Raw genomic sequence first — 45510 nt, 5'->3', positions numbered from 1 at the left:
CACACTCTTAGCAAACATGCGTATTCAGTTTTGAAGGTGCGAATCCTTCAAACGTTCCTCGGTAGCTCAGTTGGTAGAGCAATCGGCTGTTAACCGATCGGTCGGCGGTTCGAGTCCGTCCCGAGGAGCCATATATAAACGGAGAGTTACCCAAGAGGCCGAAGGGGACGGTTTGCTAAACCGTTAGTATGCGCAAGCGTAGCGAGGGTTCGAATCCCTCACTCTCCGCCATATCATTTTTAAAAAGCATAGCAATTTGGCGGTGTAGCTCAGCTGGTTAGAGCGTTCGGTTCATACCCGAAAGGTCGGGGGTTCGATTCCCTCCGCCGCTACCATCTAGAGTTGCGGTCGTGGTGGAATTGGCAGACACACCATCTTGAGGGGGTGGCGGGGCGACCCGTGCGAGTTCGAGTCTCGCCGACCGCACCATAAGTATTATCAGACTTGGCCCGTTGGTGAAGCGGTTTAACACAGCAGCCTTTCACGCTGTCATACAGGGGTTCGAATCCCCTACGGGTCACCATAATGGAGGCTTAGCTCAGCTGGGAGAGCATCTGCCTTACAAGCAGAGGGTCGGCGGTTCGATCCCGTCAGCCTCCACCATTATCCTTACTTGACCGATTAGGTCCCTGTCGCGGGATGGAGCAGCTCGGTAGCTCGTCGGGCTCATAACCCGAAGGTCGCAGGTTCAAATCCTGCTCCCGCAACCAAATTTTCTCCTTGCATTTCAAGGGAGATCAAAGTGCCCATAGGGTGCAACTGAATATGGAGCTGTGGTGAAGTTGGAGTTCACGCCGGTCTGTCACACCGGAGGTCGCGGGTTCGAGTCCCGTCAGCTCCGCCATTATCTTTTAAAGAGATGGCGATTGAAAAAATGTAAGGCTCGGTAGCTCAGTCGGTAGAGCAGAGGACTGAAAATCCTCGTGTCGGCGGTTCGATTCCGTCCCGAGCCACCATTTACACTTTCAAATCGTGCCGGTATAGCTCAATTGGTAGAGCACCTGACTTGTAATCAGGGGGTTGTGGGTTCAAGTCCTATTGCCGGCACCACTATCGTTGGGGTATAGCCAAGCGGTAAGGCAACGGACTTTGACTCCGTCATTCCTAGGTTCAAATCCTAGTACCCCAGCCATTTTGCGAGCCATTAGCTCAGTTGGTAGAGCATCTGACTTTTAATCAGAGGGTCGAAGGTTCGAGTCCTTCATGGCTCACCAGTTTTTACTTACAACATAAACGGTTAGCAGCACGATAGCCATATCGATGCCTTTTCTGTTTTATGTACCATGCGGGTGTGGCGGAATGGCAGACGCACCAGATTTAGGTTCTGGCGGGCAACCGTGGGGGTTCAAGTCCCTTCACCCGCACCATACTTGATTTGAAAGGCTTTGTAGCCAGAGCAAACCTTTCCTTATTACGATGCGGACGTAGCTCAATTGGTAGAGCGTCGCCTTGCCAAGGCGAAGGTCGAGGGTTCGAGACCCTTCGTCCGCTCCATATGTGCCCTTAGCTCAGCTGGATAGAGCGTTTGACTACGAATCAAAAGGTCGGGAGTTCGAATCTCTCAGGGCACGCCACTTTCTTTCATATGAAATCGAAGAGTAGGACAATCTCCTACTCTTTTTTGTATCATCAGTTAGTTATTTTACAAATTTTAAGTATTTTTTCCTTGTATCTACCAAACGCATCCATTACTTTAGGATTAGGATGCTCTCTATGTAGGATACAGGGGGTAAACCGCGTAGGAGTGGCTGTTACAAACCTGACTGAAGAATCTAAAGAAACAGGAGTTGTATCAACATGAACCCAATCAAATTGGAAAATACGCATCCTGCTGTAACGAAGTTAATTGATAATATACAAAAAGTTTTGATTGGAAAGCGTTCTGTGATCGAATTGATGGTGTCTGCCGTTTTGGCGAATGGACACGTACTCTTGGAGGATGTACCTGGTGTGGGTAAGACCATGCTTGTACGTGCATTGGCCAAATCGATTGGCGGAGCCTTTAAGCGTATTCAGTTTACACCAGACTTGCTGCCTACCGACGTAACAGGGGTTGCAATATTTAATCAGAAGACACTTGAATTTGAGTTCCGTCAAGGGCCGTTGTTTGCAAATGTAATTTTGGCAGATGAGATTAACCGAACTTCTCCAAAAACGCAATCATCATTACTGGAAGCAATGGAAGAGCGTTCTGTAACCGTCGATGGTTTTACGTATCGTTTGGAAGACCCATTCTTCGTGATGGCTACACAAAACCCATTGGAATACGAAGGGACGTTTCCACTGCCTGAGGCACAGCTGGACCGCTTTCTGATGCAATTGCGCTTGGGATACCCCAGCGTAGAAGAAGAGATCCGCATGCTGAACCGTTTTTCGGAGGCGAACCCTTTGGATCAGCTGGAGTCGGTATTGAACGTCGAGGAATTGCGACAGCTCCAGCAGCAGGTGGCTGCGGTCAAAGTATCAGAAGGGATCAAAGAGTACATGGTCCGTCTGTGCCATCGGACACGCGATCATCATCATATTTATCTGGGAGTGAGTCCACGTGGGGCATTGGCGCTCTTCCGGGCTTCGCAAGCGCTTGCTTTTGTCCGCGGCCGGGAGTATGTCATTCCCGATGATGTGAAAGAGCTGGTTCCTGTTGTTTTTGCTCACCGGATGATTGTGAAGCCGGAAGCGCGTTTGGAAGGAGCGACCGTAGATCGGGTGCTGACAGTAATCCTGTCTGAAACCCGCGTACCGGTCAGCTGAGGCGGTGACGGCGAATGAGACAACAGAGATGGGGCAAAGTCAAAGTAATCGGACTGGTCTTGCTCACGTATGTATTTGCTAAATTTCAGGGCGGGTTTGCTAGTTGGTTCTTGTTTTACAGCAGCCTGGTCGTTTTTGTATATGAATTGTTCACGTACTTTCTACTGTTCACTTCGCTGGATGTCGTCCGCGAAATCGACCGCAACCGCCTGCAGGATGGCGACGATGTGATTGTCACGATCCGTTTGCGTCGGCGCTTTTGGTTTCCGCTGGGATGGAACATGGTGCTGGAACCGTTGCCCGATCGATTGGCAGGCGTGTATGAGCCGCATCGACAGCTCGTGTTTCCCTGGTTCAAACGGGAAGTCGAGTTTCGCTACGTCATTCCGAATTTGCCGCGTGGGTACTACCGATTGGCAGATTGTGTCGTGAGCGGCGGGGATTTCTTCGGTTTTATCGAACGTCGCAAGGTTTTTCCGCTTTCGCATGAGTTTCTCGTCTATCCCACCTATCAGAACGTGGAGCATTGGGCAATGGGAGACGGCAGCTTCAGTGGAAATGTGCATGTGTCTCATCGTCGATCAGATGATGTGGCTGCTGTTCGTGGTGTGAGGGACTACCATCGTGGGGATCGCCTCAGCCAGATTCACTGGAGGGCCTCTGCAAGAGGGACTGGTTTAAAAACGAAAGAGTTTGAGCATCAGGCGATGAACCAGGCCGTGTTTTTCCTGGATGTCGAAAAGGCAAGCTATCAGAAGGAGCCGGATGCTCTATTTGAAACGGCAGTAAAGCTGTCAGCGAGCCTGATCGCTTATGCCAACCGCAATCAGTACCATTACGGGCTGGTCTACAAGCAGTCTGAGCGGATGTCGATTGCACCGGCTTTATCGCATGCGCACTTTCTCCATGTATTTGATCAGTTGGCTCGCGTGATGCCGCAGGGGAGCGATTCCTTTTCAAGAATCGTCGGGAGGGAAGCGTTGGAGCAACCCCCTGGCGTGACATTGATTCTGGTGACTCCGAATGTGGAAAAAGAGTTAATGAAACGATTGATTGCCTTATCCCAAAAAGGCAGACGCATTCAGCTGTTCCTGGTTCACGCGGATACAGCACCTTCGCCCGAGCAGAAACGGGCGCTGCAGCTGCTGGCGGCTAACAAGGTGTCTTGTACTTCCATTCACATCGGGGAAACCGAGTGGAAACGGATGGGGGGCGTAGTCGGATGAGCATATGGAAACGCGCGAATCTGTTGGAATGGGTCTCGGCACTCCTGCTGTTCCTGATGTTGAGGGAGTGGTTATTGCCTCTGCAGCAGTTGACTGATACCGGCTATCTCTGGCCCTTTCTCGTCATTGCAGCAGGCGTAGTGGCGATTGACGCATTGGTTCCTTATCGGTGGCTGACCTTGCCCGTCAAGCTGGTCGGGATCCTGCTGCTCTTGCATTACACCTTATACGATACTCCGCTGTTTGCGATGGAGTGGATAAAGGATCTGGCAGGACAAATATTACGGGACATCCCCCTCGCTGTACATCAAGATTGGGCATCGATGTCGCCGGTATCTCGAAACGCCTTGTTTGATCTACTCCTCATGATCCTGCTATCGATGATTACCTATCTGGTTCTCGAGCAGCGTCAGGGATTGTGGTTTGTCGTATTGACGGAACTGTACTTGGCTGTCCTCGATACCTTTTTGCCGTACGAAGGCGACGGAGGGATCATTCGGACACTGATATATGGCTTTTTGTTACTTGCCGTCAGTCACTTGACGACGATGACCAAGTACGCGACGATCTCCGGGAATCGAAGCTGGATCACGATGCGTTCGTTGATTGCGCCGATATTGATTATCGGAGTAAGCGTAGGGGTTGCTTATACCGCTCCGAAGCTGGATGCAAGCTGGCCGGATCCGTTTTCCTATTTTAATGGAAAGGATCAGGGGAGCGCTGTCGGAGCGATGAAGAAGGTAGGCTATGACAACAACGACGAACGTCTCGGGGGTCCGTTTTTACAGGATGACACGCTCGTCTTCATCGGTACGACTCCGGAAGAGAGCTACTGGCGCGGAGATGCCAAGGATCTCTACACGGGAGCTGGCTGGGAAAAGGGGATCCGCGAATACGATTCCATTTTGGACCCGGACGAATATGAATGGAAAGATTCGCTGTTTACAGGCTTCGAAACGAAAAAGGTAAAAGCGACGCTGGACTTTAAAGGTCCACAGCAGTTTGCCACGGTATTCTATCCTGGTCAGTTGACCAAGGTAAGCAACTATCGTCCACCGAATGCCACGGTCGTCTACGATAAAATGAACCAGCAGCTCGAGGTACGTGCAGGCAAGATCAAGCTGCTGCAGACGAACCATACGAACAATACAGGTAATCAGTCTCAGACAGGTCCCAATACCTTGCTGTTGAAGCTGAATCAGTATCAGGTCGAGGCAGAATTGCCGATCGTGAGCGAAAAAGCCGTAACGGAAGCTGGGACCTCGTATCCAAAGGAAATCACGGACCGCTATCTGCAGCTGCCCGCGACAGTGCCGGATCGGGTCAAGGAGCTGGCTCTGACCATCACCAAAGACGCGAAAACACCTTATGAAAAAGTGAGAGCAATCGAGAATTACTTGCGCTCGAGTGGTAAATATAAGTATGAAACGAAAGATGTTCCTGTCCCGAAAGAAGGTCAGGATTTTGTAGACCACTTCCTGTTTGATAGCTACCGTGGTTACTGCGACCATTTTTCCACCGCGATGGCCGTCATGCTCCGTTCGATTGACATTCCGACAAGATGGGTAAAAGGCTTCGCGCCCGGAGAACAAGTCGGGACAGATGATCAAGGAAATCGACTGATGGAAGTGCGGAACAAGGATGCTCACTCGTGGGTAGAGGTGTATTTCCCCGGGCACGGATGGGTTCCCTTTGAAGCGACCAGCACGTTTATGTCTCCCGTGCGGTTCAAGTATGATTTGGTGACATCTCAACCGCAATTGCCAGTTCCTCTGCCTGATTTGAGCAATACACCGACTCCAGATCGCGGAGACGGACGCCTGGATGAATTGGAAGAAGGAGACACGAGCGCAAGTGGAGGCTTCTCGATTCCATGGCAGGTAAATGCAGGAATCATCGTCTTGCTTGGTGTCGCTGCATACATGGCATGGAAACGCAGGCAGGATCTGAACGTCTGGTGGCTGCGCAGGCAAATGAAAAACGAGAGAACCACCCCGTATAACGTGCGCTTCAATCTGATGATGCGCATCATGGAGAACGTCTACACGCGCCGTCAGGAAGGTGAGACCTTGCGTGAATACGTAGGCAGGATTACCATACCGGGTGACAAGAGACAGGATTTGCGCTATCTGACAGAGCTGTACGAGCGCATGATTTACGGCTACAAAGAAATGGAGCAAAAAGCACGGTCAACAGCGGAGCAACTGATCGAACGATTGATCCGTCAACTGAAGCCTTGAACAAAGCCGTGTCATCTGCTAGAATGACGATCAATGAGTCTCGTATAATGATCAGGAATATGGCCTGAAAGTTTCTACCGCTCAACCGTAAATTGGGCGACTACGAGGAGAGCACTTCGGATTTTTGTACATGCAACCGCACATGTGTACACAAGCTGGGACGCTGCCTCCGTATCAACAATCGGAGGTAACAGTCCCGGTTTTTTTGCAAATATGCGACAATTGCGTGCGACTCATCCGAGAGAAGCGGAACTTTTATGAAACGAGCGAGTCACCAGGTTGCTTCAGGCAACGGTGCTTTGCGAGTCCTGTGGTAGACAGGAGAAGGGGGATAAGATGGACAAGTCATTGGAAATGGTCGTCGTACTTGATTTCGGAGGCCAGTACAACCAGTTGATCGCGCGTCGTGTCCGCGATCTGGGCGTTTACAGCGAACTTTTGCCTTACAATACGCCGGTAGAAAAAATCAAAGAGCTGAACCCAAAAGGGATTATTTTCTCTGGTGGCCCTGCGAGCGTATATGAAGAAGGGGCACCGAAAGTAGACCCGGCTATTTTTGATCTGGGCTTGCCAGTTTTGGGGATTTGCTACGGCATGCAGCTGATGAGCCACATGCTCGAAGGAAAAGTAGAGCGCGCAGGCAAGCGTGAGTACGGGAAAGCAGAATTGCGCCTGCAGGATGCACACCATCTGTACGAAAAATGGGATGCAAACGAAATCGTTTGGATGAGCCACTCGGATAAAGTGGTAGAGCTGCCAACAGGCTTCCGCGTAGATGCAGTAAGCGACAGCTGTCCAGTAGCGGCGATCAGCAATCCTGACCGCAAGCTGTACGGGGTACAGTTCCACCCAGAGGTTCGCCACACGGTAAAAGGCACCGAGTTCATCTCCAACTTCCTGTTCAACATTTGCGGATGTGAAGCAAATTGGAGCATGACAACCTTCATCGAGGATGAAATCGTACGCATCCGTGAAACAGTGGGCAACAAGCAAGTGCTGTGCGCACTGAGCGGCGGTGTAGATTCCTCCGTAGTTGCAGCGCTGATTCACAAAGCGATTGGCGATCAGCTGACTTGCATGTTCGTGGATCATGGTCTTTTGCGCCAAGGCGAAGCAGAGAGCGTCATGGAGACGTTTGGCAACCAATTCCACATGAAAGTGATCAAGATCGACGCACGCGAGCGCTTCTTAGGCAAACTCAAAGGCGTTTCCGATCCTGAGCAAAAGCGCAAGATCATCGGGAATGAATTCATCTATGTATTTGATGAAGAAGCAAGCAAGCTGACCGACATGGACTTCCTGGCACAGGGCACACTGTATACAGACATCGTGGAGAGCGGAACAGCAACTGCACATACCATCAAATCGCACCACAATGTAGGCGGTTTGCCTGAAGATATGAAATTCCAGCTGATTGAGCCGCTGAAAGCTCTGTTTAAAGACGAAGTACGCAAGCTGGGTACCGAGCTAGGACTGCCAGATGAAATCGTATGGCGCCAACCGTTCCCAGGTCCTGGTTTGGGAATTCGCGTTTTGGGTGAAGTAACCGAAGAAAAACTGAAGATTGTTCGTGAATCGGATGCTATTCTGCGTGAAGAAATCGCCAAAGCGGGCCTCGATCGGGAAATTTGGCAATACTTCACGGCTCTGCCGAACATGACGACAGTAGGGGTCATGGGAGATGTTCGTACTTATTCCTACACCGTAGGGATTCGCGCCGTAACGTCCATTGACGGAATGACTGCTGACTGGGCACGCATTCCTTGGGATGTACTCGAGAAAATTTCGACTCGGATCGTAAACGAAGTCGATAACGTAAACCGTATCGTCTATGATGTGACTTCCAAGCCACCTGCAACGATTGAGTGGGAATAGGTCGCAAAAAAGGCGAAAATTGAATAAGCAAATTCAACAAATCGCTAAATTCCGGATGTTTGACTGTGGTAAAAAATTAATGTTCGTCTTTTTCGTTGACATTCCTTATGTCACCTGATACACTTCTCAATGTGAACAGGTAATATAAGAAGGTTCGTATATTCTTGGGAATATGGCTCAAGAGTTTCTACGAGGTCGCCATAAATGACCTGGCTACGAACAAAATGTCAACGGGAAGCGTTAATTGTTATTATTATCGAAATTGTTCCCGGAATGTTTTGTTGCAAAGGCCAGGCGTAGAAATGCGCTACGGCCTTTTTTATTGCCACAACGACAATTTGGGGGGAACAATCGGTGCGCAAGTATTTTGAGTTCGACAAACTAGGCACCAACTACCGTCGCGAGACTATCGCGGGTATCACCACGTTTTTGGCAATGGCGTACATTCTGGCAGTAAATCCGTTCATGCTCAGCGGTGCTGATCTTCCAGCCGATCTGAAAGCGAACTATCCGGAGTTCGGAGCTGTATTTACGGCAACGGCTTTGGCAGCCGCTCTCGGAACTTTGCTGATGGCCTTCATCGGTCGCTTGCCAATCGGGCAGGCACCGGGTATGGGATTGAATGCATTCTTCACGTATACGGTTGTGTTGACTATGCAAATTCCTTGGCAACAAGCACTGGCAGGGGTTTTCCTCTCGTGTACGATCTTCCTCATTCTGTCTCTGACAGGTGTGCGTGAAGCTATCATCAATGCGATTCCAAAGGGTTTGAAATATGCAGTATCTGCAGGGATTGGTTTGTTTATTGCTTTTATCGGTTTCAAAAATGCCGGTATCGTGGTAGCAAATGATGCAACGTTTGTATCCCTGGGGCACTTTACTTTTTTCCATGAAGGCATGAAGCCGGAGCAAATTCTGGCTGCGAAAAATGCACTGCTCGCTGTATTCGGTCTGCTCGTTACCGTTGTTCTGATGGCTCGCAAAGTAAATGCGGCGATCTTTATCGGAATGGTTGTCACGGCTGTAGTAGGTATGATTTTCGGGCTGGTGAGCCTGCCTGATAAAGTGGTTTCTGCTCCACCAAGCCTGGCACCTACCTTTGGTGCAGCGTTCCAATATCTCGGAGATTTCTCTTCTTTGTTCAGTGTGAAAATGCTGATCGTCGTACTGACTTTCCTGTTTGTAGACTTCTTCGATGCGACAGGAACCTTGCTGGGTGTAGCCAGCCAAGCAGGCCTGCTGAAAGATGGCAAGCTTCCACGCTCGGGCAGCGCGTTCTCGTCTGATGCGATTGCAGGTATGGCAGGGGCGATCCTCGGTACCTCTACGACCACTGCTTATGTAGAATCGACAGCAGGGGTAGCGGCAGGCGGACGTTCTGGTTTCACTGCTTTGGTAACAGGCCTCATGTTCATTTTGGCTCTGTTCTTCTCGCCGCTTCTGGCGATCGTCACACCGGCTGTTACCGCTCCGGCTCTGATTCTCGTAGGGGTACTGATGGCATCTCACATCACGCAAATCGCCTGGGGTGAGATGGACGAAGCTTTCCCAGCGTTCCTGACGATCATCCTGATGCCGCTCACTTACAGTATCGCGACTGGTTTGGCTGCTGGTTTTATCGTGTATCCAATCGTCAAAGTGCTGAAAGGGAAAGCGCGCGAAGTACATCCGGCTATGTACGTGCTGTTCTTCGTCTTCCTGGCTTATTTCATCTGGCTCCGCGAATAGGATTCACGGGTTAAACGAAGCAAACGGCTTCCTTCCTTTTTGGGGGGAGGCCGTTTTTTTGTGCCGCGGCAGCACCGGGCACTTCCCGTCTTGCATTTGTACAGCTTTCTGGGGTATGATAGGAAAAATCTTTTTTGGAGGATGGTCCAAATGACCAGTCTATACGCATTCCTTCAACAGCATCACCACGGCTAGAGCGTTTGTATCTTCGGGAATTTTTTCCGCAGGTGCAAGCGCTTCTTGTGCTTTGTGCCTGCGGTGGTGAAGGAAAGCCATGCGGGCATTGCAGCCTTGCATGGCTTTTTTGCATTCGTCAGCAAACAAAAACGAAGAAGGGGTGTTACACAATGGAAAACAGTCTCTTGAAAAACGTCAAAGGTACAAAAGATTTCATGCCGCAGGAGCAAATGCTGCGCAATCGGATACGCAGAACGCTTGAGGAGGTGTTTGAAGCTTACGGGTGCAAGCCTTTGGAAACACCTATGCTGTCGAGCTACGAGCTGCTTGCCTCCAAGTACGGAGGAGGTGCAGAGATCCTAAAGGAAGTCTATCAGCTGAGTGACCAAGGAGAGCGAGAGCTGGCGCTGCGCTATGATCTGACCGTTCCGCTGGCAAAGGTGGTCGGGATGAACCCGGAAATGCGGCTGCCTTTCAAGCGTTATGAGATCGGCAAGGTATTTCGGGACGGGCCGGTAAAACCAGGACGGTTCCGCGAATTCGTCCAATGTGACGTCGATATCGTCGGAGCTTCGTCGATGCTGGCAGAAGCTGAGCTGATCAGCATGGCGTTTGCCGCCTTTGAACGCCTGGACCTGGATGTCTACATCGAGGTCAACAATCGCAAGCTGCTGTCGGGGATTTTGCAGGAGCTGGGGGTTCCTGAGGATCGGGCAGGAGACGTGATGCTCTCTCTCGACAAGCTGGAGAAGATCGGGATAAAGGGCGTGCTGGAGGATTTGCGGGAGCGTGGGGTAGAGGACACGTTAATCGAGGCGGTCGGCGGTTTTCTGCAGGAAGGAGAGGCGACTTTGGCTCGATTGGAGGAGCGATTTTCCTCGGAATTGGTGCAGGAGGGGGTTCAAGAGCTCAAACAGCTCTTCGCCTATCTGCAAGGCTCACAGGTAACAGGAGAGGTGCGCTTTCAACCGTTTCTCGCCCGGGGGCTCGGCATCTATACCGGTACGGTTTACGAGATTTTTTTGCAGGATCAAAGCATTCCCTCAAGTATTGGCAGTGGAGGGCGCTACGATCGAATCATTGGACAGTTTCTGGGTGATGGACGCGAGTATCCGGCAGTCGGAATTTCGTTTGGTCTGGATGTGATTCTGACCGCGTTGACGCTAAAGCCTCTGGAAATCAATGAGCGCTCTGCTGATCTATTGGTCGTACCCATGGGAACAGAGGCGCTCAGCTTAGGGCTGGCCAATCGACTTCGCTTGGCCGGAATCAAGACAGAGCTGGAGCTGTCCGGTCGCAAGCTGAAAAAGGCGCTTGATTACGCGAACAAAGAGCAGATCCCTCTCGTGCTGATCTATGGGGAGAATGAAGTGGAGAAGGGGGCGGTCGTGCTGCGTGACATGAAAAAAGGGGATGAGCGGACGGTGCCGCTGGCGTTACTGGAGCAGCAAATCGCGGATGCGATCACGAATCTGTAGTGTTTTTTTCCCAGCTCCGGTACGATAGGAGAAAAGGGGGAGTCTGTTTGAGAAAATGGCTTATCGTGCTGGTAAGTACCGTATTGTCGCTGTCGCTTGCTTTCCCCGCAGTCGCGAATGAAAAAGAAGGACTAAGGCCAGAGCAAACACTCTACAAAGCGGATGTGCGGATCGATCCGAAGAAGAAACAGGTCGAAGAAAGCGTAGAGATCCAGTTTTGGCCAAAGGACTCGCAAGCTTATGTGCACGTCTATCCACTGGCTTTTACAAAAGAGCATAAAGGTGAGCTCTGGGACGAACTTTTAGGCAAAGAAGTGGAACTAGGAACGTATGATGAGAATAGAATCCTCGTGCAAGGGAAGCCCGTCGCAGTCAAGCGGACAGGCAATGTCATCGAAGTGCCGCTGAGCGAAGCGCAGTCCCGCCCGATCGTCCTAAGCATGGACTTTACCATGAAGCTCCCCCAGAACGAAGGCAGGATGTCCTACGACGAGCATGCCATTTGGTTGGGGAACTGGCTGCCGATTCTTGCAGTCAAGGACCAGCGAGGATGGCATCTCGATCCCTATGAGCCAATCGGGGACCCTTTTTTCAGTGAAAACGCCGACTATCAGGTGAATGTGACCTTACCGGATGGCTATCAGTTGGCGAGCACGGCAACGGATCAAGCTGCTATCGTTGATCACTCGAAGCCAGGTCAAAGAGAATTTCATCTGGATGCCATCAATGTCCGGGATTTTGCTCTCGTCATCATGGATTCTACGTATCATTTCAAAGAAACAAAGGTCGGAAATACAGAAGTGCGAACCTGGTATCGAAACGGTGATTCCGAGGAGCAAGCTGTACGCAATCATACGGCGGCGGTCGAGGCGCTGCAATATTTTAACAGCCAGTTCGAGACCTATCCCTATACCGAGTACGATGTCGTCCGTGTCGGGGGAAGCATCAATGGGATGGAATATCCGTCTATCGTGTTTTTGGATGGCCGCCATTACTTGCCCAATGGGGACAATGCCTTTGTCACCGTCGTTCACGAGACGGCACATCAGTGGTTCTATTCGCTAATCGGCAACAATCAGGTCGACGAGGCTTGGCTGGATGAAGGCTTTGCGGAATACGCGACGCTCGCCTTTTTAGCGGCGAAATACCCGAAGGTGGGGGCAGACCGTGTCCTTCGTCGTCTCAAACAGGGAACGATCACTCCGTATTACGTTCAGGAGCATTTGCGACCTGGACAGACCCTCCACGCGTTTCCTGACAATGAAAGCTATAGCGATCTCGTATACTCCCGAACGGCTTCCATGCTGTGGATGCTGCGAGAAGCGTGGGGGGAAGAACGGCTCCATGAAGTGCTCCGTCACTATGTGAGCGCGAACCGATTTGGTATTGCCAATGCGGCATCCTGGAAAGCGACTCTCTCTGAAGCCGCAGGAGAAGATGCGGGCGCTTTTCTCAGCTACTGGATCAATCTCGACATGAGCAAGCAGGGAGAAGCGGCCATTTGGCTGGAAAAATTGCGGCAAAATCAAAAGAATCATGGGCATCCTATGGAGAAAGAAAAGGCAGAGAAGTAACCTGAAGGCAGGGGAGCGCCATGCGGCGAAATAGGTGGATCGGCAGCCTGATGATTGGAGTCGCGTTGATCAGTATTTTATGGACGAAGCCGTGGACAATACGAGCTGGAGTAGATGAGATTCAGACATGGCTGCCACAACAAGTCCCTGCCGCTGCCTCGTATCGTGCGGATGTGCGGGTCGATATGAAGACCCACACCGTCACGGGAACATTGGCTGTGCGTTTTTCTCCTCAGGATGACAAGGCGTACTTCCATCTCTACCCGAACGTATTCCAGGAAAGGTCCGATTTGGGTGGGGAGAACTGGGAGCAAATCCTCGGAAAGCAAAGAGAGCCGGGGAGCATCCAAATCTCGGAGGTACGCGTCGATGGTGCGCGTGTCCCTTATCAGCTGCAAGGGAGCATGGATACGCTGCTTGCCGTTCCCTTGATGGGGAAGTCATCCGCGGAGCAAACGGAAGTCGAGATGCATTTTGCCCTTCAGGTTCCTTTTAATAACGGAAGACTCTCTTACAACGACCATGCCATGTGGCTAGGAAACTGGATGCCGATACTCGCGATGAAGGGAGCTGACGGCTGGAGGCTAGATCCGTATGCCTCGATCGGCGATCCTTTTTACAGCGAGATGGCCAACTATCATTTGCGCGTACAAATAGAAGAAGGCTATCAGCTTGCTTCTAGCGGGATCGAGAGTGTCGCAGTCGTTACGCAGACTCGTCCCCAGCGTCAATCGATCTATGAATTGGATGCGTGGAATGTTCGTGATTTTGCCTTGGTAATCTTGGACGATTCGTACCGCCAGGAGTCGGGAAAAGTCGGGGATGTCGTCGTGCGGACTTGGTCGCAGGAGGGGGACGACCCACAGGTGGCCAGCCATCTGCATCAGGTTGCCATGCAGTCACTGGGGTATTACGGAAAGCAATTTGGCAGGTATCCGTATCAGGAATACGATGTGGTCAAAACAGGGGGCTTTTTCGGGGGAATGGAGTACCCGAGCATCGTCTTTATCCAAGATGAGTACTTCAGCAGAACGGATCAGGTGGCAGATGCGATCGTCGCCCACGAAACCGCCCATCAATGGTTCTACGGTCTGGTTGGAAACGATGAAGTACGCGAGGCATGGGTGGATGAAAGCTTGACGGACTATGCGACCATGGCTTATCTGCAGAGTGTCGACCCTGCCCGTGCGCGAGGCTACATCCAGCTGAGGCTCGCGCAGTCAAAGGCAGCCGAGACATATGCTGCAAAAGGGCTGCGTGTCTGGCAGTCGGTAGAGCAGTTTCCGACGTGGAAAAGCTATACAGAGCTTGTCTACGGAAGAGGAGCGGCGATGTGGTGGGCCATGCGGAAAGGGTGGGGGGAGGATCGTCTGCATGATCTGCTCCGACAATACGTCCTGGAGAATCAGTACGGACAGGCAAAAGGGCAGGAATTGATAGAGCGGTTGTCGGCGGAGGCAGGTGCAGACGCTACTCCCTTCGTCGATTTCTGGCTGAAACTCAGGCTGGAGCAAAAAGAGGCGGCAGAAGCATGGGTGAATAAAGGTAAACACGAATAATGCCATTAATCTCTTTTCAAAACGTTCGGATACAAGGTTGACAGGCAAAACTTCTCCCTGCTACACTGAGGAAGTTGAAAGAACGAGTTCGAATAGCCCAGGCGATGAGTACGGCTTTGCACGCCGTTAGTCGGTTGGGTTTTCTATTGATGATACTGACATAGGGGGCGAAGGGTGCCATGGCCAAACCGTTAGCAGGTGTCATAATGGGCAGCACGTCTGATTGGGAAACGATGAAGGAAGCATGCGCGATTTTGGACGAGCTGCAAGTACCATATGAAAAGAAGGTGGTGTCCGCGCACCGTACTCCTGACTTGATGTTTGAGTATGCGCAGAGCGCCAAGGAACGTGGTCTGGAAGTCATCATCGCAGGAGCGGGAGGAGCTGCTCATCTGCCAGGAATGGTGGCGGCCAAAACAGAGCTGCCCGTGATCGGGGTTCCTGTGAAGTCATCGAATCTCAATGGTCTGGACTCTCTCCTGTCCATCGTCCAGATGCCGGGCGGAGTTCCGGTGGCTACGGTTGCGATCGGCAAGGCAGGAGCGATCAATGCCGGACTTTTGGCAGCGCAGATTCTGGGAATCAAATATCCGGAAATTCAAGAGCGCTTCGTCGCTAGACGGGATGCGACTCGGAATAAAGTGCTGGAGGCTAGTGAGCTGGAATGACAAACGCAACCAATAAGCAGATCAAGCCAGGTTCTACGATCGGCATTCTAGGCGGAGGACAGCTGGGACGAATGATCGCTCTCGCTGGACGAGCTATGGGCTATCGCTTTGTTACGATGGATCCAACCGAGGATGCACCATGTGGACAGACGGCGGATCGACAAATCGTCGCCAACTATGATGATGTAGAAGCAGCCATGCAGCTGGCGTCCGTGAGTGATGTCATCTCGTATGAATTTGAAAATGTAGATGCCCAGGTGGCAGAAGTATTGGAAAGCCAAGCGTACGTGCCGCAGGGAAGTCGTTTGCTGCGCGTTACACAAAACCGGATCCGCGAAAAAACGGCAATCCGTGAAATCGGGATACCGGTCGCACCTTTCCATGTCGTAGCAAGTCTGGAGGATTTGCAAAAGGCGGTACGCGAACTGGGTCTGCCTGCAGTCATGAAGACAGCAACGGGCGGCTACGATGGCAAAGGGCAATGGGTCATGAAAAGCGAGTCGGAGCTTGCGGAAGCGTATGAAACGCTGGCAAAGGCAGGTACAGAGCTGATTGTGGAGCAATTTGTTCCCTTTCAGCTGGAGCTTTCCGTTATCGCCGCGCGTAACCCTTCTGGGGAGCTGGCCGTATTTCCAACCGCAGAAAACGTTCATCAGGACAACATTTTGCACCTGAGCATTGTGCCTGCACGTGTAAGTGAAGACGTTAAGGTACGGGCAGAAGCGATAGCGCGGACCATCGTCGAAAAGCTGGATGTCATCGGCCTGATCGCAGTCGAAATGTTCTTGACGGCGGATGGAGAGCTGTACGTAAACGAGCTGGCTCCACGCCCTCACAATTCGGGACATTACACGATGGATGCCTGCGTCACCTCGCAGTTCGAGCAGCACGTCCGGGCGGTATGCAACCTGCCTTTGGGATCTACACAGTTGCTCTCGCCGGTCGTGATGGTTAATATTTTGGGAGAGCATCTGCAGCCGGTCCTAGATGGAATCGATCGACTGCCTAGCTCTGCGAAGCTGCATTTGTACGGGAAAGCGGAGAGCAAAGTGAAGCGGAAAATGGGACATATCAATGTTCTCGCCCCAACAGTGGAAGAAGCGCTCGCTACAATCGAGCAGCTGCAAATATGGACGAAAAATACGGAGGTACAATCATGATCGAACGTTATTCCCGCCCAGAGATGCGCGCCATCTGGACAGAGCAAAACAAATTTCAAGCGTGGCTGGAAGTGGAAATCCTCGCGTGCGAGGCATGGTCCAAGCTGGGGGTCATCCCTGAGGAAGATGTAAACAAGCTGTGGGACAAAGCCAGCTTTGACATCAAGCGCATTTATGAAATCGAGGAAGAAACGCGCCATGACGTAGTAGCCTTTACCCGCGCGGTATCGGAAACATTGGGCGAAGAGAAAAAGTGGGTGCACTACGGTCTGACTTCTACAGACGTAGTAGATACTGCCCTCTCCTATTTGCTGCGTCAAGCCAACGAAATTTTGGAAAAAGACATCGAGGACTTCATCGCGGTTCTGGCTGAGAAAGCTCGCGAGCACAAGGATACGGTCTGCATGGGCCGCACGCATGGGGTACATGCGGAGCCAACCACTTTTGGCCTGAAGCTGGCGCTGTGGCACGAAGAGATGAAGCGCAACCTCGCTCGTTTCCGCGCAGCGAAAAAAGAAGTGGCGTACGGCAAAATTTCCGGTGCAGTAGGTACGTATGCGAACATCGACCCGTTCGTGGAAGCCTACGTGTGCGAAAAGCTGGGCCTGTCTGCTGCGCCGATCTCTACCCAAACGCTGCAGCGTGACCGTCATGCCGAGTACATGGCGACACTGGCACTGATCGCTACTTCTTTGGAGAAATTCGCAACAGAAATCCGCGGTTTGCAAAAGAGCGAAATGCGTGAAGTAGAAGAGGCGTTTGCCAAAGGACAAAAAGGCTCTTCTGCCATGCCGCACAAACGCAACCCGATCGGCAGCGAAAACATCACCGGTATGGCGCGCGTCATCCGTGGTTACATGCTGACCTCCTACGAAAACGTGTCCTTGTGGCATGAGCGCGATATCTCCCACTCCTCCGCAGAGCGCATTATTCTGCCGGACGCGACGCAAGCGCTGAACTACATGCTGCGTCGTTTCAGCAACATCGTGAAAAACCTGACTGTTTTCCCGGAAAACATGAAGCGCAACATGGACCGCACCTTTGGTCTGATCTACTCGCAGCATGTGATGCTCAGCCTGATCGAAAAAGGCATGAGCCGCGAGCAAGCTTACGACACTGTACAGCCGCGCGCGATGCAAGCGTGGGAAGAGCAGCGTTCCTTCCGCGAAATCGTGGAAGAAGATGCGACGATCAGCGCTGCGCTGACCAAAGAAGAGCTGGATGCGTGCTTCGACTACCGCTATCACCTCAAGCATGTGGATACTATTTTCCAACGTCTTGGGCTGGCGTAAGGGCTGTATCCTTATAAATAACTTTGAAGTGCCTTCCATTGGGAAACCGTTGGAAGGCTTTTTGTATGAGATGAAGATATAAGGGGTCAAAAGCGACAGGAATAGCGGAAGGTAGTGTCTTTTTTCTAAAAAGACTGACAATTCATGGGGCGTATTTGATAATATGGAATCAATTAGATAGGGAGGAGTGCAACAAAGCCAATGAAATGCAAAATATTTATTAGCTCGGTCGGACAGGATAGTCTAGTTCCACTCCGCGACTCTATGTTTGAAACTTTGACAGGACTTGGACATGAACCTATCATGTACGAGAAACCTGGTTTTGGATTGGCATTGCCTGGAGAGTCGTCAGTTGAGCAATGCTTGAGGCTGGTTAATGAAAGCCATATTTATCTCCTTTTTATCTCTACTGCAGCAGGGAGCTATCTGAAAGATGCCAATCGGACAGTAACTCATTTGGAATATATTCAAGCGTGGACAAGCCAAAAATACATGCAGATTTTTGTGGAAAAAACGGTACTGCAATACTATTTCCAAAAAGTTCGAAGTCAAATAAATGAGTATGTGGCAAGTTATGAGCAGATAAATGGAACCTTGCCGGATTGCGGTGATGTTTATCGCCACGTTGAAGATTTGCAGCACAAGGGTTTCTTACAACCATTAGTCCCAACAGATCCGTATATTTGGGCGTTGCTTCACGAGATTATCGATATACATAAGGTGATGGTCCAAGAAATTGCCCTTGGAGTCCCAAAAGATTGGGGCAATATGTTCAGCGATATACTCCGGCAAGGGGTCGTGTTGATCCCGAGACGTGAACAATCAGAAGAAAACGAAAGACTGGCAAGTTCGTATCAAGATTTCACGGATGTTATTTCTTCCGTAATGAATAAACTGAGCATTAGAGAGATCACTGACCAAAGAGGATTTTTATCTGAAATTAGGAGTAGTTTAAAGGGAGGGGAAATTAAGCAGGTACTGGGTAATTATGCGACAATCCCTCAAGGTGATTTTCGAGATTGTTCCGCCGTCGTACTGTTCAAACGCTCTCAGGACAGCATCATATGCGAAGAAGCGGATGGACGAACGAGTATTTCGCCAGGTGCTTCCTTTGATTTGTCAAATCAAGATTCATTTGTGGCCGTTACTTATCATTTGGCAAGCCCAGATCCAGTGCTCTTTTACAAAGAATCCAAGCAAACCTTTTACCTGACCTTGAAAGTTGGCGAATACATCATTTCCTTTCACTTTCCAGCAGATCGAACGTGGAGTATACAGAAATTCAAAAGTTGTGAGTCCTTTATCTATGATGGTATAATGAGTGTGCATGGTAATGCACTAACGATTCGCTATGTAAAATCCGTTTTAAGGGGGCTGCAGTCATGAGTAACGTTTATGTACTGAAGAACGGTAAGATTGAGGCGGCCAATGGGATTATATCGAAAGATGCTCTCTTGTTTGCAACACCCAAGCGTAGTATTGACGACTTTATTAAACAAAACAAAGAGCAATTTAAAGAGAATCAAGCGAGTATTCTAAGGGGAATTGAAGAATCCAAAAAACGATAGATCAAGAAAGGGCCCATGTGATGAATGGTCCCTTTTTTATTTTTTCCCACACCTTTCCACATTCTTTACGCGCTTCTGCCACAACGGATTGCTATAGTAAGGTTGTCCGGCATAGGGGCGGTGGGGATGGATTACGCCAACAGCATGAAAAACTTACAAAAGTGTAAGGTTCCTGAAAGTTAACTCGATAGTTCCCACATCAGATCCCCGATACAATGAAATCAACTCATACGGATCATGAAATGGGAGATCGATAATGAATACCGCACTGATTTATCCAAAAATGAATCATCAGCAAATTTACGAAGAATACTCTGCCAAAATATATCGCTATTTCCGCTATCGTGTAAAAAACGTTTGGGATGTTGAGGACCTGACCACGACAGTGTTTATCAAAGTATACTCCAAGCTGGAGCAATACGATGGACGCCATCCATTTGGCGCGTGGATTTTCCGCATCGCGCACAACGCCTTAATTGATTACATGCGCAAAAAGCGGGAGTGCCCGGTTGATCAGGATACGTTTTCCTCGCTCAAGGCAACGGATGAGCTGCCGGAGGAATGCCTCCTGACACAGGAATCCACCGACGTACTGTGGCAAAAGGTACATACGCTGACAGTCGATCAGCGCAATGTGATTCAGCTGCGTTACCTGGCTGATCTGAGAATGAACGAGATCGCGGAAATCCTCGGGAAAACCGAGGCATCGGTCAAAATCCTGCACTTCCGCGGGATCAAGAAGCTTCAACAAATGATGAAGGCGCAAGCGTAGGGTGGACATTTGGTCCATCCTCTTTTCTTTTGGAGACAAAAAGGAAAAGTTTGGGTTTTTGCTAGGGGACTTGGCGACAAGCCTAGTTTTCCTAAGGTATAGTAGAGAATGGAATGATGGAGACTTAGGAAAGAGAGGGGTACATAGCGATGTCGACCATTATGATCGTAGAGGACGATCCTAAAATCAATCAATTACTGCAGAGTCAGTTGGAAAAATACGGTTATCATACAGTGAATGTTGAACACTTTGACCGGGTCATGGACGTATTTGCAGAGGTTCGGCCGGACTTGGTCCTGCTGGATGTCAATCTACCCAAATTCGACGGGTTTTACTGGTGCCGTCAAATGCGCCAGGAATCGAACTGCCCGATCCTGTTCATCTCTGCGCGGGATAGCAAAATGGATCAGGTGATGGCACTGGAAAACGGGGCAGACGATTACATCACAAAGCCGTTTGACTACGATGTGGTCATGGCAAAGATTCGCAGCCAGCTGAGACGTGCCTACGGTCTGTACGCCCCGCAGGAGGGAGAGCGGACGGTAGAGGTGGCAGGACTCAAGCTGTTTCTGGAACGGATGGAGCTGTCCATACACGATACCAAGGTAGAGCTGAGCAAAAAGGAAGCCCTGCTGCTGGAGGCGCTGATGAATCAATACCCACGTGTCGTCAGTAGGGAGCGTCTGCTGGAGAAGCTCTGGGACGAGCAGTTTGTGGATGAAAATACGTTGAACGTCTACATCACGCGGGTGCGCGGAAAGCTCAAGGACATGGGGCTCGAAGGCGCGGTGGAAACGGTGCGGGGCTCGGGATACCGTCTGAGGGCAGTCTGGGAGGATGGGCAATGAAGCTGTTCCTCCGGGATCAATGGGCTTTTGCGGTATTTTTCCTCGTCCAGCTCATCTTGCTGCTGTTGATCTTTACGTTGGACGGATACTGGAACCAATCCTTAATGATCTACGCGATGTTCCTGTCGGTCTTTTTCGCAGGGGCTTTTCTGGTCGTGCGCTATTTGACGCATCGCGCTATCTACCAGCGTTTGAGCAGCCCGGTGCAATCGCTCGAGGAGCTGACGCAGACACACGGCAATGCGGCACTGTGCCGTGCGATGGACGAGACGTTTCTGGAGCATTATCGGCTGTACAAGGAACAGCTGCATGCCTATGAAAACAAGCAGCGAGACTATACAACTTTTATCCAGCAGTGGGTGCACCAGATGAAAACGCCGATCTCGGTCATTCACCTGCTTCTGCAAAACGAGGATGATCCGACGGCGGAAAGTGTCCGGGAAGAGGTGGATCGGATCAAGCGCGGATTGGAAACCGTGCTGTACATTGCCCGGCTGGATCGGTTCGAGCAGGATTTCCTGGTGGAGCAGGTAACTCTTCGCAGTCTGGTCCAGAACGTTCTCGCGGAAAACAAGCGGCTCTTCATCCGCAATCAGGTCTACCCGGAGGTAAAGATCGACGAGACGTGGCGTGTGGAATCGGATGAGAAGTGGCTCGCCTTTGTGCTCAATCAACTGTTGACCAATGCCGTGCGCTATTCGGCAGGAAAGAGCAACAAGGTGTCCATCCGCGCTTACGAGCTGGGACAAAATGTCGCGTTGGAGGTACAGGATTATGGGATCGGGATTCCTCCGGAGGACATTCGCCGTGTATTTCAGCCGTATTTTACAGGGGAAAATGGCCGCAAATACCCGGAGTCGACGGGCATGGGGCTGTATCTGGTAAAAGAGATTTGCGGGCGGCTGCATCACGGGGTAGAGCTGGAATCCGAGGTAGGGAACGGAACGACGGTACGGCTGATTATGTCGGGGGTTCTTCCAACCTTACAAGATCGTAAGAAAGCTGAAAGTTAATTCGATGGCGGTAGGTCGCGCGCTTTTCGTATAGTGGGGTATGAAGTGCGAGAAAGGGGTAAGACCGATGGACATGTTGCAGGTGAATAGTCTGAGCAAAATCTACGGAGGCAAGGTAACTTACCGCGCGTTGACGGATATAGATTTAACGATTCGAGAAGGGGAATTCGTCGGGATCATGGGTCCTTCAGGTAGTGGGAAAACCACCTTGTTGAACATGATCGCGACCATCGATACCCCTACATCCGGGGCCGTCCTGCTGAAAGGGACCAACCCGCATTTGTTGAAAAAGGATAAGCTGGCCCTGTTTCGACGCAGAGAGCTGGGCTTTGTTTTTCAGGATTTCAATCTGCTGGATACGCTGACGATCGGAGAAAATATTGTGCTGCCCCTGACTTTGGAGGGAGAGAGCGTCTCCGTCATGGAGGAGCGGCTGCAGACGATCGCGACGAAGCTGGGCATTCAGGAGATTTTGGACAAGCGCACCTTCGAGGTATCGGGTGGCCAAAGGCAGCGTACGGCGATTGCCCGTGCCATTATTCATACACCGTCCCTCCTGCTTGCGGATGAACCGACGGGAAATCTGGATTCGAAGTCGTCCCGTACTGTGATGGAGACGCTCGAATCTATCAATAAATCGGAAAATACGACGATGATGATGGTCACGCATGATGCTTTGGCGGCAAGCTACTGCCATCGCGTCATTTTTATCAAGGATGGTCAGCTGCACAACGAAATGTACCGGGGGGAAAGTCGCCAGGTGTTCTTCCAAAAGATCATTGATGCGCTGTCTTTTTTGGGAGGGAACAACTATGACCTTTCGACAGTTCGCGTGTAACAACGTCCTGCGAAACAAGCGAACGTATGCGGCTTTCTTTTTAAGCAGCGTCTTTTCTGTCATGATTTTTTTCGTTTATGCCATGTTCATTTTCCATCCGGGCATCGATGATGAAGAGATTCATGGATCTGTCGCGACAGGCATGATCGTCGCGGAGTATATCATTTTTCTCTTTGCTTTCTTCTTTCTTTTCTATTGCGTCGGTGCTTTCTTGAAGAAACGGGAAAAGGAATTCGGTATCCTGTTCATGCATGGCATGACGGCAAAGCAGCGCAACCTGCTGATTTTTATGGAAACGATGCTGATCGGGGGCGTTTCCATTCTTTGCGGGATTGTGCTGGGGCTCGTTTTGGTTAAGCTGTTCTTTCAATTTGCCGGTTTTTTGCTGGATGTGCAGGCACTGGAGTTTTACTTTCCCTGGAAGGCGATTGGCTTGACGTTCGTGGCGTTTCTCATCTTGTTTGCTGCGATTTCGATCTTTACGGTATTGCTGCTGAGGAGCAAAAGCCTGCTGGATTTGCTCCAGGGCAGTCAACGTCCAAAGAGGGAGCCGAAAGCATCGGTGGTTCTCTCTTTTTTAGCGGCGGGATTATTGGGAATCGCCTATGCCTTGGCGCTGACTGCCGATGGCATCTCTGTCGTGGTCCTGCTTTTGCCCGTAACGGCTTTGACGATCGCAGGCACGTACCTGCTCTTTACGCAGCTCAGTGTCTTTTTCATCAGTTTCTTGAAAAAAAGGCGCTCGATTTACTGGAAGCGAACCAATCTGATTACGTTCTCTGATTTGGATAATCGGATGAAGGATAATGCGCGCATGTTTTTCCTCGTCTGCATCGTATCTACGATCGCCTTTTGTGCCATTGGGACGCTGGCCGCTCTGGCAGGCTCGATCCAGGAAACCGTCGTGAAAACGAATCCGTTCGCCTTTGAATATCAAACCAATAAAGGGAATCTGGAGGAACAAAAGCATCTCGCGCTGATTGAGAACAGCCTGCTCCAAAACGGTTTTTCCTTTGAAAAGCATCAAGCGACGATGCGTCTTTTGCCGCAAAAGGTCAACGATGAGACGGTCGGCGTGGTCAAGCTGACGGACTACAACCAATTCGCCTTGGCCGCGAATTCACGGGAGCTGAAGCTCGGGGACAACGAGGCGTTTCTGGTCGTTCGCTGGTTTGGAGACTCCGTGGATAGCAAGCTGCTTGCCGTCGGGTCAAGCGAGCTGGCGGTAAAAACGGATACGAAAATCAACCCGCTGCTAAGTGGACTGGATTTCGAGCGCTTGGCCGTCATTCCGGATCGCGTCTACGACCAGCTGAAGGGCCTCAACGAAGAGGTGCGGTACGGATATGTGGTGCCAAAATGGAAGGATACGCAGGAAATCAGCTTGGGGCTGCAGGAGAAGATCGAGCATTACGGCGAGCACTACTATTTTAGCGCCCGTGCCCCTGTCTACCACTCCATGAAGCAAATGGCGAATACGTTGCTCTTTATCGGGCTGTTCGTAGGAGTTCTGTTTTTCGTGGCAGCCGCCAGCTTTTTGTACTTCCGGCTGTATACCGATTTGGAAAACGACAAACGGCAATACGGAGCCATATCGAAAATCGGACTTTCGGATCGAGAGCTGTCCCGGGTCGTGACGACGCAGATCGCACTGCTGTTCTTCGTTCCCATCGTGGTGGCGATCATTCATAGCATGGTTGCTTTCGTTTCCTTGCAAAGCCTGCTGAAGCTCATGCTCATCGCTTCCGTTTTCAAGCCGACTGCGATCGTGCTGCTCAGCTTCGTGATTGTCCAAGCGATTTACTTCTGGATCATTCGCAACCGCTACTTGTTCCACCTCAAGCGATCTGTATCTCAATAAGAAAAGGCGGCCTCGTAAGCATGGATCCACAAGTCCGGCCGACGAGGTCTTCTCATGGGAGAAGGAAAACATACATAGAATAAGGAGTAGGACAATGCGAGGAGGAAGATGAGATGGAGATGGAGCAGCAGTCCTGGATGGAGAAAGCCGTCACTATCGCACGGGAGAACGTACTTCGGAGTCATGGAGGGCCTTTTGGGGCGATTGTCGTCCGGGATGGACAGATCGTGGGCACTGGCAGCAACGAGGTAACGGCAACGAATGACCCGACAGCACACGCGGAGGTACAGGCGATTCGGGACGCCTGCCGCAATCTGAATACGTTTCAGCTGACAGATTGCGAGCTGTACACCAGCTGTGAGCCTTGCCCGATGTGCCTGGGTGCGATCTACTGGGCACGGCCAAAGGCGGTTTACTTTGCAAGTACCAAGCAGGACGCGGCGAAAGTCGGATTTGATGACCAGTTTATCTACGACCAGATCGGGATTCCTTTTGCCGAAAGGACCATTCCTTTCTTGCAAATTCAGCCAGAGAACTATCAGATTCCATTCGTGACATGGGCGAGTTCACAGAGCAAGGTAGAATATTAAAGCAAGGGGCAATCGCAGAAGCGCGGTTGCCTCTTTTTTTTTGCATTTCTTTATATCAGTTAACGATATGATAAACAAAAATAAATTATTGAAAATGCTTTCAAAATCAAATTTTCAGAGAAAAGGTTGCATATTGTCGAAATTCGTATTATAGTAACAACAACAATAACGTAATTCGTCCTTAATTAAAAATAATTCGACTGTTTAAAGGACCAAATATTAGGGAAAAGGACGAATAAGGTAGGGATGATATGGAAGAAAAATTCCGACGATCTCTTTATCCAGAATTAGATGACATCGACTACGGTATTGTCCGTGCCTTGCAAGAGAATGCACGTCTACCTTTTACTCAGATAGCCAAAGAGCTGGGCGTTACGGAGAAGACAATCCGAATGCGCGTTCAGCAAATGCAGGATGAGGGAGTTTTGAGTCTGGTTGGCATCGTCAATCCGGTCAAAGCAGGGCTAAACGTACAGGCTTTTGTGCAGATTGCCACAGAGGCGGACAAGCTGGACGATGTAGTCGCGGTGTTGAACGGAATCGTGGAAGTACGTTTGGTTGTTCTGACCTCAGGGGATTACCAGTTGATCACGCAAATTTTGGTTCGCAACTACGAAGAATTGTCACAATTTTTGATGAAAACACTCAACAAGATCCCAGGAGTTACCAGGGTGAACGTGATTAATGAATTGAAAATCCTAAAGTCCAAGTACAAGTTCGTTCGTTAGGACATCGCGACAGTGGAAGGGGGAATGCCATCGGAGTAAGCGCCGTTGGGAGACAATCATTCCATGAAGTACTAAAGTGAAAAAGTGAGACATCCAAGATACGACATACTTTCATCAAGGCAGACAATAAAAGAGAAAAGGGGTCATCCTATGTTTTCGAAAAAAGCGAGCAAAACATTGATGAGTGCCGTACTGGGAACGATGCTGCTGGTAACAGGTTGTGGAGGTGGAGGAACCGCTGCTCCTAGCACAGATGGCGGAAACGCTGCAGCACCTGCACCATCTACAGGTAAAAAAGTAATCAACATCGGTCTGAAAGCAGACCCACCTTCCATGGACCCGAACATCTCGACTTCGCTGTATGATCGCCAAGTATACGCGAGTCTCTACGACAAGCTGTTCGAAATCGATCCAAGCGGGAAAATCGTGCCAATGCTGGCTGAATCCTACGAGGTTACACCAGATGGCAAAACATATACGTTTAAGCTGAAGCAAGGCGTTAAGTTCCACGATGGAACCGAGTTCGATGCTGAAGCAGTGAAATTCAACTTCGAGCGCAACATGAACGACGAGAAGTCCAAACGCAAAGGCGATATGAAGTTCGTTGATTCCGTTAGCGTAGTTGACAAAAACACCGTGAAGGTACAAATGAAAGAGCCATTTGCACCGTTCCTGTCCATCCTGGCTGACCGTGGGGGCACTATGGTTTCCCCAGCAGCTGTGAAGCAGTATGGCGATCAATATCTGAACCATCCAGTGGGAACCGGGCCTTTCGCATTTGTTGAGCAAGTAAAAGGCGACCACGTTACCCTGAAAAAGAACGAAAACTACTGGGGTGGCGCACCGAAAGTAGATGAAGTGACTTACAAAGTATTCACGAACGGTACTGCGAAAGTGCAAAACCTGCGCTCCGGTATGCTGGACATCATCGACGATACACCAGTGAAGGAAATCCCGGCGGTAAAAGGCGATTCCAACCTGACACTGACGGCAGAATCCGGATGGGGCTACCAAGGTCTGTACCTGAACAACTCCCGTGCACCATTTGACAACAAATATCTGCGTCAAGCGGTAGACGCTGCGATCGACCGTGAGGCATTGGTAAAAGTACTGTTTAACGGCTATGCAGCACCTGCTCGCACAGCATTTGCAAAAGGCAGCCTGGCTTACAACGAAGCGTTGAACGCACCAATCGCTCCTGACGCTGCGAAAATCAAAGACTTGCTGGCAAAAGGCGGACAGCCAAACGGCTTCAGCTTTAAACTGTACATCACGTCTTCTCCTGAAAACGAACAATTGGGTGCTGTCCTGCAAAACATGTGGAAGCAACACGGCATCAATGCCACACTGGAAAAACTCGAGTACGGTCAATTGCTGGAAACAGGCGAAAAAGGCGAATTCGATGCACTGCAACTGGGCTGGTCCGGACGTCAAGACCCAGACCAAAACTTCCATGACTTCGTAGTAAAAGGCGCTTCCAACAACGACGGCCGTATTGATCTGCCTAAATTGGACGAGCTGGTTATGAAAGCACGCAGTGAAGTAGATGAAACCAAACGTAAAGCCCTGTATGAAGAAGCTACGAAACTTCTGCAAGACGAAGCAGGCTACTCTTACATGTACCATCAATTTGTTCTGATCGGTATGAACAAAAAGGTAACAGGCTTCACGTATGTTCCAGACGGTCTGATCCGTACAGCAACTCTGGACAAGCAATAAGCTTAAGCTTTCTGCTTCAAGCTTGACTACACTATAACAGCAAGAGCGAGGAGGAATTGTCATGATGTTTGTGGTCAGACGTCTACTGCTGACAATCCCGATTCTCCTGCTGGTGTCGATTCTGACTTTCTCTTTGATCCATATGATCCCGGGCGATCCTGCCCGGGTCATTTTAGGACAAGAGGCGACACCGGAAGCCTATCAGGCACTGCGAACGGAGTTGGGTTTAGACAAGCCGATCGTGGTGCAATATTTTTCCTGGCTGGGAAAAGTGGTAACGGGTGATTTGGGGATGTCCATCACGGACCGGATTCCGGTCTCTGAATTGATCAAGCAAAGGCTGCCTGCGACGGTGGAGTTGACCATAGGGACTTTCCTCGTAGCGATCCTCATCGCGTTTCCTGCGGGGATCCTGGCGGCGACGAGACGCGGGACCTGGATTGATTACACAAGTACCTTTACAGCACTGGGAGGAATGAGTATCCCAAGCTTTTGGTTGGCGATGATGATGATTATCTACTTCGCGGTTGAAAACCAATGGCTGCCTTCATCGGGCTACGTCTCCTTCTTTGAAAATCCAACGCAAAACCTGTTGGCCATGGTTCTTCCTTGTGTGGCGACCGGCCTTCGTGAATCCGCTGTCCTCATGCGCATGCTGCGCTCTTCCTTGCTCGATGTGGTAAACATGGACTTTATCCGTACAGCAAAAGCAAAGGGTTTGAACGAAGCACGCACGATTCTGGGACATGCATTGCGCAACGCGATGGTGCCAGTTGTAACGACTTCTGGTCTGATGATCGCCGGCCTCTTGGGTGGTCTGGTCATTACGGAGTCGATCTTCTCCATTCCTGGATTTGGTCGTCTGATTGTAGAATCTGTATTTAAACGGGATTATGTTACGGTACAAGGTGCGATTCTCGTGTCGGCTGTACTGGTTGTACTCGTAAACCTGGCTGTAGATATTTTGTACGCAGTAATCGATCCACGCATCAAGAGCGGGAAAGGAGCGGGTGAGTAATGAAAACCCTAGGCAAATTTCTCCGAAACGGGTTGGGTGTCATCGGAGCGGTGATCATCCTCGGACTGATCATCATAGCAATCTTTGCTCCTCAGATCGCTCCCTACGACCCGAACGCACAAGATTACAACAAGATCCTGCTTGCTCCTGGCGGCGATCACTTGTTTGGAACAGACGACCTCGGTCGCGATATTTTCTCCCGTGTTGTGTACGGGGCGCGTATCTCCATGGAAGCTGCCTTGATTTCCGTTGGGATTGCGATGCTGATCGGCGTACCGATCGGGCTTTTGTCCGGTTACTACCGCGGCTTTTGGGACGAGTGGGTAGTTATGCGAAGTGTTGACGCGATGCAGGCATTCCCTTTCCTGATCTTGGCTCTGGCGATTTCTGCCGTACTCGGTTCTGGATTCGGCAATGCGATGCTGGCGATTGGTATCGGTTTTGCTCCGGCTTTCGTCCGTATCACACGCGGTCAAGTACTGACTCTTCGCAATATGGAGTACATTCATGCAGCTAGATCGGTCGGCGTCAAAGATGCTCGCATCATTTTCCGCCACATCTTGCCGAATGCGCTCAACCCGATCATGATTCAAGCGACACTGGCGATGGCGTCAGGGATTATCGCTGAAGCTTCTCTTTCCTATCTGGGTCTAGGGGTACAACCACCTACACCGTCGTGGGGAAGCATGCTGAACCAGGCTCAAACATTAATGTCCGTAGCTCCTTATGCAACGTTTTATCCAGGTATTGCGATCTTCTTAGTTGTACTTGGCTTCAACTTGCTGGGTGATGGCTTGCAACAGGTTCTAGATCCGCGTTCACGTAAATAGGTAAGCTAATATTGAAGATTCACATGGTCACGAAATAACGAAGGGAGTGGAGCAGATGACGACCATCTTGGAAGTGGAACAGCTGAGAACCCGGTTTCGCACAGACAGCGGTGTCGTCAGTGTCGTTGACGGCGTCGACTTCTCCATCCGTGCCGGCGAGACGCTCGGAGTCGTAGGTGAATCAGGCTGCGGAAAAAGCGTAACCAGCCTGTCGATTATGCGGTTGCTGCCGCAAAACGGTAAGTCGGAAGGAACCATCCGTTTTAATGGAAAAGACGTGCTCGGGCTGTCGGAAAAAGACATGCAGCGCGTTCGCGGTAATGAAATCGCGATGATTTTCCAGGAGCCGATGACTTCCCTCAATCCGCTGCATACAGTAGGCAGACAGATTGAAGAAGCAGTCATGCTTCATATGAAAGTGAGCAAGGCACAAGCGAAAGAACGGGCGATCGCCATGCTCAAAGCAGTAGGGATGCCGCGTGCCGAAGAAATCTACGGCGAATACCCGCATCAGCTCTCCGGTGGGATGCGTCAGCGGGTCATGATCGCAATGGCGATGTCCTGTGATCCGAAGCTGATCATCGCGGATGAGCCGACGACTGCTCTCGACGTAACGATCCAGGCGCAAATCCTCGATCTGATGCGTGACCTCAAAGAAAAAACCGGAACATCCATCATGCTGATTACGCACGATTTGGGCGTCGTAGCGGAGATGTGCGACCGCGTGATTGTCATGTACGCGGGGCAGGTCGTAGAAGAGACAGATGTAGACACCTTGTTTGAAAGTCCAAAGCATCCTTATACGATTGGTTTGATGAATTCGATTCCGGAGCTCGACGACGAACGTGAGTACCTGGAAACCATCCCAGGTGCCGTACCATTGCCGCAACAAATGCCAAAAGGCTGCCGATTTGCTCCTCGTTGCTCGAAAGCGATGGCGATCTGTAATGAACAGCCGCCTGAGCTGTTGCAGCTGGGCGGTCAAAAATGCCGCTGCTGGCTGTATCAGGATGGGGGGGAACAAGCATGACGAAACCTCTGTTGGAAGTAAAAGGGCTAAAACAGCATTTTCCCATCAAGGGCGGATTTTTAAAGAAGACGGCCGGGTATGTCAAAGCTGTCGACGGTATCGACTTGCAGGTGTTTCCGGGTGAAACGCTTGGAATCGTAGGAGAGTCTGGCTGCGGGAAGTCCACGACAGGAAGAAGCATCATGCGCCTCTTGGAACCGAGCTCGGGGGAAGTATGGTTTGACGGAAAAGACCTGGCAAAGCTTCCAAAAGAAGAAATGCGCAAAATGCGCAAGGACTTGCAAATGATTTTCCAGGATCCATACGCTTCGCTGAACCCGCGTATGACGATTAAGCAAATTCTGATGGAATCGCTGATGGTACACAATATAGGTACGATAGCAGAGCGTGAGAAAACGATCGAAGAGATTATCGAGATCGTTGGTCTTCGCAAAGAGCATCTGAACCGTCATCCCCACGATTTCTCGGGTGGACAACGGCAACGGATCGGAATCGCGCGTGCACTTGTTGTCAAACCAAAGCTGATCATTGCCGATGAGCCCGTATCCGCGCTGGACGTATCGATTCAGTCGCAGGTACTCAATTTGCTCAAAGACTTGAAAAAAGAATTCAATCTGACACTCATGTTCATTTCGCATGACCTGTCAGTCGTCAAGCATTTGTGCGACCGGATCGCCGTCATGTATTTGGGCCGTGTCGTAGAAATTGCCGATAAACGAACCTTGTTTGAAAATCCGAGCCATCCGTATACGCGGGCTTTGCTGTCCGCTGTACCAGTGGCAAAACCCCGCCAGAAGCGGGAGAGGATCTTGCTTACAGGCGATCTGCCGAGTCCGGCAAATCCGCCAAGCGGTTGCACCTTCCATCCACGTTGCCCTTACGCAACGGATGTTTGTAAAACGACAGTACCGAGCCTGGCTGATATTGGAGCCGGACAACTGGTATCCTGCCATCTGGTGCAATCGGGTGAACTTCGCCGTTAGAGGCAGGACGGAGGAACAACCATGATTTACTGGCAATTGTTTATCGCGTTTTTCCGTATCGGTATTTTCGGATTCGGGGGAGGACCTACGATGGTTCCCCTGTTCCATACCGAGTGCGTGAAAAAGTATAAATGGGTAACAGACGAAGACTTTGCAGATAACCTGGCACTGGGGAACGCTCTTCCGGGACCGATCGGAACCAAGCTGGCTGCGTTTATCGGCTACCGGGTAAAGGGCTGGAAGGGCGCACTGGTGGCAAACATCGGTGTCGTACTGCCGATTGTCATCGTGATGATCGCGCTCTTGGAAGTCATCTACAAGTGGAAGGATGCGCCGGGGGTTTACGGCATGATTCAGGCGATCGGTCCTGTAATCGCAGTGATGACAGGCGTGCTCACCTGGGAGTTTTTGCAGAAGGCTTGGCAAGGCGCTCCCAACAAAACCGGTGTAAGTGTTTCTCTCGCCTTATCCATGGTCGCTTTGCTGTTTCTTGACTGGCATCCAGGAATTGTCGTGGCAATCGCTTTGGTGATTTCCTTTGCTTATTCCACCTGGTCGGTCCGGAAGCGCAAGAAAAAGGACGGCAAGGAGGGCGCAGCATGATTTACTTTCAGTTATTCTGGGCGTTTTTCATTTCCAATATTTTGGGGTATGGCGGGGGCCCTCCCAGCATTCCGCTGATTCAGAACGAAGTCGTCGATCACTACAAATGGATGTCGGTGAAAGAATTCGGGGAAATGCTGGCGGTAGGGAATGCGCTCCCAAGTCCGATTGCGACCAAGCTCGCGGGCTATGTCGGCTATCAGGTAGCAGGCGTACCCGGCGCGACCATAGCGCTGTTTGCGACGGTAGCTCCTACCGCGATCGCCATGATCCTGCTTTTGCAATTCATCAATATTTTCCGTAGTGCTCCACAAGTCAAAGCCATGACCCAATCGGTTCGTCCAATGGTCACTGTACTTTTGGGAACCATGACATACCAATTTATCATGGGAGCGGTGGAAGGAATCGGGTGGATGCAAACGATCATTCTGTCCGTTGCTTCGTATTTGCTCCTCGAGACCTGGAAAGTACATCCGGCGATTGTCATCGTAGCAGCCATGGTGTACGGGTACATCTTCATTGGCTAGGATCAACGTTAATAAGGAGGCAAACTTCATGGTTAATTATGACGCAATGGAATACCCTTATGCATCTCGGCGCACGACCACTTTTGCGAAAAACGGGATGGTAGCAACTTCCCAGCCACTGGCAGCACAGGCGGGCTTGGATATCCTGAAAAAAGGCGGAAACGCCATCGACGCTGCTATTGCAACGGCGGCATGCCTGACGGTCGTAGAACCGACGTCCAACGGCATCGGCGGTGACGCGTTCGCGTTGGTATGGGTAAAAGATGAGCTGTATGGTCTCAACTCGAGTGGACCTGCTCCACAGAGCATTTCGATCGAAGCTGTAAAAGCAAAAGGCCACGAGGAAATTCCGACATACGGCTGGACGCCTGTGACGGTTCCGGGAGCACCTGCTGCCTGGGCTACACTGTCGAAACGTTTTGGCAAGCTGCCATTGACAGAAGTTTTGCAACCGGCTATCGATTACGCAGAAAACGGCTATCCGCTTTCCCCGACCCTCGCTCACTACTGGAGCGTGGCTTACAAGAAGTTTTCCAAGCTGTGCACAGGGCCAGAATTTGCGCATTGGTTCGAAACCTTCATTCCGGGTGGCAAGCTGCCAAAAGCAGGCGACATTTGGAAATCACCGGGTCATGCTGCTACTTTGCGTCAAATCGCAGAGACGAACGCGGAAAGCTTCTACCGTGGTGAGCTGGCAGAGAAAATCGATGCGTTCTCCAAAGAGTGCGGCGGCTTCCTGACGAAAGAGGATTTGGCTGCATTTGAACCGGAGTGGGTAAAACCTTTGAGCGTCAACTACCGCGGCTATGATGTCTGGGAAATTCCGCCGAACGGTCAAGGCATGATCGCCCTGATGGCGTTGAATATCCTCAAGGGCTTCGACTTCGATGCCAAAGACACGACAGAAACCTACCACAAACAGATCGAAGCCATGAAGCTGGCCTTTACCGATGGTTTGAAATACATCACCGAATCCGGCCAGATGAGCGTGACGGCAGAAGAGCTGCTCGCCGATGAATACGCGGACACTCGCCGTGCACTGATCGGTTCCGAAGCGCTGACTCCTGAGCCAGGAAATCCTCGCTCCAGCGGTACTGTTTACTTGGCTACGGCTGACGGGGAAGGCAACATGGTGTCCTTCATTCAAAGCAACTACATGGGCTTCGGCTCTGGCGTCGTTATTCCGGGTACCGGTATTTCCATGCAAAACCGCGGACACAACTTCTCGCTGGACCCTGCTCATGACAATCGCTTGGAGCCAGGTAAAAGAACGTTCCACACGATCATCCCAGGCTTCCTGACGAAAGACGGCAAGGCAGTCGGACCATTTGGCGTCATGGGTGGCTTCATGCAGCCGCAAGGACACGTACAGGTTGTCATGAACACCATCGACTTCCATCTGAATCCACAAGCTTCTCTCGATGCGCCTCGCTGGCAGTGGACGGAAGGCAAGGTCGTCGAGCTGGAGCGTCACTTCCCTGAGCATTTGGCGCTGGCACTCGAGCGCAAAGGCCACCAGATCAAATGGGCGTCGCTGGGCAACTACTTCGGTCGTGGCCAGATCATCTGGCGCGATGAAAATGGCGTGCTCTCCGGTGGTACCGACATGCGTACAGACAGCAGCATCGCGGCTTGGTAAGAGAAGAGAGATGAATAAGAAAAACCGTACGGGAATCAACTCCGTACGGTTTTTTTCGTTTCTTGCCTGTTTGACATCTATGGATTAGAGACAGGGGTGATCTGCTCAGGCTTTCCTGTGCTTGCAAGCTTTGCCGAACGAAGGGTCCGATGCAAGGCCAAGATCAAGAGCACCGTGATGACGGTGAGCGCACAGACCAGAAAAATGACCCCGTTCCAACCGTAGCTGCTAAAAAATAGGCCGCCGGACCAGCCGATGACGCTGGAGCCTGTGTAATAAAACAAAAGGTACAGGGACGAAGAATAAGCTTTCAGAGGCGGGGGAGAAAGGATTCCCACCCAGCCGCTGGCGATGCTGTGACTCGCAAGAAACCCCGAAGCGAACAGGATCAGGCCGAGGATCAGCACTAGGATATGGCTGGAGAGTGTCATCAAAGCACCAGCGAGAAACATGGCGATAGCCAAAAACAGCAAGCGTGTGCGCGAAAACTTCTCGGTCAGCTGGCCAAAGGAGTAGGAGCTCCATGACCCTGCCAATTGGCAAATAAACAGCAGGCCGATTAAGGTTTGACTCAATAAATAAGGTGGCTTCGACAGCAGGAAGCCGATGTAGTTAAACAAGGCTACATAAGCGCCGAGCATGACGAAACCGATGATGTACAGAAGCAGCAGTCGTTTCTCTTTTAGCCCATTGGTGATCCCGGTTGCCCAGTTTGCAAAAGAGAAGCGTGTGCTTTTGAAATTTTTCGATTCGGGCAGGCAGATAAAGAAGAAAAGGCTGCACACCAAATTGATGACGCCAAGCGCTAAGAGGGCGACATTCCAGCTGAAAAAATCAGTGAGCGTACTTACAATCACTCGCCCGATAAAGGCTCCGATCGCCGAGCCTCCCACGTAGATGCCGACGATTCTGCCGAGGTGACTGGGGGAAATTTCTTCGCTTAAGTACGTCACGGCAATCGCGGGAAAGCCAGCCATAGCAAAGCCTTGCAGCACACGCAGGACGATGAGTGTCTGAAAGCCGGGGCTAAACGCCGATAAAATATTCAAAACCGAAGCGGACAACAGGGAAATCCCCATGATTTTTTTCCTGCCCCAAGCATTGGAGAACACGGCCACGAAGAGCATGCTGACGGCGAGCGTGAACGTTGGAAAAGAGACTGTAAAGCTTGCCGTAGATGGCGAAATGCCAAAGGACTCCGAAAAGGTGTGGATCAATGTTTGCGGTCCATAGAGGATGGCAAAGGTAACGGTGCTGCCGAGCAGCATGCTGATAAAGATCCGGCGGTATTCGGGGCTGCCGACCCTGATGTAAGACATGAAAAACCTCTCCTCGTTCTACTGATCTTTATCGAGTGTAATCCTTGTATACCGATAGCGTCTAATGTATTATTTCTATAAAAATGATACCTTTTAGTTATCGGTTGAAGAGAGGTCGCTACTCATGGAATGGCAGCAGCTGGAGTATTTTCGCGTAGTGGCAAGGCTTGAGCACTTTGGACAGGCGGCAAAAGAGCTTGCCATTCCACAGCCAGCCCTCAGTCGTTCGATCTCCAAGTTGGAAGAGGAGCTGGGGGTTCCTTTGTTTGACCGGATGGGAAGATCCGTTTATCTCAATTCGTTTGGCCGTGTCTTTTTAGAACGGGTGGAGAAGGGGCAGTCGTTCGCATGAAGCAAAGGGGGAGTTCCATGAAGCGGGTTATTTCCCTTCAAGGCGGTATGGCTGCCGGGAAGACGACGCTGGCAAAACGATTGGAGAGGGCCATCTGTGATGCATGGGTTATCTATGAAGATCCGTCAGCTCTTGTGCAAAAAAGGAAAGAGCTTGCTCTCGATCTGCAAAAAGAAAAAGACTTTATCGTCAATCAGAGGATGTTCATCGAGCACGAGGTAGAGCGTTTTCGGCGGTTGCCAGATGCAAAAATCATCTACGATCGCGGACCGGAGGACATCGAGTGCTACACGCTGCATTATCCGCTCAGTATCGGGAAGGAGTGGGATATCGAGGGACACTTGAAGGCAGAGCTAAAAGAGCTGCGCTCATGCCGCTCGGATGCCATCCTCTATTTGGATGCCCAGACCAATACATTGCTCGCCAGAAAAGAAGGTGACGCGACCCGAAGCCGCGGCTCTTTTGCTCAAGCGATGCGCATGCTTCCATACGAAAAAGAATGGTTTTCTAATCTGCCTGCGACGACGGTGTTCCCGGTAGACGCTCTCGATGTCGAGACGGTAGAAGCGAGGGTATTGCCATTCATAGCAGATCTATGGAAAGACTGACAATCACACTCTCACAGCGACTCACTCCATAGTTGGATAGACCTCTCCAGTTCCCCAAACACCACGATCCGCGATTGCCGAAAGACTTCTTTCCCTTCACGAAACAATAGAATAGTCGGAGCGGCAAAGAGGAGAAACTCTCCGGACAGGCTGGGGAGCTTTTCGATCGAGGCGACCATAAAAGGAACCTGCGGGTAGGACTGCAGCAGCTCCTTGGTTTTCTCAAAGGTCGCGTCACATACGCCGCAGTTCGCCATTTTTACGAACAGCAAACTCATCGGGTGTTTGACGATGTCTGCGGTAAGCTCGGATAGATCGTTGTATTCGCGCATCTGTCTATTCCTCGTTTCCAAGCATGATGAAATTCCCCCACCATGATAGCAAAAAGCCCTCTGATGATACAGAGGGCTCTGCGTCTTCTCTACTACTCCGCTCTCACAACACTTTCAAACTGCCCTTTATGGGCCCCGTTACAGTAAGGCTTGTTCGAGGACAAGCCGCATCTACAGAGATGCACCTTTTCCTTTGTTTCCATAGGTTTTCCCTCGCCATCCAGCAGGGTAAATTCTCCCGTCACGAGCAATGGACCATTATCCAGCACCTTGATATCCGACATTTTCTCACCTCCTCTACCTACTGGTTATTTTTTCACAAAATGGCAGTCGCTACACATGCCGTAAGTATGGAAAATAAGCCTCCTTTCCTGTTACATTTTGACACATTTTTGGATGGAGACACTCCTTTTTAAGAAAAAAATCCCAAAAACTTCTCTGTACATGCAACAAAATTTCCCAGATTCCCGTCTGTGAGTGCGATAGGTTTCCCTAAAAGATGGAAGGGGTGCAAAGGGTGCTGTCCTATTTCGTCGTCATTCCGGTAGTTCTCGTCATGATCATTGCGGTGTATACCGACCTTCGCAGCCGCCTCATATATGACTGGCTTACTCTGCCAGGAATCGCCTATTTTCTCATTTACCATGCGTTTGCCCATCCGGACCAATGGACTACGTATGGACTGGGGGTCATCTTGATCGGAGGGATCACCTTGCTGATGGCGGTCGTGAGCAATGGGCAATTGGGAGGAGGAGACATCAAGCTGTTCACGCTGGTAGGAGCGGCAGTTGGGTGGGAAGCGGGGTTGTATATCTTGTGCTTCACTTACCTGCTCGCAGGACTCATCGTTATCCCGATCTGGCTGGCAGCCAAAGTGTCCGGGAAACAGGCGGCGGGACGGGAAATTCCTCTGGCGCCTTTTATTGCAGGTGGAACGAGCCTCTTGCTCATGGCTGTTGCGTTTATCTGATGATGGAGAGGGAGAGGGAATCACTCGATGTTGGAATCGAAGCGAAGAGCAATCATCTTTTTGGCGCTGTCTCTGATCCTGGCGGCGACAGCAGGCTTTTTGTTCTTGAAAAAAATCAAGGACCTGAATTCACAGCTCGGAGAAATGGTGGACATTTATGTGGCGAGCACTGATATCGCCTCCCGGTCGCTCATAGCGCCCGACCAAATCAAGACCATGCAAATACCCAAAAAGTATGCCGATCACTCGTATGTGACGGATAAGCTCAGTTTGAAGAACCAGGTAACCGTTGTTCCCTTGTCGGAAGGAGACATCATTACGAAAAACATCATCAAGCCCGCCGCAACAGTCAGAGACCAGAACAATCGGCTCGTGACGGTGTATGCTTCCGGCAATATCGTATTTGATCAGCAGCTCGAGGCATTGGATCGTGTCGATATTATTGTCTCACACGAGGTGAATGGGAAGAGTGCAACGGAAGTATTTATGAAGGATGTGCCGGTCGCCATGGTCGCGAAGACGGACGATCAATTTAAAGGAGTCGCCTTGGAAATGCCGTTTGAGCAGGTTCCCGCCTTTATCCACCAGCAGCACTATGCTGAGGTCATGCGGATTTTGAAGGCGAATGTAGGGAAAGGCGAGCTGGGCATCCCGCAGCCGTTTCAGGATCAACAGCCAAAGCCAACCACGGCACCGGCTGGTGGGGACAAGAGCCAGCCAAAGCCCGCTAATGGTCAGCCAGCATCTGTGAAGCAGGCGCCTGCGAAACCTGCTCCACCGACATCTGTCGTCAAACCGGAGGGCAAGTCATGAATCCAGATACCAAAATTTTAGTCGTTGCTGATTACGATTCGATCAAGAGCATGCTGCGCGAGGCTCTCAGCCTTTATGGCAATGTCCAATTTACCTCGTCGCGTGAAGTGAAAAAGGAAATCGACCGGATCGCTCCTGATGTCGTTCTGATCGTCCAGCCAGAGGACGGCTCCGGGGTCGAGCTGGTGCAATACATACAGGGAGAGCTTCCGGAAGGGCTCGTCATTTTTTTGACGGAAAGGCAAGACTTTGGCTTGCTCCGCGATATCGTCCGAGCAGGGGCCATCGAGTATATTGTCATGCCGGATGAGCTGGCGCTGCTGACGGATCGTCTGGAGAAAATCGCCGAGCTGGGGGAGCAGCAGCAGCGAAAAAAAGGGACGGCTAGCTCCGGCAAAGCGTTTGTGCGCGGAAGAGGAAAAGTGTACTCCTTTTACAGTGGAAAAGGCGGAAGTGGACGCACGCAGCTGGCAACCGGGTTTGCGCAGGCGCTCAAGCTGGAATCGACTGCACGCGTTCTGTTAATCGATTTGAATCTCCAGTATGGCGGGGTGGAAACGTTTTTCTCGCTCGATTCGAGTAGGACGCTGGCCGACCTGGTCCCAGTCATGAACGAGATGAACGAAAATCATATTCGCAACGTATCTTTGCGCGAGACGCATTCCAAGCTGGAAGTGCTCGCCAGTCCGCGCGATGCCGAAACGGCTGAAAACATGTCGGAGGAGTTCATCACCAGACTGATTCGAGCAAGTCGTCGCAGCTACGACTTTGTAATTATCGATCTGCCGACTCATATGAATGAATTGATATATACGGCTCTGGAGGAATCAGACTTCATTTATTACGTGATGAATCTGGATACGCCGTCTGTCCAAATCTATCGGTTAACAGAAGAACTGTTCAGAAGGCTGCGAATTGATACAGAGGGGCGGCTTGAGGTCGTGGTCAATCAGGTCGGTAGGGATAACGAACTGACGGTATCAGATCTGAAAGGATTGATACAGGCTCCGATTGCCGCAGAAATCAGCCGTGATCACAAAGGTATTCAGGCTGCGGTGAACCTGGGTTTGCCCTTGCAACGGGAAGCCAATGAAAAAAAGCTGATTCCTGCGGCGAAGGAAATTCGAAAATGGGTTCTGACCAAGCTGTCGTAGGAGGGGGATGGCCATGGCGTTGTTCAGGCGAAAAGAGGAAAAGCACGTTTTGACAGAAGAAGCCCCGCGCCCGGTAGCGGCTCCTGCGTATCACAATCCGTACATCGACGAGCTGGCGGAGCATTACAAATCAAAGCTGTTGCGCGAGACCAATCTTGAGAGATTGACGAGTCTCGCCCCGAAAGAGATGCGTCTCGCGATCGAACGCATGGTATCCCAGTACATGTCGGAAGAGAAAGTCGTTATCCCGCGCAATGAAAAGGAAGTGCTCTTGACGCGGCTGATCAACGAATCGGTAGGGCTGGGACCTCTGGAGCCGTTGCTCGCTGATCCGGAAATTACCGAGATCTCGATCAATGGTCATCAGGAGGTGTACATCGAGAAAAAAGGCAGGCTGGAGCTGACCGATCTGAAGTTTCGTGATGAGGAGCACCTACGTCATATCGTCGACCGGATCGTTGCCCCGCTCGGCCGCAGGATTGACGAGAGCTCGCCGATGGTGGACGCCCGATTGAAGGACGGCAGCCGTGTGAATGCGGTTATACCGCCGATCAGCCTCAACGGGACGCTCGTCTCGATCCGGAAATTTCGCAAGGACCCGTATTCCATGGAGGATCTCATGAAGTTCGGATCATTCGATGAAGCGATGTGCCGCTTTTTGCAGGCGATCGTAGAAGCCAAAATGAACGTGCTCATCTCTGGAGGGACGGGGAGCGGGAAGACGACGCTGCTCAATGCGGTCTCGCGGTCCATTCCTTCCTATGAAAGGGTCATCACGATTGAAGATTCGGCCGAGCTCAAGCTGGATCGCCCCAACTGCATCGGGCTGGAGGCACGTCCGCCCAACATGGAGGGAAGAGGGGAAATCACGATCCGGCATTTGGTGAAGAACTCGCTGCGGATGCGGCCGGATCGCATTATCGTCGGGGAGGTTCGCGGTGCAGAGGCATTTGACATGCTGCAGGCGATGAACACCGGTCACGAAGGCTCGCTTACGACGGTCCACGCCAATTCCCCGCAGGATGCGTTTACCCGGCTGGAGGGGATGGTGGTCATGGCGGGAATGGAGCTGCCCTCCTCCATTATTCGCGAGTACATCGTGAGTGCCCTGGACTTTATTGTGCAGGTCACGAGGCTTTCGGACGGGACGCGCAAAATGGTGTCTATTTCGGAAGTATTCACAGGGTTAGACAAACAAGTCGTCGTAAATGAGATCTTCCGCTTCCAACGGATCGGGATAGGAAAAAAGGGCGAAGTGCTGGGATATTTCACTCCGACGGGCAAGATTCCCCACAGTCTGGAGCGGCTGCGGATGTTTGGAATCGAGCTTGCGGAATCCATGTTTTCGATGGGCGAGGTGAACAAGCGTGAGCATCTCTATCCTGTTTAGTTTCTCGGTGCTGCTGGCGATCTGGGGGATGTACGAATACCTCGGCTACCGTGCGAAAAAGACAGAGTGGAAAAAGCGCACGGAGGAATGGTACGACATCAAAGCCAAACGGAAGAGCTTCATTATCGTGTGGGGGGATCGTTTTGACCGCACCCCTCACGCAAAAGAAGTCCAGCAAAAGCTGGTGCGAGCCAATATTGCGCTGGCTCCGTCCGAATATTATGGCATTCTGCTTATTGGTGCGATGGGTGTCGCTTTCTTCCTGAACAGTGTCGTAGGTCTGCACGCTCCAATCAACCTGGTGGGTGGCGCGGCTTGCATGTACATCGCCCAAAACCTGATGTTTATTATGCGGCGGAACAAATACCAGGAGAGGCTGAACGACCAGCTGTCAGAGGTCTGCCGCTTGCTTGCCAATTCCTTGCGGGCAGGTATGACACTCTCACAGGGAATCGAGCTGGTGGCCAAGGAGATTCCGCAGCCGGCGGGGCAGGAATTCAGCCGCATGGCGCGTGAGCTGCAGCTGGGTGTCAGCTTTGACAGAGCGCTGTCAGAAATGGAAAAGCGTATTCCAACAAGGGATTTCCGCATCTTCGCCGCTACGCTGTTCATCCAGCGGCGAGCGGGAGGAAACCTGAGTGAAGTGCTCCAGGAGATGGCAGAGACATTGGAGGATCGCCGCATCGTCAATCAGGAGATCAAGACCATGACGGCTGAGCAGCGATACGTGTCCATTCTCGTCCCCATCATGCCGATCGCGCTCGTGCTCATGATGAACGCGATGAACAAAGGCTTCATCGATCCGCTGTTTTCAGGCTTTGGCCTTGTCCTGCTAGGCTTCTTCATCGTGGGTACCGTTCTTTCCTACGTCCTGGTCAAAAAAGTCACCAACATAAAGGTGTGAGAAAATGGACGCCCTGATCATCACGGTCCTGTTCCTGTTTCTGTTATTCTTCGTGATCTTTTTGAAAGAAGCGTTTAAATACTCAGTCGAAAAGGAAAGGCTGATTGCACACGTCCACGATGCGACAGGCAACAAGGTTTACGATGTGCGAAAGCGGCAGACCCCCTCGCAAAAGTGGCTCAAGCAGTTACTCACCTACAGCGATGACTACGCGGCACTGGGACAGCGCGTCAATTTTTTCAGTGAGTCTCACGAGGTGGAGGAATGGCTGCTGAAGGCGGGACGTCCACTCGATTTGACAGTGGCACGGTTCCAGGGGGCTAAAATCCTGCTTGCCTTGTTCGGCTTTATCGCGGGAATAGCGTTTTTCCTATTGGGATTCCCGTTCGCGCAGTTTGGCTTGATCATCTGGCCGTTAGCCGGGTACTTTCTGCCGATCCTTTTGCTGAAAAGGAAAGCGCGCGAGAGGCAAAACCAGCTGCGCTACGACCTTCCGGAATTTCTCGACACGGTAAGCGTCACTCTTCAGGCGGGGGTCAGCCTCGACCAGGCACTGCGCGACGTCATCCAGTTTTTCCAGGGACCATTGCGGGAGGAATTCTCCCGGTTCAATCAGGAGCTGGATCTGGGGGTCCCGCGTGAAAAAGCGTATGAACAGCTGCTGCGGCGAAACGACAATCCGGAGTTTCAAATGCTGATCAAGGCGCTGATCCAAGGGATGCGGCTCGGGGTTCCGATCGCTGTCACCTTTAAAATCCAATCAGAAAATATGCGCCGCATTCGCAAGGAGCTAATCAAGGAAAAAGCAGCGAAGGCTTCGCCCAAGGTGACGCTGATCACGACTTTTGTCGTAGCGCCGACAGCGATCATGCTCATAGGTGGGTTGATGGTGCTCAACATCATGGAGAACGTAAGCCTGTTTTCGAATTTGTTTGGAAAATAAAGGTAGAGCTGTGAAGGAGGTGATGCCCCTCGGAAGGAAGGATATATCGGGAATTGTAGTTACTTGGAAAATAATGGACGAGAATGAGGGGAGTAGAAATGATGATGACAAACATAATGCAAAGCCTGTATGCAAAGGTAACCCATTCCTTACGCAACCAGAGGGGAGCACAAGCCATTGAGTGGATTGCATTGGCAGGAGTTATTCTGGCTGTATTTGCGGCCATTCAGACGGTATTCGATGGCGATACGGCAGTCGGAAAAGCGGTATCCGAAACACTCTCCAATATTATCGGAAAACTGGACTGATCCATCTGGACGGTGCCGGTGAAAAGGGGATGCCCCAGTCGCCGGCACCTCTGCTACACATACATAACGGTTGAAATCACCAGCAGGGAGGGTTATCCGCTTGAAACGTATCCAGCCATTCGTACTGGCTGTCCTGATTCCCAGCTTCTTGCTTCTGCATGCTTGCTCTTCCGAGACAACAGCACCGCCCCCACCCGCTGCAACCACGGAGCCCGCACAGCCAGCGGGATCAGGAGACAGTAGTGCTGCACAGCAGCAGTCAGAGCCCCCCCAAGAGCCGAGCAGAGAGCAAAAGCTGGACGCCTTGAAGGCTTTGATTCCGGACAGCGTATCCAAAATTCCGGAAACGACAGAAGAATTCTACACGCAATCGCCTGGACGTTACGCAGGTATCCTCTACGGGGAAAAGAGTGAAGAGATCGAAGAGGTTTTGAAGCAGCTTCCGGCGATTGATAACCCGGACCAGGAAACGATCGAGCTGTATTACCGCGCCTTACTAGGGTTGTTTGGGGAGGACTATCCGGAAGCGCAGGATATCATGGAGCAGATGAAGCTTGCTTCCTTTGGGAGCCCGGAAATCGATGACCCTCGCTTCCAGTTCAAGGAGCAGTACAATGTGGAAATCCTGCTCGATGCGAGCGGCAGCATGGCGGCAAACGTGAACGGGCAGACAAAAATGGAAGCAGCCAAGAAGGCGATTCAAGCTTTTGCCGAATCCTTGCCGGAAAAAGCGAATGTTGCCCTGAGGGTGTACGGCCATGAAGGCAGCGGCAAGGATTCGGATAAAGCCCGATCCTGCAAGAGCAGTGAGCTGGTCTACCAACTGCAGCCTTACCAGGCACAGGGACTTTCGGCTGCCATGAACCAGTTCAAGCCAACCGGGTGGACTCCGCTCGCTTTGGCCATGCAGCAGGCGCAAGACGATCTTCGTAAGTTCAAAGGCGAGAAAAACACGAACATCATCTATCTGGTGAGCGATGGAATTGAGACGTGCGGCGGGGATCCTGTCGCGGTGGCGAAGCAGCTGGGCAGCTCCGATATCACTCCGATCGTCAATGTGGTCGGGTTTGGTGTGGACGGAGAGGGACAGAAGCAGCTAAAGGAAGTGGCCAAGGCGGCAGGTGGACGCTATGTATGGATTCAAGACCAGAGTCAGTTGGAAAAAGAATTGAACCGGGCAAGGGAAATGGCGGACAGGTGGAATGCCTGGAAGAGTGACGCTTCCCATGACGCGCTTACCAAGCATATCTCGCAGTCCGTTGATATTTCAGACTTTGTCTTGGACTGGAAAGCGATTGCCAGAAACGAAAGCTACAATCTGAATTCTGCGATTATCTCGCTTGGGTATTTAAAAATCCTGCCTGATTCGATCACAGATGCCCTCGATCAAATGAAAGAGAAGCAGCTGGACGCAGCGCTTGCGCGGGCAGACGAACTGGAGAAGTTTCTAGATACGTTAAATGACAAGTCCTACAAGGAAGCGAAAGAGGCGATCGACAAGCAATTTCACGCAAATGTGAAGACCAATTGACACGCCAGCTGCACCACTTTTATGCCGTGAATTCTTGGCCGGGAGGTTGCGATTGTGAAGAGCCGCTTTATTCGTCCCTTTTTGGCAGGGACCTTTGCAGTTTTCCTTCTTCTGTTGCAGTGCTTCCCTGTAGTTGTCATGGCAGCAAGCAGCAGATTACCCGTCCCGGATCTGCAGGCACCGGGCTATCAGCCTCCTGATCTGCAAGCACCGGACTGGGATACACCAAACCTGCAGCCGCCGCAGTGGGAAACGCCGATGCTGGAGTCACCGCAGTGGGATACGCCAAAATTGCAGGCACCGAATCAGGGTGTGCCCAATCTGCAAGCGCCGAATCAAGGAGTACCTGAGCTAAACGGGCCGGATTGGAACATTCCCGACCTGCAGGCACCCCATTTCAAAAATCCGAATGTACAGGCACCGGATCTGCAGGCGCCAGACAGAAACGTGGAGCCGCATCAGCCTACGGATTTGTCAACGGACCCAAAAGCACCGGAGCCATTCAGTGAAAAGAAAGAGTACGACATCATGAAGCTCTCCATCAAAGACATGATGGGAGGGACCATGTCGTATTCAGCTGACCTGATCCAG

At 51.2% G+C, this 45510-nt stretch carries 41 protein-coding genes, 15 tRNA genes, 1 pseudogene and 2 riboswitches (1 of these 59 running past the window's edge); of the genes and pseudogenes, 54 read left to right on the top strand and 3 right to left on the bottom strand.

Annotation, left to right across the window (positions count from 1 at the left end; translation table 11 throughout):
• The first annotated feature begins 55 nt into the window (after window positions 1-55).
• From EDM59_RS29410 to ggt, 43 genes are all read left to right on the top strand, one after another.
• A tRNA-Asn gene (locus EDM59_RS29410) sits at window positions 56-131 on the top strand.
• Window positions 132-140: 9 nt separating this feature from the next.
• Window positions 141-231, top strand: a tRNA-Ser gene (locus tag EDM59_RS29405).
• Window positions 232-258: 27 nt separating this feature from the next.
• Window positions 259-335 (top strand) — tRNA-Met (locus EDM59_RS29400).
• 9 nt (window positions 336-344) lie between these two features.
• A tRNA-Leu gene (locus EDM59_RS29395) sits at window positions 345-429 on the top strand.
• A 17-nt stretch (window positions 430-446) separates the two neighbouring features.
• Window positions 447-523 (top strand) — tRNA-Glu (locus EDM59_RS29390).
• Window positions 524-527: 4 nt separating this feature from the next.
• A tRNA-Val gene (locus tag EDM59_RS29385) sits at window positions 528-603 on the top strand.
• Between the two features lie 30 nt (window positions 604-633).
• A tRNA-Met gene (locus EDM59_RS29380) sits at window positions 634-710 on the top strand.
• 57 nt (window positions 711-767) lie between these two features.
• Window positions 768-844: transfer RNA gene (locus tag EDM59_RS29375), tRNA-Asp, on the top strand.
• Window positions 845-880: 36 nt separating this feature from the next.
• A tRNA-Phe gene (locus EDM59_RS29370) sits at window positions 881-956 on the top strand.
• Between the two features lie 18 nt (window positions 957-974).
• A tRNA-Thr gene (locus EDM59_RS29365) sits at window positions 975-1050 on the top strand.
• Between the two features lie 7 nt (window positions 1051-1057).
• A tRNA-Gln gene (locus tag EDM59_RS29360) sits at window positions 1058-1132 on the top strand.
• 6 nt (window positions 1133-1138) lie between these two features.
• A tRNA-Lys gene (locus EDM59_RS29355) sits at window positions 1139-1214 on the top strand.
• A 71-nt stretch (window positions 1215-1285) separates the two neighbouring features.
• Window positions 1286-1367 (top strand) — tRNA-Leu (locus EDM59_RS29350).
• A gap of 51 nt (window positions 1368-1418) precedes the next feature.
• Window positions 1419-1494 (top strand) — tRNA-Gly (locus EDM59_RS29345).
• 3 nt (window positions 1495-1497) lie between these two features.
• Window positions 1498-1574 (top strand) — tRNA-Arg (locus EDM59_RS29340).
• A 223-nt stretch (window positions 1575-1797) separates the two neighbouring features.
• Window positions 1798-2751, top strand: a complete 954-nt coding sequence (locus tag EDM59_RS29335; protein WP_122926852.1) for an AAA family ATPase — start codon at window positions 1798-1800, stop codon at window positions 2749-2751.
• 14 nt (window positions 2752-2765) lie between these two features.
• A complete protein-coding gene (locus EDM59_RS29330) occupies window positions 2766-3977 on the top strand; it encodes a DUF58 domain-containing protein (RefSeq protein ID WP_122926851.1) in 1212 nt (403 codons plus the stop codon).
• Window positions 3974-6217, top strand: a complete 2244-nt coding sequence (locus EDM59_RS29325) for a DUF4129 domain-containing transglutaminase family protein (protein ID WP_122926850.1) — start codon at window positions 3974-3976, stop codon at window positions 6215-6217. Before EDM59_RS29330 ends, EDM59_RS29325 begins: the two co-directional genes overlap by 4 nt.
• A gap of 20 nt (window positions 6218-6237) precedes the next feature.
• A riboswitch (purine riboswitch) is annotated at window positions 6238-6340 on the top strand.
• 213 nt (window positions 6341-6553) lie between these two features.
• Window positions 6554-8092, top strand: coding sequence for a glutamine-hydrolyzing GMP synthase (gene guaA, locus EDM59_RS29320; RefSeq protein ID WP_122926849.1), 1539 nt, complete (start codon window positions 6554-6556; stop codon window positions 8090-8092).
• Between the two features lie 134 nt (window positions 8093-8226).
• Window positions 8227-8328: riboswitch (purine riboswitch) on the top strand.
• A gap of 118 nt (window positions 8329-8446) precedes the next feature.
• Window positions 8447-9820, top strand: coding sequence for an NCS2 family permease (locus EDM59_RS29315; protein WP_092267465.1), 1374 nt, complete (start codon window positions 8447-8449; stop codon window positions 9818-9820).
• Between the two features lie 347 nt (window positions 9821-10167).
• On the top strand, window positions 10168-11475 hold the full coding sequence (locus EDM59_RS29305; protein ID WP_122926847.1) for a histidine--tRNA ligase: 1308 nt from the start codon (window positions 10168-10170) through the stop codon (window positions 11473-11475).
• Window positions 11476-11522: 47 nt separating this feature from the next.
• Window positions 11523-13049 (top strand): M1 family metallopeptidase, encoded by a 1527-nt coding sequence (locus tag EDM59_RS29300; protein WP_122926846.1) that lies wholly within the window; start codon window positions 11523-11525, stop codon window positions 13047-13049.
• Between the two features lie 20 nt (window positions 13050-13069).
• Entirely contained in the window at window positions 13070-14608 is a 1539-nt protein-coding gene (locus EDM59_RS29295) for a M1 family metallopeptidase (protein WP_122926845.1), read from the top strand.
• A gap of 179 nt (window positions 14609-14787) precedes the next feature.
• Window positions 14788-15276: a 5-(carboxyamino)imidazole ribonucleotide mutase gene (gene purE, locus EDM59_RS29290; RefSeq protein ID WP_122926844.1), complete on the top strand. Its 489-nt coding sequence runs from the start codon at window positions 14788-14790 to the stop codon at window positions 15274-15276.
• Window positions 15273-16436, top strand: coding sequence for a 5-(carboxyamino)imidazole ribonucleotide synthase (purK, locus tag EDM59_RS29285; protein ID WP_122926843.1), 1164 nt, complete (start codon window positions 15273-15275; stop codon window positions 16434-16436). Before purE ends, purK begins: the two co-directional genes overlap by 4 nt.
• Entirely contained in the window at window positions 16433-17728 is a 1296-nt protein-coding gene (gene purB / locus EDM59_RS29280; protein ID WP_122926842.1) for an adenylosuccinate lyase, read from the top strand. Before purK ends, purB begins: the two co-directional genes overlap by 4 nt.
• Before the next feature lie 201 nt (window positions 17729-17929).
• Entirely contained in the window at window positions 17930-19114 is a 1185-nt protein-coding gene (locus EDM59_RS29275) for a DUF4062 domain-containing protein (RefSeq protein ID WP_122926841.1), read from the top strand.
• Complete coding sequence (locus EDM59_RS29270; protein ID WP_122926840.1) at window positions 19111-19296, top strand: hypothetical protein; 186 nt, start codon at window positions 19111-19113, stop codon at window positions 19294-19296. The genes EDM59_RS29275 and EDM59_RS29270 overlap by 4 nt, the downstream gene beginning before the upstream one ends.
• Window positions 19297-19552: 256 nt before the next feature.
• On the top strand, window positions 19553-20068 hold the full coding sequence (locus tag EDM59_RS29265) for an RNA polymerase sigma factor (RefSeq protein ID WP_122926839.1): 516 nt from the start codon (window positions 19553-19555) through the stop codon (window positions 20066-20068).
• 149 nt (window positions 20069-20217) lie between these two features.
• The gene (locus tag EDM59_RS29260; RefSeq protein WP_122926838.1) at window positions 20218-20916 is read left to right on the top strand and encodes a response regulator transcription factor; all 699 of its coding nucleotides are present in this window, start codon (window positions 20218-20220) and stop codon (window positions 20914-20916) included.
• Entirely contained in the window at window positions 20913-21929 is a 1017-nt protein-coding gene (locus EDM59_RS29255) for a sensor histidine kinase (RefSeq protein WP_122926837.1), read from the top strand. Before EDM59_RS29260 ends, EDM59_RS29255 begins: the two co-directional genes overlap by 4 nt.
• A 67-nt stretch (window positions 21930-21996) precedes the next feature.
• Window positions 21997-22767 (top strand): ABC transporter ATP-binding protein, encoded by a 771-nt coding sequence (locus EDM59_RS29250; RefSeq protein ID WP_122926836.1) that lies wholly within the window; start codon window positions 21997-21999, stop codon window positions 22765-22767.
• Window positions 22742-24628 (top strand): FtsX-like permease family protein, encoded by a 1887-nt coding sequence (locus EDM59_RS29245; RefSeq protein WP_122926835.1) that lies wholly within the window; start codon window positions 22742-22744, stop codon window positions 24626-24628. The genes EDM59_RS29250 and EDM59_RS29245 overlap by 26 nt, the downstream gene beginning before the upstream one ends.
• Window positions 24629-24747: 119 nt before the next feature.
• The gene (locus tag EDM59_RS29240) at window positions 24748-25218 is read left to right on the top strand and encodes a nucleoside deaminase (RefSeq protein ID WP_122926857.1); all 471 of its coding nucleotides are present in this window, start codon (window positions 24748-24750) and stop codon (window positions 25216-25218) included.
• Between the two features lie 251 nt (window positions 25219-25469).
• Window positions 25470-25946, top strand: coding sequence for an Lrp/AsnC family transcriptional regulator (locus tag EDM59_RS29235; RefSeq protein WP_092267451.1), 477 nt, complete (start codon window positions 25470-25472; stop codon window positions 25944-25946).
• 150 nt (window positions 25947-26096) lie between these two features.
• Window positions 26097-27665 carry an ABC transporter substrate-binding protein gene (locus tag EDM59_RS29230; RefSeq protein ID WP_122926834.1) on the top strand — a complete coding sequence of 523 codons (1569 nt, stop codon included), beginning with the start codon at window positions 26097-26099 and terminating at the stop codon, window positions 27663-27665.
• 61 nt (window positions 27666-27726) lie between these two features.
• Entirely contained in the window at window positions 27727-28683 is a 957-nt protein-coding gene (locus EDM59_RS29225) for an ABC transporter permease (RefSeq protein ID WP_092267449.1), read from the top strand.
• A complete protein-coding gene (locus EDM59_RS29220; protein ID WP_122926833.1) occupies window positions 28683-29513 on the top strand; it encodes an ABC transporter permease in 831 nt (276 codons plus the stop codon). Before EDM59_RS29225 ends, EDM59_RS29220 begins: the two co-directional genes overlap by 1 nt.
• Window positions 29514-29568: 55 nt before the next feature.
• Window positions 29569-30543: an ABC transporter ATP-binding protein gene (locus EDM59_RS29215; protein ID WP_122926832.1), complete on the top strand. Its 975-nt coding sequence runs from the start codon at window positions 29569-29571 to the stop codon at window positions 30541-30543.
• Window positions 30540-31526 carry an ABC transporter ATP-binding protein gene (locus EDM59_RS29210; RefSeq protein ID WP_092267446.1) on the top strand — a complete coding sequence of 329 codons (987 nt, stop codon included), beginning with the start codon at window positions 30540-30542 and terminating at the stop codon, window positions 31524-31526. The genes EDM59_RS29215 and EDM59_RS29210 overlap by 4 nt, the downstream gene beginning before the upstream one ends.
• Window positions 31527-31547: 21 nt before the next feature.
• On the top strand, window positions 31548-32129 hold the full coding sequence (locus EDM59_RS29205; RefSeq protein ID WP_122926831.1) for a chromate transporter: 582 nt from the start codon (window positions 31548-31550) through the stop codon (window positions 32127-32129).
• Window positions 32126-32656 (top strand): chromate transporter, encoded by a 531-nt coding sequence (locus tag EDM59_RS29200; RefSeq protein WP_122926830.1) that lies wholly within the window; start codon window positions 32126-32128, stop codon window positions 32654-32656. Before EDM59_RS29205 ends, EDM59_RS29200 begins: the two co-directional genes overlap by 4 nt.
• Before the next feature lie 28 nt (window positions 32657-32684).
• A complete protein-coding gene (gene ggt / locus EDM59_RS29195) occupies window positions 32685-34295 on the top strand; it encodes a gamma-glutamyltransferase (protein ID WP_122926829.1) in 1611 nt (536 codons plus the stop codon).
• Between the two features lie 77 nt (window positions 34296-34372).
• Here ggt and EDM59_RS29190 read toward each other — a convergent pair whose 3' ends face one another.
• Window positions 34373-35614: an MFS transporter gene (locus EDM59_RS29190; RefSeq protein ID WP_122926828.1), complete on the bottom strand. Its 1242-nt coding sequence runs from the start codon at window positions 35612-35614 to the stop codon at window positions 34373-34375.
• 124 nt (window positions 35615-35738) lie between these two features.
• On the opposite strand from EDM59_RS29190, the pseudogene EDM59_RS29185 reads away from it, so the two are divergent.
• Together EDM59_RS29185 and EDM59_RS29180 are read left to right on the top strand one after the other, a co-directional pair.
• Window positions 35739-35948 (top strand): annotated as a pseudogene (locus EDM59_RS29185) (LysR family transcriptional regulator); the annotation flags it as partial.
• 35 nt (window positions 35949-35983) lie between these two features.
• Window positions 35984-36574, top strand: coding sequence for an AAA family ATPase (locus EDM59_RS29180; protein WP_183193076.1), 591 nt, complete (start codon window positions 35984-35986; stop codon window positions 36572-36574).
• Between the two features lie 11 nt (window positions 36575-36585).
• On the opposite strand, the gene EDM59_RS29175 is transcribed toward EDM59_RS29180, so the two are convergent.
• Both EDM59_RS29175 and EDM59_RS29170 read right to left on the bottom strand, forming a co-directional pair.
• The gene (locus EDM59_RS29175; RefSeq protein ID WP_122926825.1) at window positions 36586-36906 is read right to left on the bottom strand and encodes a thioredoxin family protein; all 321 of its coding nucleotides are present in this window, start codon (window positions 36904-36906) and stop codon (window positions 36586-36588) included.
• 92 nt (window positions 36907-36998) lie between these two features.
• On the bottom strand, window positions 36999-37190 hold the full coding sequence (locus tag EDM59_RS29170) for a CDGSH iron-sulfur domain-containing protein (RefSeq protein ID WP_122926824.1): 192 nt from the start codon (window positions 37188-37190) through the stop codon (window positions 36999-37001).
• A gap of 233 nt (window positions 37191-37423) precedes the next feature.
• Here EDM59_RS29170 and EDM59_RS29165 point away from each other — a divergent pair, with 233 nt between their 5' ends.
• The 9 genes from EDM59_RS29165 to EDM59_RS29125 all read left to right on the top strand — a co-directional run.
• Window positions 37424-37876, top strand: coding sequence for a prepilin peptidase (locus tag EDM59_RS29165; RefSeq protein WP_246011298.1), 453 nt, complete (start codon window positions 37424-37426; stop codon window positions 37874-37876).
• 27 nt (window positions 37877-37903) lie between these two features.
• Window positions 37904-38689 (top strand): CpaB family protein, encoded by a 786-nt coding sequence (locus EDM59_RS29160; protein WP_122926822.1) that lies wholly within the window; start codon window positions 37904-37906, stop codon window positions 38687-38689.
• Entirely contained in the window at window positions 38686-39843 is a 1158-nt protein-coding gene (locus EDM59_RS29155) for a CpaE/TadZ family protein (protein ID WP_122926821.1), read from the top strand. The genes EDM59_RS29160 and EDM59_RS29155 overlap by 4 nt, the downstream gene beginning before the upstream one ends.
• Window positions 39844-39856: 13 nt before the next feature.
• Window positions 39857-41233 (top strand): TadA family conjugal transfer-associated ATPase, encoded by a 1377-nt coding sequence (locus EDM59_RS29150; RefSeq protein ID WP_122926820.1) that lies wholly within the window; start codon window positions 39857-39859, stop codon window positions 41231-41233.
• Window positions 41211-42137, top strand: a complete 927-nt coding sequence (locus tag EDM59_RS29145) for a type II secretion system F family protein (RefSeq protein ID WP_122926819.1) — start codon at window positions 41211-41213, stop codon at window positions 42135-42137. Before EDM59_RS29150 ends, EDM59_RS29145 begins: the two co-directional genes overlap by 23 nt.
• A gap of 4 nt (window positions 42138-42141) precedes the next feature.
• The gene (locus tag EDM59_RS29140; RefSeq protein WP_122926818.1) at window positions 42142-43080 is read left to right on the top strand and encodes a type II secretion system F family protein; all 939 of its coding nucleotides are present in this window, start codon (window positions 42142-42144) and stop codon (window positions 43078-43080) included.
• Window positions 43081-43181: 101 nt separating this feature from the next.
• Entirely contained in the window at window positions 43182-43388 is a 207-nt protein-coding gene (locus tag EDM59_RS29135) for a hypothetical protein (RefSeq protein ID WP_092267509.1), read from the top strand.
• A 100-nt stretch (window positions 43389-43488) separates the two neighbouring features.
• Window positions 43489-44919 carry a VWA domain-containing protein gene (locus tag EDM59_RS29130; protein ID WP_122926817.1) on the top strand — a complete coding sequence of 477 codons (1431 nt, stop codon included), beginning with the start codon at window positions 43489-43491 and terminating at the stop codon, window positions 44917-44919.
• Window positions 44920-44973: 54 nt separating this feature from the next.
• Window positions 44974-45510 carry the 5' portion of a hypothetical protein gene (locus EDM59_RS29125; protein ID WP_122926816.1) on the top strand. Its footprint extends 636 nt past the window's final position, so the window shows 537 of its 1173 coding nt (coding positions 1-537); it begins with the start codon at window positions 44974-44976; its stop codon lies off the right edge, out of view.

This window comes from Brevibacillus nitrificans (assembly GCF_003710965.1).
In the GTDB taxonomy this organism is placed as follows: Bacteria; Bacillota; Bacilli; order Brevibacillales; family Brevibacillaceae; genus Brevibacillus; species Brevibacillus centrosporus.
Note: the sequence above shows the minus strand (reverse complement) of the source record. Positions and strands in the feature narration are given on the sequence as shown.

Excerpts from the sequence above, each read along its gene's own strand:
- EDM59_RS29335 (WP_122926852.1), top strand. The coding sequence starts at position 1,798 with ATGAACCCAATCAAATTGGAAAATACGCATCCTGCTGTAACGAAGTTA.
- EDM59_RS29330 (WP_122926851.1), top strand. The coding sequence starts at position 2,766 with ATGAGACAACAGAGATGGGGCAAAGTCAAAGTAATCGGACTGGTCTTG.
- EDM59_RS29325 (WP_122926850.1), top strand. The coding sequence starts at position 3,974 with ATGAGCATATGGAAACGCGCGAATCTGTTGGAATGGGTCTCGGCACTC.
- guaA (WP_122926849.1), top strand. The coding sequence starts at position 6,554 with ATGGACAAGTCATTGGAAATGGTCGTCGTACTTGATTTCGGAGGCCAG.
- EDM59_RS29305 (WP_122926847.1), top strand. The coding sequence starts at position 10,168 with ATGGAAAACAGTCTCTTGAAAAACGTCAAAGGTACAAAAGATTTCATG.
- EDM59_RS29295 (WP_122926845.1), top strand. The coding sequence starts at position 13,070 with ATGCGGCGAAATAGGTGGATCGGCAGCCTGATGATTGGAGTCGCGTTG.
- purE (WP_122926844.1), top strand. The coding sequence starts at position 14,788 with ATGGCCAAACCGTTAGCAGGTGTCATAATGGGCAGCACGTCTGATTGG.
- purK (WP_122926843.1), top strand. The coding sequence starts at position 15,273 with ATGACAAACGCAACCAATAAGCAGATCAAGCCAGGTTCTACGATCGGC.
- purB (WP_122926842.1), top strand. The coding sequence starts at position 16,433 with ATGATCGAACGTTATTCCCGCCCAGAGATGCGCGCCATCTGGACAGAG.
- EDM59_RS29275 (WP_122926841.1), top strand. The coding sequence starts at position 17,930 with ATGAAATGCAAAATATTTATTAGCTCGGTCGGACAGGATAGTCTAGTT.
- EDM59_RS29270 (WP_122926840.1), top strand. The coding sequence starts at position 19,111 with ATGAGTAACGTTTATGTACTGAAGAACGGTAAGATTGAGGCGGCCAAT.
- EDM59_RS29265 (WP_122926839.1), top strand. The coding sequence starts at position 19,553 with ATGAATACCGCACTGATTTATCCAAAAATGAATCATCAGCAAATTTAC.
- EDM59_RS29260 (WP_122926838.1), top strand. The coding sequence starts at position 20,218 with ATGTCGACCATTATGATCGTAGAGGACGATCCTAAAATCAATCAATTA.
- EDM59_RS29255 (WP_122926837.1), top strand. The coding sequence starts at position 20,913 with ATGAAGCTGTTCCTCCGGGATCAATGGGCTTTTGCGGTATTTTTCCTC.
- EDM59_RS29250 (WP_122926836.1), top strand. The coding sequence starts at position 21,997 with ATGGACATGTTGCAGGTGAATAGTCTGAGCAAAATCTACGGAGGCAAG.
- EDM59_RS29245 (WP_122926835.1), top strand. The coding sequence starts at position 22,742 with ATGACCTTTCGACAGTTCGCGTGTAACAACGTCCTGCGAAACAAGCGA.
- EDM59_RS29240 (WP_122926857.1), top strand. The coding sequence starts at position 24,748 with ATGGAGCAGCAGTCCTGGATGGAGAAAGCCGTCACTATCGCACGGGAG.
- EDM59_RS29235 (WP_092267451.1), top strand. The coding sequence starts at position 25,470 with ATGGAAGAAAAATTCCGACGATCTCTTTATCCAGAATTAGATGACATC.
- EDM59_RS29230 (WP_122926834.1), top strand. The coding sequence starts at position 26,097 with ATGTTTTCGAAAAAAGCGAGCAAAACATTGATGAGTGCCGTACTGGGA.
- EDM59_RS29225 (WP_092267449.1), top strand. The coding sequence starts at position 27,727 with ATGATGTTTGTGGTCAGACGTCTACTGCTGACAATCCCGATTCTCCTG.
- EDM59_RS29220 (WP_122926833.1), top strand. The coding sequence starts at position 28,683 with ATGAAAACCCTAGGCAAATTTCTCCGAAACGGGTTGGGTGTCATCGGA.
- EDM59_RS29215 (WP_122926832.1), top strand. The coding sequence starts at position 29,569 with ATGACGACCATCTTGGAAGTGGAACAGCTGAGAACCCGGTTTCGCACA.
- EDM59_RS29210 (WP_092267446.1), top strand. The coding sequence starts at position 30,540 with ATGACGAAACCTCTGTTGGAAGTAAAAGGGCTAAAACAGCATTTTCCC.
- EDM59_RS29205 (WP_122926831.1), top strand. The coding sequence starts at position 31,548 with ATGATTTACTGGCAATTGTTTATCGCGTTTTTCCGTATCGGTATTTTC.
- EDM59_RS29200 (WP_122926830.1), top strand. The coding sequence starts at position 32,126 with ATGATTTACTTTCAGTTATTCTGGGCGTTTTTCATTTCCAATATTTTG.
- ggt (WP_122926829.1), top strand. The coding sequence starts at position 32,685 with ATGGTTAATTATGACGCAATGGAATACCCTTATGCATCTCGGCGCACG.
- EDM59_RS29190 (WP_122926828.1), bottom strand. The coding sequence starts at position 35,614 with ATGTCTTACATCAGGGTCGGCAGCCCCGAATACCGCCGGATCTTTATC.
- EDM59_RS29180 (WP_183193076.1), top strand. The coding sequence starts at position 35,984 with ATGAAGCGGGTTATTTCCCTTCAAGGCGGTATGGCTGCCGGGAAGACG.
- EDM59_RS29175 (WP_122926825.1), bottom strand. The coding sequence starts at position 36,906 with ATGCGCGAATACAACGATCTATCCGAGCTTACCGCAGACATCGTCAAA.
- EDM59_RS29170 (WP_122926824.1), bottom strand. The coding sequence starts at position 37,190 with ATGTCGGATATCAAGGTGCTGGATAATGGTCCATTGCTCGTGACGGGA.
- EDM59_RS29160 (WP_122926822.1), top strand. The coding sequence starts at position 37,904 with ATGTTGGAATCGAAGCGAAGAGCAATCATCTTTTTGGCGCTGTCTCTG.
- EDM59_RS29155 (WP_122926821.1), top strand. The coding sequence starts at position 38,686 with ATGAATCCAGATACCAAAATTTTAGTCGTTGCTGATTACGATTCGATC.
- EDM59_RS29150 (WP_122926820.1), top strand. The coding sequence starts at position 39,857 with ATGGCGTTGTTCAGGCGAAAAGAGGAAAAGCACGTTTTGACAGAAGAA.
- EDM59_RS29140 (WP_122926818.1), top strand. The coding sequence starts at position 42,142 with ATGGACGCCCTGATCATCACGGTCCTGTTCCTGTTTCTGTTATTCTTC.
- EDM59_RS29135 (WP_092267509.1), top strand. The coding sequence starts at position 43,182 with ATGATGACAAACATAATGCAAAGCCTGTATGCAAAGGTAACCCATTCC.